Origin of the sequence: Actinopolymorpha pittospori, from assembly GCF_014873875.1 — a bacterium.
GTDB lineage: Bacteria > Actinomycetota > Actinomycetes > Propionibacteriales > Actinopolymorphaceae > Actinopolymorpha > Actinopolymorpha pittospori.
Genome location: NZ_JADBEM010000001.1, coordinates 3,533,819 through 3,590,473 on the forward strand (window position 1 = coordinate 3,533,819; position 56,655 = coordinate 3,590,473).

The window sequence follows — 56,655 nt, forward strand, 5'->3', positions numbered from 1 at the left end:
CAGGGAGAGCGCGTCGGGGCTCCGCCCATCGTGCTCGTCGACGATGCGTTCGAGGGTGTCGATGATCGCGTTGAACGGCAGCCGGCCGGCGAGGAAGGCGGCGACGCACTCCTCGTTCGCGGCGTTGAAGACGGCCGGCATGGTGCCGCCCGCGCTCCCCACCGCGTACGCGAGTCGTACGGCGGGGAAGGCCCGCTCGTCGACCGGTTCGAACTCCCAGGTCGCCGCCTTCGACCAGTCACAGGCCGGTGCGGCGCCGGGAACGCGCTCGGGCCAGCCGAGGCCCACGGACAGCGCGACGCGGATGTCGGGCGGACCGACCTGGGCCAGCGTGGAACCGTCCAGGAACTCCACCATCGAGTGCACGACCACCTGCGGGTGGACGACGACGTCGATCTGGTCGAACGGGATGTCGAAGAGCAGGTGCGCCTCGATCACCTCGAGCCCCTTGTTGACGAGGTTGGCGCAGTTGACCGTGATGACCGGGCCCATGTTCCACACGGGGTGGGCGAGCGCCTGCTCCGGGGTGATGCCGGCCATCTGCTCGCGCGTCCGGCCGCGGAACGGTCCGCCGCTGGCGGTGAGGACGAGGCGGCGTACGTCGTGCTTCCGGTTGCCCTGCAGACACTGGAAGAGCGCCGAGTGCTCGGAGTCGACGGGGATGATCTGGTCCGTTGCCGCCAGCTTCTTGACCAGCGGTCCGCCGACGATCAGCGACTCCTTGTTGGCGAGGACCAGCCGGTTGCCGGCGGTGAGGGCCGCGAGGGTGGGAGCGAGTCCGACCGAGCCGGTGATGCCGTTGAGGACGGCGTCGCAGGGGAGTGCCGCGAGTTCGGTCGAGGCGTCCGGGCCGGCGATGATCTCAGGTCCTGAGGACTTCGAGGCGCTCGCGTCCTCCCCGGCGCGCCGGCCACGTGCGTCGGCCTCGGCGGCGAGCGCGTCTCGGACGTCCGCGACCGCGGCCGGATCGGCGACTGCCACCACCTCGACGCCGAGGTCGAGGGCCTGCCGGGCGAGCAGCCGCGGACTGGCTCCGCTCGCGGACAACGCCCGCACCGCGAAGCGGTCGCGGTTGCGGGCGATCACGTCGATCGCCTGGGTGCCGATCGAGCCGGTCGAGCCGAGCAGGACCAGGCGGCGCTGGTCGGACCTGTGCGCGTGCGGGTCGGACTCGTGCGCGTGAGGGTCGGCTGGTGGTGTGACGTCTGGGCGGGCGGCGCTCATGGATCGAACGTACGGGACACAACCCCCACACATCCACCAAGTCGGTCTCATCGATTGGAAGCGGGTCAGGTGGAGTGGGGTCGGGCGCTGGCCCGGGCTGCCCGGCCCCCGTTTTGTTCGTATACCCTACGGGGGTAGGGTGATAAGCGGAGAGGGAGACGATGACGACGTTGAGGTACGACCTGGCCGGCCAGGTGCGGATGGTCGCCGCACGGGGAATCGCATGAACGCGGCGACGAAACTGGGCGCCTTCGGTGCGGGGCTGGCGCTCGTGTTCGGTGCCGCCTACGGAGTCGGATCCCTCGTCGACTCCGGCCCTGGCAGGACGGCACTCGTCGACACGCGGGAGGAAAGCGGTCCCGGCGCGCACGGGGCCGACGAGATGACCCCGGGCGCTGCTGACAGTGCGGGCGGTGGGCATGAGGATGGCGGTCAGGCTGATGGCGGCCACGCTGAGGGCGGTCACGCGGAAGGTGATGCCGCGGGTGGGGCGGCGGCCGAACTGCCCGGTGGACTGATGGTCAGCGAGCACGGTTACACCCTGGAGCGCGTGTCCGCCGACCCGACGTTCGGGCGGAATGGCGAGTTCGCGTTCCGGATCGTCAGCGCTGACGGTCAACCGGTCACCGCCTTCGACGAGGTGCACGAGAAGCGACTGCACCTGATCGTCGTACGCCGGGACCTGTCCGGGTTCCGGCACGTGCATCCGACGCTCGGCGAGGACGGGGTGTGGCGGATTCGGCTGCCCTTCACGGCGGCGGGGACGTACCGAGCCTTCGCGGACTTCACCCCGACCGGAGGCGAGGCGACCACCCTCGGCATCGACGTGCCGGTCGCCGGAAGCTACCAGCCGGCCGCGCTTCCCGCACCGACGACCGTCGCGCGGGTGGACGGGTACACCGTGACGATGCGGGGTCGGCCGAAGGCCGGCGAGTCGAGCATGCTGACGTTCCAGGTCGAGCGCGGGGGACGGCCGGTCACCGACCTGCAGCCGTACCTCGGTTCCTACGGACACCTCGTCGCGCTGCGCGGAGGCGACCTCGCCTACCTGCACGTGCATCCGGACGGCTCACCGGGCGACGGCCGTATCGCTCCCGGACCGGACGTGGGCTTCCACGTCGAGGCGCCGACGGCCGGTGCGTATCGGCTGTACCTGGACTTCCAGCACGACGGATCCGTCCGCACCGCCGAGTTCACCGTGCACGTCCCCTCGGGCGCGTGAGCTCGGGTGGGTTCTGGGGAACTCTGGGTGCTGAGGTCGAGGCGGAAGCCGGCGGAGCAGGCTCAGGGTGCACCGCGCGCCTCAGCGTCTGATCAGGGTGGTGTCGTTGGGTCGGATGACGTTCTGGTACGGATCCACCCAGGGCGGCGGGATGTATTCGGGGTGCCCGTCGTCACCCATCCGGACGGTCCAGCCCTTCGTGTGGATGACGGTGTGATGGTGCTGGCAGAGGAGAACGCCGTTGTTCAGGTCGGTTGCTCCGCCGTCTACCCAGTGCTGGATGTGATGCGCTTCGATCCACTTCTCCGGTCTCCGGCACTCGGGGAAGTGGCCGAAGTAGCCGTCACGCTCGGCCAACGCATGTCGTTGGGAGTACGTGAACAGCCGGGTGCCCCGTCCGAGGTCGAGAACGGCGCCGTCACCACCAAGCACCACGGGGATGATCTCGGCGTCGCATGCCAACTGCCGTACCAGTGTCGCTGACAGTGGCGGCCCCGTGATCCGGTAGCCGATCAGGGCATGCCCGCCCGACCCGCCGCTTCTCTCGTCGCTTCCGCTGCCATCTGGTCCGGCCTGCGTCTTCACCTGCAGGTGCGCGGGGCCGGAGTCGGTGAGCACGGAGTTGAGGGTGCCGTACCCGAGTTTGTTGGCGAGGTCGTCGTGGTTCATCGTCACGGTGAGGCGCGGGCTGATGCTGCCGCGGGTGGGTGCGCTGGCTGCTGCCTGGGCCAGGGCGAGGAGTTCGGCGAAGGCGTCGGCATAGCGGCGTTCGCTGCTGCGCAGGTCCGGCCCATCAGGACCGGTCGGCCGAGGCCGAGCGAGCGGATCCAGGAGTGCCTGCAGGATCGCGAGGGTGGGCACGTCGAGGCGCAGGAACATGGTGCCCATCCCGTCGCGGACCGGACCGAAGCTCAACGTCCTGCTCTCCCGAGCCCGGCGCTCGTGCTCCTCCAACTGCTTCCCGATCCGGCGTTCGGCGTCCTCCGGTGCGATCACTTCGTAGAGGTGTTTGCCGGCCTTGTCCAAGTCATCGGTGTCGAGGGCCTGCGCACTGTCCAGCAGGAAGGCTTCCGCTTCCGCCCGTACGGCGGCGTCGACGTCGTTGGGGAGGCGGCGGATCGCGCGTTCGATCACCTGTGCCTGACCCAACGAGATCTCGCCCTCGGACAGAGCAGAACCGGTCGCTTGGATCGTCTGGTCTAGCGCCTTCGCGAGCCGAACTGACACCGACGCCTCACGCCGGCCCATCCGCGTCACCTGCTGCACCCAGCCCGCCGTGTTGGCGGCACCGGTCAGCTTCCTGACCTCGTTCAGCTCGGCTTGCCGCGTCAGAGACGACCGCAACGACGCCAGCCTCGCCTCGCAGACAGCGATCTCCCGTAACGCCGACTCGTACTCACGCAACGGAAGCGACAGAGTCGGGCACTCCACCGCACCTTCGATCTGCTCACCCACACCGGCAAGCCAACGCATCAACGGATGCGTCAAGCCTTCCCCGGTGTCGATGTCCATGACCAAACCCTAGACCCGACCACCGACAACAACCCCTGTAAAACAAGGGCATTCAGGCCCACCGGCGAAACTTCTATCTGACAATTCCGGGTCAACTTCCAAGCCCCCTGAAAGTCGCGCCGCAGCGGCACCCGACAGCGTCGAGGTACGAGAAGACGGGCACTGACGCACAGTCCGGTGCCCGGTTTTCCGGATCTCGGCGAAACGACGTCCGGCGCCTGGGCGAGGGCGTCCAGCAGCCCGGCGGGTCAGGCGGGCAGCAGGTCACACAGGTGGGGTACGAGGGCCAGGTCGGCGTCCAGCCAGTCGAGCTCGGGTATCTCGGTCGCCTCGACCCACCGCACCGCCCGGTGTTCCCGGGCGACCGGGACGGCTTCGGGCTCGGTCAGGCTCGCCGCATAGATCCGTAGCACCATTCGGCCGTGCCGCAGAGGCACCTCGGGACCGACCTGGTCGTGGACGACGACGCGGACGCCGAGCTCCTCCTCGCACTCGCGGACCACGGCGTCCCGGTCGGACTCACCGGGCTCGACGCGTCCACCGGGGAGCTCCCACCGGCCGGCGAGCTGCTCGGGGAACGCGCGTTGCTGTGCGAGTAGCCGCGCATCCCGGACGATCGCGGCTCCCACCACGATGACGGGTGCGGCGTCGGTCTGCTGGTGATCGGCTGGCCCGGACACACCGAGAACCCTAGCCGGGGCGCCCCCGCCCGACACGCCACCCGAAACCCGATCCGCCGAACCGCTAGACATGTGACTGATTGGTCACCTACCTTGGAGTCATGGCAGACGACGACCGGGTGTTCAAGGCACTGGCCGACCCGACTCGTCGGTTCCTGCTCGATCTGCTCTTCGCGCGTGACGGCCGCACGCTCACGGAGTTGGAGTCCGAGTTGGAGATGACGCGGTTCGGTGTCATGAAGCACCTGAAGGTGCTGGAGGAGGCCAATCTCGTCATCACCCGCAAGTCGGGCAGGGAGAAGTTGCACTTCCTGAACCCGGTGCCGATCAAACAGATCCACAACCGGTGGATCGACAAGTACACCGATCGCCAGGCGTCGGCGCTGGCCGATCTCAAGGCGGAACTGGAGAATCCGACATGACCACGACGAACGAGGCCGTCCAGATGTACCGCGTCTACATCAAGGCCACGCCCGAGGCGATCTGGGACGCGATCACCAAGCCCGAGTGGACCGAGCGCTACGGCTACACCGGCCTGGTCGACTACGACCTGCGGCCGGGCGGTGAATACAAGGTCCGCCCCACCAAGGAGTTCCGGGAGGCGAGCGAGGCCAACGGTTACTCCTGCCCCGACATCCTCATCGACGGTGAGGTGCTGGAGGCCGACCCGCCGCGCAGGCTGGTGACGACCTTCCGGATGCTCATGGACCCGACCATGGCGGCGGAGGGCTTCACCCGCATCACCCACGAGATCAAGGAGGGTGAGAACGGCGTCTGCTCCCTCACGCTCACCCACGAACTCGAGGGTGCACCGACGCTGGCCGCCATGGTCGCGGGCGCGGGTGAGGACCAGGGCGCGGGTGGTGGCCACGCCTGGGTGCTCAGCGAGCTCAAGACCCTGCTCGAGACCGGAAAGTCGTTCAACAACTGACCTCGACGACGACCCGGCGCAGGACCCGGACCGTCGACCAGGACGTCGACCAGGGCGACGACCGGGACCAACGAAGCGCCCAGCGCACCAGGCGGGGACCCGCGACGAGCGGGGTCCCCGCCTGGCCGTATCCGGCGGCCGTCCGCCGACTCCTTGACGCGTGCACGCCGTCGGTCCACGCTGGCCGGCAACGTATCTACTGGAGTAGACAACACCTGTAGACGAGGAGCGCGGTGGTCACTCGCGACGACGTTGCCCGGCTGGCCGGGACCTCCACGGCGGTCGTGAGCTACGTGCTGAACGACGGCCCGCGACCGGTCGCCGCGGCGACGCGCGCGAGGGTGCTGGCGGCGGTCGCCAAGCTCGGCTACCGGCCCAACGGCGTGGCCCGCTCGTTGCGGGCGAAGCGCACCCGCGTCCTCGGTCTGCTCGTCCCCGACAGCTCCAACCCGTACTTCGCCCGCCTCGCCCGCGCCGTCGAGGACGCCGCCTTCGCGAGCGGTCACGCCGTCGTTCTCGGCAACGCCGTGGACGACGTGGAGCGCGAGCTCGCCTACGTACGGACGTTCCTGGAGAGCCGGGTCGACGGTCTCCTCTACATCCCGGCCGCCTCGACGAGCCCGAGCATCGAGGAGTTGGCGCGTTCGAAGGTCCCGACCGTCGTCCTCGACCGGACGGTCGCCGGCCTGTCCGCGAGCAGTGTCACGGCGGACAACCGCGTCGGCGCCCGGATGGCGACGCGCCACCTGCTCCAGCACGGCCATCGCCGAATCGCCTACCTCGGCGGTCCCGCCCACCTGTCGACCGCCCGCGACCGCCGCAGGGGCTGGGCCGACGCGATGCGTGGCGCGGGCCTGTCGGTCGAACGCCCACTGTCGGTCGCGGGAGCCTTCGACCGGGAGACGGGCTACCACGGCGCGCTGGCGCTGCTGACCCGCGACCCGGCGCCCACGGCGGTCTTCGCGGCCGCGGACGAACTCGGAGTCGGCGCGATGCGGGCGGCGTTCGAGCTGGGCTGGAAGGTACCGGACGACGTCGCGATCATCTCCTTCGACGGTGTGGCGGAAGCCGCGGCATACACCGTCCCGTCCCTGTCCTGCGTACGCCAGCCGGTCGAGACGATGGGACGTCGGGCGATCGAGATGTTGCTCGACCTCATCGCGGGTACCCAGAGCACCCACCGCGCCGAGGTGGTCCCCGTCGACCTGGTCGCTCGGGGCACCTGCGGCTGCCCCGAGAAGCCAGCTTCCGCGCACCGGCAGGACCCGACCCCGAGCACACGACCCGAACCGAGCACACGTCCCGAGCTGAGCGCACGACCCGAGCCGAGCACACGACCCGACCCAGCGGTACGACTGAACCAGCAGGAGGCCAGCGATGCATGACGCGATCGACCTACGGGAGCTCGCGGAGTGGGAGCTCATCCAGCTCCGCGAGACCGGGTTCGACGTGAGCGAGGAGGAACGCCGGTTGGCCGAGCTCTCGCCCGGTACCGCGGAGGAGTTGGGCGCGCTCCTCGACGACATGGCGGCGAGGTCGGACCGGACCGGATGGTCCTACGTCGAGCCGACCGCGTGGGACGAGCTGGCCGGCACGCTGACCCTGCCGAAGGCCTCGGCGCCTCCGACCGGTGAGGTGCTCGCCGACCGGATCCTCGGCGCCTGGCTCGGCCGGGTCGCGGGCAACATGCTCGGCAAGCCCGTCGAGTGGGGCGACCACTGGACCCCGGCGCACCTGCGTTCCTACCTCGAGCTCGCCGGCGCGTGGCCGCTCGACGACTACATCCCCCTGATGGACCCGGTGCCCGAGGGCTACCGCATCCTCCCGAACTCCTCCCAGACCACGCGCGGCAACGTGCACGGCAGTTCGCGTGACGACGACGTCGACTACACCGTGCTCGGCCTGCACCTGCTGGAGAAGCACGGTCCAGACCTCACCCCGCACGACGTCGCGGACGCGTGGCGGCTGCTGCTGCCGTTGCACCAGACCTACACCGCCGAGCGGGTGGCCTACCGCAACCTCGCCTACGGCCTGCGTGCCCCGGAGACGGCGACCTACCGCAACCCCTACCGCGAGTGGATCGGCGCGCAGATCCGCGGCGACGCGTTCGGGTACGTCTACCCCGGCGACCCGGCCAGGGCCGCCCGGCTCGCCTACCAGGACGCCGTTCTCTCCCACGTCGCCAACGGCGTGTACGGCGAGATGTGGGCGGCGGCCCTGGTGGCGGCGGCGTTCACCGCGAGCTCGCCCCGCGAGGCGCTCGAGGTGTCCTGCGCCGTCGTACCACCGCAGTCCCGGCTGACCGAGGCCCTGCGCGACGTCCTCGACATGCACGAGCGCGGACTCAGCTGGGAGGAGGCCCGGGCCGGCATCGGCGAACGCTACGGCCAGTACAGCTGGATCCACACGATCAACAACGCCGCTGTCGTCGCGGCCGGTCTCCTGTGGGGTGACGGCGACTTCACCCAGACCATCGTGCTGACCGTTCTCGGCGGCCTGGACACCGACTCCAACGGCGCGACGGCGGGCTCGGTGGCGGGCGTCCTCGCCGGGGCCAAGGCCATCCCGTCGCACTGGGTCGACCCGCTCGAGGACCGGCTGCGCAGCGCGTTGTTCGGATTCGACGGTTCGCGGATCTCCGAGCTGGCCGCGCGTACGACCCGGCTCGCGGAGACGTTCGGATCGAACTGAGAGCACACCCAACGAGGACAGGGCGCCGCGGCTCCGGAAAGGAACCCACGTGGAACGCAAGGACACGTTGACCAGACGTCATCTTCTGCGCACCTCCGCCACCGTGGCCGCGGCCGCCACCCTCGCCGCGTGCTCGTCGGGTGCGGACGGTCGAAGTGACGGGCCCACCCGCGCCGGCGCCAGCGCGAAGCCGAACGCCAAGGGCTCGTTGACGAAGCAGCCCGCGGTGCCGGCCGACCTCAGGGAGGCGCCGATGCTGGCGGCCCGGGTCAAGGCAGGCGACCTGCCCGCCCTGAAGCAGCGGCTGCCCGAGAACCCCTACGTCGTACCGCACCGGTGGTTGTCGCCCGGGAAGTACGGTGGCAACCTGCTCCTCAACACCCCGAGCACCGACGACGGGTCGACCAAGGAGTTCATGTACGGCCACTCGCCCCTGCGGTGGTTGAACGACGGGCTCGACATCGGTCCCGGACTCGTGGAGAGCTGGGAGCCGAACGCCGACACCTCCGAGTGGACGCTGCACTTCCGGCCGGGCCTCAAGTGGTCCGACGGGCAACCGTGGACGACGGCCGACGTCATGTACTGGTGGGAAGACCTCGTTCTGAACAAGGAACATCCCGAGGTCCCACCCGACGACGTACGGTCCGGGACGAACTCGGTCGCGAAGCTGTCCGCGCCCGACGAGCACACCCTCGTGCTCACCTTCGACGCACCCGCGCCGATCCTGCCGGAGCGCCTGGCCGCTTGGGTCAAGCGCGGCAACGGCGCGACCTGGATGCAGCCCAAGCACTATGTCGCGCAGTTCCACCCGAAGTACAACAAGAAGATCACCAGCGAGGAGTGGTTCAACACCCACGACGACCGGGCCGACTGGGCGCGCAACCCTGCCTGTCCGACGATGACCGGGTGGCGGCTCACGTCCTACCAGGAGGGTCGCAGCCTCGTCTTCGAACGCAATCCCTACTACTGGTGCGTCGCCCCCGACGGTGCGCAGCTTCCCTACATCGACACGATCACCGTGAGTGCGGTGACCGACCCGCAGGTGCGCAAGCTCCAGGTGACCGAGGGCCGGGTCGACTACTGTCACGGGCCGTTCGTGGGGATCGGGCTGCCGGACGTCTCCGCGCTCAAGCAGGCGACCGAACGCAGCGGCATCGACGTCGTGTTGTGGAACTCCGGCTCCGGCACCGGGACGCTCTTCTTCTTCAACTACGACTATCCCGAAGAGAAGATGCGCACGCTGATCCGGAACCCGAAGTTCCGCCAGGCCCTCTCCCATGCCTACGACCGCGACGAGGTACGCAAGAGCGTCTACTTCAACACCGGTGAGAAGACGACGGGCACCACCCATCCCTCCGCCTACGAGTACCTCGTCAACGACGACGGCCGTCAGATGTATCAGCGCTGGCGCGACTCCTACCTGGCCTACGACCCGGAGAGGGCGAAGTCGATGCTCGACGAGATCGGCGTCGTCGACCGGGACGGCGACGGACTGCGGGAGATGCCGAACGGGTCGAAGCTCCGGATCACCCTCGACTACGCCGCCGACGCCGACCGGACGAACATCCAGAAGAACGACGTGATCAAGAAGAACTGGCTGGCCGTCGGCATCTCGACCGAGCTGAACCCGGTGCCGCCCACGACCTTCGGGGAGCGCTGGGAGGCCGGGCAGCTCATGTCGTACACCACCTGGGAGGTCAGCGACACCCCGCTCATCTACCCGGCGCCGGTCGTGCCGGTCCCGCCGGCTCACTGGGCGCCGCTGCACACCCAGGGCTTCACCCTGCAGACGGCCGACCCGGACAAGCTGCGGACGCAGGCGAACGAGGACCCCTGGAAGCGCCAGCCGCCCTGGCTGCTCGCCGAGGAGGGCACCCCAATCGACCGGTTGTGGAAGCTGTATGCGCGGGTGCGGGTCGAGACCGACCGGATGAAGCAGGTCCAGCTGCTCTGGGAGATCTACAAGGTGCACGTCGAGGAGGGGCCGTTCTTCATGGGCTGCGTGGCCGAGGCGCCGCAGGTCACCGGCGTGCACCGGGACCTGCGCAACGTTCCCGCCCGGGAGAACCTCGTGTCCGGCGGCTGGGTGAACGCCTGGACCCACCCGACCCCCGCGGTCTACGACCCGGAGGCGTACTACTGGAGCAACCCCGACCAGCACACCTGAGTGCGTCCCGCAGCCGTGCTGGTTCGCTGACCGGTCCGCGATACCGGTCTAGCGGCGAGGTGCCCGTCCTTGATGGGATGGGCGGGTGCCCGCGACCGGAGGAGACACCACGTCCAGTTCACATACGACCGCCGGGACACCCCCGGCCGATCGTCGACCCGGATGGATCCGGTCCAGGCCACTCGCGGTCACCAACGCGAGCTACGCGGCGCTGTACGCCGTCGACGGTGCGCTGCTGCCCTTCTTCTCGGTCTACCTGGCCTTCGTCCATGGCCTGAGTACGGCACAGATCGGCTTCGTCCTGGCGGCATCCAGCATCGCGGCGGTGCTGGCCCCGCCGATCCTCACGGTCGCCGCGGACCGCTACGGGCGTGCCGAACTGCTGCTCCTGCTGGCGCTGGTGGGATCGGCCGCCGCCCTGCTGGTGTTCGCGTTCGTCGGCGGCTACTGGTGGATCCTCGTCGTCTACACCGTCTTCAGCATGGCGCGAGAACCCACGCGTCCGCTGCTCGACGGCATCTTCTTCGCCTCCCAACGCGTCATTCCGGTCCTGGCCCGGGTCAGCTACCACAAGGTGCGGATCTGGGGCACGTTCGGCTACATGGTCCCGGGCGTGCTGCTGTACTTCGTCCTCACCGACGAGCACTCGTTGTGGCTGCTCCCGCTGGTGGCCGGCGGGCTGGCGGTCGCCGCGATCGTCACGGCGTACGTCCTGCCGACCGGGCTGGCGGCCGGACTCGGCGGCCCGGCCGCGCCCACGCACGGGTCCGGGCCGAGCCTGCGGGACCTGGTTCGCGCCGCGGGAAGCCTGCTGCGCGGACGTGCGACCGCGTTGTTCGTGCTGTCGATGTTCCTGCTGCAGGCGTCGGTGACGGCGTACTCCGCCTTCTACCCGCTCCAGGTCACCGAGGTCGTCGGGCTGTCCCCACGCTGGCTCGGCCTGGTGACCAACCTCGGCGTCCTCGTCGAGCTCGCCTACATGGCGGCGTTCGGCTGGTTCGTACGGCGGCTGGGCTGGCGCTGGCTGATGGTCCTCGGTTCCGGCGCGGCGGCGATCCGGGTCGGGTTGCTGGCGGCGTTCCCGACGATCGGCGTGGTCGTGGGTACGCAACTCCTGCACGGCATGGTGATCATCGTGTCGATGGTCGCGGGCCGGGTCATCCTGGACCGGCGCGCACCGGACCAGATCCGGCACACCGCGCAGGGCCTGTACGCCATGATCGTGCTCGGCGGCGGTCGCATCGTGGGGAGCGCGCTCGGTGGGCTCGTCGCCGACGACGACCTCTCGCTCGCCTTCTGGAGCGCCGCGGTGGCCGCCGCGTTGGCGATGCTGGGGCTCGCACGGGCGCTGCGGGAGGAGCCGAACTCAGGACCCGACGGAGCGGACGGTCCGGACGGCCCCGACGCGCGGCGATCCGAGCCGCGGCCCGCCGCTGTCAGGAGTTCCGAACGGGAAAGCTGAGCTCGGCCGCGAGGCGCTGGGCCGCCTGCTGGAGAAGCGGCGCCGCGTCACTGACAAGATCGTCGGTCATGCGGGCGGCTGGTCCGGACACCGAGATCGCCGTCGGCGTGGGCGGTCCGGGCACCGTCACGGCGACGCAGCGCACGCCGACCTCCTGCTCGCCGTCGTCCACGGCGTACCCACGCTCGCGGATCTCGGTCAGCTCGCGCAGCAGCGCGCCCGGATCGGTGAAGGTACGTGGGGTGAGGGTGCGCATACCGGTACGCCGGAGAACGGCGCTGGCCTCGTCGTTCGTCATCTGGGCGAGGAGTGCCTTGCCTACGCCCGTGCAGTGCAGGGCGACGCGGCGTCCGACCTCGGTGAACATCCGCATCGAGTGCCGGGAGGGCACCTGGGCGACGTACACCGCCTCGTCGCCGTCCAGCAACGCGAGGTTGGCGGTCTCTCCGAGCGCGTTCATCAGCTCCTCGAGCCGGGGACGCGCCCAGGAGCCGAGCATCCGGCTGGCGCTGTCACCGAGGCGGATGAGGCGCGGGCCGAGGGCGTAACGTCTGGACGGCTCCTGGCGGACGTAGCCACCCGCGACGAGCGTGCGAAGGAGTCGGTGGATGGTAGGCGCGGGGAGGCCCGAGGAGGAGGCGAGCTGGCTGAGAGTGACCTCGCCGCCGGCGTCGGCCATGAGTTCCAGAAGCTCGAGCGACCGCTCGACCGACTGCACGGCCCCCGTCGCTGGGGCGGCCACGTCGGACTCGCTGTTCTTCCGCATGGCGAAACCCTAGTGGCCTCTGCATTCGGACGGACATTCGTCTTGAAGATTCCGCATGACGAAAAATATCATCCACAATGAAGAAGAGATAGAAGGGGTGGTGCAGGTGCCGCAGGGTGTCGTGGTGACGGGAGAGGTCGACGAGCGCGGTCAGGAGATCCTGACCGACGAGGCGCTCGAGTTCGTGGCGCAGCTGCAGCGACGTTTCGGTCTTCGACGCGACGAACTCCTCGCCCGCAGGAGCGAACGCCGCGCCGAGGTCGCCCGGACCGGCCGGCTCGACTTCCTGCCCGAGACGAAGGAGATCCGCTCCGAACCCGCCTGGCGCGTGGCGCTGGCCCCCCGGGACCTGGTCGACCGTCGGGTGGAGATCACCGGCCCGACCGAGCGGAAGATGACGATCAACGCCCTCAACTCCGGCGCCCAGGTCTGGCTCGCCGACCTCGAGGACGCCAACACCCCGCACTGGGCCAACGTCGTGGGTGGCCAGGTCAACCTCGCCGACGCGGTTCGCCGGACCGTCTCCTTCAGCTCCGAGGACGGCCGGGAGTACAGGCTGCGAGACGACGCCCGGCTCGCGACCATCGTCGTACGGCCGCGCGGCTGGCACCTCGACGAGCGGCACGTGACCGTCGACGGCAAGCCGATCGTCGGCGCGCTGCTCGACTTCGGGCTCTACTTCTTCCACAACGCGAAGGAACTGCTGTCGCGGGGGAGCGGACCGTACTTCTACCTCCCCAAGATGGAGAGCCACCTCGAGGCGCGGCTGTGGGCGCAGGTCTTCGCCTTCGCTGAGGAGCAGCTCGGCATCGTTCGCGGCAAGGTGCGCGCGACCGTGCTGATCGAGACGATCCCCGCGGCGTTCGAGATGGAGGAGATCCTCTACGAGCTCCGCCACTACGCCTCCGGCCTGAACGCCGGCCGCTGGGACTACCTGTTCAGCGTCATCAAGTACTTCCGGGACGCGGGTGCGTCCTTCGTGCTGCCCGACCGTAACGCCGTGACCATGACCGCGCCGTTCATGCGCGCCTACACCGAGTTGCTGGTGCGTACGTGCCACAAGCGCGGCGCCTTCGCGATGGGTGGCATGGCGGCGTTCATCCCGAGCCGGCGCGATCCCGCGATCAACGAGACCGCCCTCGCGAAGGTGCGGGCCGACAAGGAGCGCGAGGCCGGCGACGGGTTCGACGGCTCCTGGGTCGCCCACCCCGACCTCGTTCCGCTGTGCGAGGAGGTGTTCAGCGCCCGCCTCGGCTCCCACCAGAACCAGCTCTCCCGGCTGCGCGAGGAAGTGAGCGTGACCGCCGACGAGTTGCTCGACATCTCCGCGACGCCGGGCGAGGTGACCGAGGCCGGTCTGCGCAACAACGTCGCCGTCGCGCTGCGCTACCTCGCGTCCTGGCTGGGCGGTGGCGGTGCCGTCGCCATCTTCAACCTGATGGAGGACGCGGCCACCGCGGAGATCTCCCGGTCCCAGATCTGGCAGTGGATCCGCAACAGGACCAAGCTGGACACCGGCGACGTCGTCGAGGCCGACCTGGTGCGCCGGATCGTCGAGGAGGAGGTCGCCGGGATCCGCAGGGAACTCGGCGAGGAGGCCTTCGCGGCCAGCAGGTTCACCCAGGCGCGGGAGCTCTTCGAGCGCGTGGCCCTCGCCGACGACTACGAGGCGTTCCTGACGCTTCCGGCGTACGAACTGATCGACTGAGGCGCCCGTGGGGTGGCCGGCCCGACCGTCCACCCCACGTCGTCAAGGCTCTGTCGCGGCCGTGGTCGTGGGGCGAACCGTCGCCCCGTGGCCACGACTGCGGTCGTAGGGTGGGCTGGTTGGTTCGGTCGGTGCGGGTTGGGTCATCGAAGGTTGGGTCATCGAAGGTTGGGTCATCGAAGGTTGGGTCATCGAAGGTTCGGTCGTCGAAGGTTGGGTCATCGAAGGTTCGGTCGTCGAAGGGTGGACGTATGAGGGTCGTCGTCATCGGGGCCAGCGGTCACATCGGTTCCTACCTCGTACCGGCGTTGGTCGACGGCGGGCACGACGTCGTCACGGTCAGCCGGGGTCAGCGCGAGCCCTACCGCCGCGCGTCGGTGTGGAACCGGGTCGAGCGCGTCGTCGCCGACCGGGCCGCCGAGGACGCAGCCGGTACGTTCGGGAAACGCATCGCCGACCTCGCGGCCGACGTCGTGATCGACCTGATCTGCTTCGAACCCGAGTCCGCCCGCCAGTTGGCGGAGGCGTTACGGGGAAGGGTCCAGCACCTGCTGCACTGTGGGACCGCGTGGGTGCACGGGCCGAGCGTGCAGGTCCCGACCAGCGAAGATGCGCCACGCCGCCCGTTCGGTGACTACGGGGTCAAGAAGGCGGCCATCGAGGCGTACCTCCTCGACGAGGCGCGCCGTGGCCAGCTTCCCGCGACGATCCTGCACCCGGGCCACATCGTGGGGCCCGGCTGGCGTCCCATCAACCCGGCTGGCAACCTCGACCTGACAGTCTTCGCCCGCCTCGCCCACGGTGAGGAGGTGCTGCTGCCCAACCTCGGGATGGAGACGCTGCACCACGTGCATGCGGACGACGTCGCGCGGTCGTTCCTGGCCGCACTGGAGCACCGTGCCGCCTCCATCGGGGAGAGCTTCCACGTGGTCTCCCCAGCGGCACTGACCCTGCGCGGATACGCCGAGTCCGTCGCGGGCTGGTACGGCCAGCAGGCATCGCTCGCCTTCGCGCCGTACGACCGCTGGAAGGAGACGGTCGACCCGGACGCCGCCCGCGCCACGTGGGACCACATCGCCCACAGCCCGAACTGCTCGGTCGCCAAGGCCGCCGCGCGACTGGACTGGCGTCCGATCCACACGTCGCTGGACTCGGTGTACGAGGCGGTCGCGTGGCTCGGCGCGCGGGGCGACCTGCCCGCTCTCGACTGAGCGTTGCCGCCGCGTCCGGACGGCCGCGACGGTCTCCGGCAGGGTCCGGACCCTCTTGTCAATGGACCGTTGACGGATGGTCGACGGAGCTCCCTGGTCGGCGAACGTCGTTTCGGCGAGGTCCGGGAACCCGGGCACCGCGCCGCGCCCGCACCATGTGCGAGTCGGCCCCTCAGCGCAACGGGTTCGTCTTGCCGAACGCACGGATCGCGTCGACGGTCTCGGCCGGAAGGGGTTCTTCGGCGGCGGCGACGTTGGCGCGGAGCTGTGCCACGGACTTCGCGCCCGGGATGACGGTGGAGATCTCCGGTTGGGCAAGGACGAAGCGGAGGGCGGCCTGCGCCATGCTCAGTCCCTCGGGTACCAGCGTCCGGAACTCCTCGACCGCGCCGGCGCGGCGGCGGATGTCCTCCTCCGACCACCAGTTGTCGCGATCGTCGCCCGCGAAGCGGCTGCTCGCGTCATACTTCCCCGACAGCCACCCGGACGCGAGCGGCGTCCGCACGATCACGCCCACGCCGGCCTCGGCGGCTTCCGCGATGACGTCAAGCTGACCTTGCTCCAGGGCGTTGATGTTCGTCTCGATCACACTGCTACCGGTCGTCTCCAGGATCCGGCGGAGCTCGTCGGCACTGCTGGCACGATCCGCGACACCGTAGGCGCGCACCACACCGGCGTCGACCAGTCGCTGAAGGATTTGGTAGTGCGGAACGGCCGTGCCGTCCATCAGGTCGAACGGCGGACTGTGGATCAGGAGCACGTCAAGGTAGTCCGTACGCAGCCGGGACAGGCTCAGCTCCACGGCCTCCTCGATGCGGTCGGCTGAGTGGTCCTCCTGGTAGCCAGGAGCCCAGAACCCGAACTTCGTGCAGATCACGGCCTGGTCGCGCCGACCTTCGAGCGCCCGCCCGAGGTACTCCTCGCTGCGACCGTCGGCGTACGGCGAAGCGGTGTCGACGAAGGTGCATCCGAGCTTCAGCGCCTCGTCGACGATCCGGAGGGACTCCTCCTCGCCCGGACCCGACCATTCCCACCGCGCGCCGAGCTGCCAGGCGCCGAGGCCGATCTCACTGGCCTGGAGGCCGGACCGTCCCAGCGGTCGCTTCCTCAGTGTCATGCCCGCAATCTAGGAGCCAGTCGGCTGCCCGCCCCGGTCCGCTCGGCGCGCGTTCGCCCAGACCAATCCAGACCAATCGGGATTCCAGTCGGAATCCGTGGCGCAGACGATCGCTCAGGTACGCGTCCGGTGCTTCTCCGGCGTTCGCCAGCTCTCCGCGTGCCGCGCGGCGCGGTCGCGCAGGCTCATGACGTCCGCCAGTTGGATGCAGGCGCGTTCGATCTCCTGGTAGGTGCGGTTGCGTTCGGCGACCAGCGCGGCGAGCAGCAGGCCGGTCAGCGCGGCGGAGGTGTTGAACGCCTGCAACGTGATGAGTTTCGCGAACTGGTCGATCCCCGCGAACGGCCCCGTTCCGCCCTCGGCCGCGAAGGTCACCACGAGGGAAGCGACCAGGACGCACGGGGCGGCGCCGGAGAGCTGGAAACGCCAAGCGGCCCAGAACAGGAACGGGAAGACGAGGAAGAGGACGTCGAAGCTGCTCCGCGTCCCGAGCATGGCCACCAGAAACGTCCCGGCCAGAAGGAGGATCGCCTCGACGACCCGGGCCGGTCGGACCCGCGACGGCTGGTACATCCTGTGCAGCATCCGTCTCACGAACCTGTACAGCAACAACACCACGGGGGTGATGACGAGGATCCCGGTCGCGTTGCCGACCCACCAGACGAACCACGTGCTCCCGTAGCTTCGCGCCAGCTCGTCGTGGCTGACCACGAGGAGGCCGGCGCCCACGCTCGCGCTCACCGTCATGGCGATGAATGCGCCCAGGAAGACCAGGGCGAGAGCGTCCCGGAGACGGTTGAGCTCGACCTGGAACCCCACCCGGCGCAGCAGGTAGCAGGCGAGTACGGGTGCGAGTGAGTTGCCGGCGGCTAGCGCGATACACCCGGGTAGCGGCAGACCGATCGAGAGACCGACGAGAAACCCACCGATGGCGATTCCGGGCCATATCCGCCAACCGAGCAGCAGCAGCGCCCCCAGGGCGACGCCGGTCGCCGGCCAGAATGGCGTGAGGTGCCCCCGGAGCAGTTGGTCGAGCAGCCCCAACTCACCGGCCCCGAAGTAGACGGCGGCGACGCAGACGTTCCACAGGGCCGCCGTGGCATATCGCCGGACGTGGGATGGCACGCTAGCCACGCTACGCGCGATGGCAAGGGCGGCCGCGACCTGACCCCGCGCCGAACCGCCCGTGATCTACCTGAGCGCGCCCTAGGGTCGTCGGATGGGGAGGCGGAGGTGGGACTGGCGAGGCCCGGGCCAGCGGTTGGGCCGGCTGCTGGGCCGCCTACGGCTCCGCTGGCTGCACGCGCCCCTCCTGGTGCCGCCGGTCGCCGTGGTCGTGCTCGGTGCCACGTGGGGTCGCCATCTGGGCCTCGGGGCGCTGCTGGTCGTCGTCGCGCTCGCCCTGGTGGCGGCGGTGATCGCCGCCGTCCACCACGCGGAGGTCGTGGCTCACCGGGTCGGCGAACCGTTCGGCACGCTGATCCTCGCCGTCGCGGTCACCGTCATCGAGGTCGGGTTGATCGTGATGCTGATGACCTCCGGCGGCCCCGGCACGTCCTCGCTGGCGCGCGACACCGTGTTCTCCGCCTTCATGATCGTCTGCAACGGCGTGATCGGCCTGTGCCTGCTGGTCGGAGGTCTTCGACACCGCGTGGTGGAGTTCCGGGTCGAGGGGGTGACCGGCGCGCTCGCCACCCTGAGCGCGGTGGCGACGCTGGCACTGGTGCTGCCGTCCTTCACCACCAGTACGCCCGGACCGACCTACTCGACGGCGCAGTTGGCGTTCGCCGGTATCGCGGCATTGACCCTGTACGGCGTGTTCGTGTTCGTCCAGACCATCCGTCACCGCGACTACTTCCTGCCCGTCCCGACCGAACCGACTTACCGCGCCGGAGCCCGCCCGGACGACGAGCACGCAGCCCCGCCCTCCCCGCGAAGTGCGTTGCTCAGCCTCGGCCTGCTCGCGGTCTGCCTGGTCGTCGTCGTCGGGTTGGCGAAGACCGTCTCACCCTCGATCGAGAGCGGGGTCGCCGCGGCCGGAGCACCGCAGACGGTCGTCGGTGTCGCCATCGCGTTGCTGGTCCTGCTGCCGGAGACGGTGGCCGCCGTCCGCGCCGCGCTTCGCAACCGGATCCAGACCAGCCTGAACCTCGCCCTCGGTTCGGCGCTCGCGAGCATCGGGCTGACGATTCCCACCATCGCCTTCGCCTCGGTCTGGCTGCCCGGCACGCTGGTGCTCGGGCTCGGCGCCACCCAGATGGTGTTGCTCGCCCTCACCGTCGTGGTCAGCGTGCTCACGATCGCGCCCGGACGAGCGACCCTCATGCAGGGAACCGTCCACCTCGTGATCTTCGGCGCGTTCCTCTTCCTCGCGGTCACGCCGTAGGGCCTCAGACCTCGGTGACGTTGTCCTCACTGAGGATCTTGGTCGGCGAGATCCGCAGGAGGAGTGTCCCTTCGCCGGCGTTGAGTCGACCGTAGTGGTCGGCCTGCTCCGGGCCGACGTACCGCTCGGCGTTGCGGGTGGACCAGTACAGCGTCTGCTCGGGGTCCTCCGTGGTGGAGACCTCGGCGTCCATCAGGACGAAGGAGAACGGTGGCCGGTCGTCGTCGACGCAGACGGAGACCCGCGGGTCGCGGAGTATGGCCCGACCTTTCACCGAGTCCCGGGGGGTGACCGTCATGAGGTCGGGTCCGTCCATGACGAACCACACCGGTGTCACGTGTGGACGGCCGTCGCGGCGAACGGTGCCCAGCCGTGCGGTGCGGGTGCCTTCGGTGAGGAATTCACGACACTGTCTTTCGCTCATCTGGCCCATGAGGGTCTCCCTTTGTTCCCACTCTTGTCCAATTCTTCGTCTCAACTCCATTTCCGCATTGCCTGCCGCGTGGTCCGCGAAGGCCACGGCTACCTGGAGAATCGCACGGCAGCAATGAACTGTCCGGCGATTCCGGTGGTGCCGGGAAGCCCGAACTGTGGCCGGGAAATGGACTACCGAAGAATTCGCGACGATCAAACACTCGTATGGGATAGGACTGTGCCAGGACGTCGCGAATCGCGGGCCGGGTACAAATGTGGGCACAAATGTTCCACAAATGCACTGCAGAACACACGGACAGAAATGTAGGCGCAACAACGTCACCGTCGGGGCGGACGTATGTTCGTGGCCGTTGGTGCGGGTGGAGAAATGAGCCATGGTGCAGAGCGCGGATGAGGCCAGGTTACTCATTTACTCCCAGGACGGACTCGGGCTCGGTCACCAGCGGCGTACGACACATGTCGCCAACGAGTTCCTGCGGGCCCACCCGGGCGCCAGCGTGTTGACGGTTTCCGACTCACCGCTCGGCCGGTTCTTCGCGTCGTCGGGCACCCACGACTACCTGAAGCTGCCCTCGTTGCGCAGGGCCGGACCCGGCCTGTGGCGCCCGCTTTCGCTGGCGTCGCCGTTCGACGACGTGCTCGCACTGCGACGCGACCTGATCCGGGTGGCGGCGCAGAGGTTCCGGCCGGACATCCTGCTGGTCGACCACCACATGCCGAACGGCCTGATGGGGGAGTTGCTCCCCGCGCTGGAGGCGGTCCGGACCACTCCGGCGCGTGTGGTGCTCGGTCTGCGGGACATCCTCGACGCGCCCGAGACGGTGCAGCGTCGGTGGCGGCTCGAGGGGGCGTTCGAGGCGATCGAACGCCACTACGACGACGTTCTGGTCTTCGGGTCGCGCGAGGTGTACGACCTGGCCGCGGAGTACGACTGGCCCGAGGTGGCCGCGAGGCGTCTGCGTTACTGCGGATACGTGGGCGCGGCACCCTCGCCCACGTCGGCGGCGGAGATCCGCCGCATCTACCTGCGTGAGGAGACCGGGCCCCTGGTCCTCGCGCTCGGCGGTGGTGGTGCCGACGCCTATCCGCTGTTCGACGCGCTGCTCCGTTCGGTCCCGGCTCTCCTCGCGCGCCGGCGGTGCACGTTCGTCCTCATCACCGGGCCCCTCCTGCCGAAGGCGGAGCGGCTCCGGTTGCTCAGCCGTGCCCGCGATCTCCCGGTCCACGTGCTCACCCGGGTCGACGACGCCACCCCGTACGTCGGAGCGGCCGACCTCGTGGTCGCGATGGCCGGCTACAACACCGCGGTCGAGATCCTCAGCCAGCAGACGCCCGCCCTCCTGGTGCCGCGCAGCGGGCCGAGCGCGGAGCAGCAGATGCGGGCGCGGTCGTTCGCCGAGCGGGGCTGGGTGCACTGGTTGCCCCCGGACCAACTGGCGGCGCAGGCGCTCGCCGCCGCGGCCGCGACGATCCTGGCCGGGTCGGCGCCGACGCCGGCGAGCGCGCCGGACCTGGGTGGCCGTGAGGTGGTCGTCGAGCGGCTCCGGTCGGGACTGGGGCACGTGCGGCAGGCCGCCGGCGCGCTGGTCGAGGGGTGATCGTGGCCAGTGTCTCGCCGCCCGCGTCCGGGCAGATCGCCCGCCTCGTCGCCGGCCACCGCGGCCTGGAGGGTGTCCGCCGTGCGGTCACCGACCCGTTCGCGTACGGGTTCGGCCCGCTGCTCGACCACTGCCTGCCCAACCGGTCCCGCCGACTGGCGCCGATGCTGGTGCGGTCGAAGTACCTCCCCGGACGCACGCTCACGGCGTACTACACCCTCGCGACCGGGAACCACCGCTACGCCCCGCGCCACCTCGCGCTGACCTGGTCCGTGGTGCCACCAGACCTCGACGGGCTCGCGCTGCTGGAACGCGAAGCGGACGTCCGCGGCCTGGTCGAACCCTTCAGCCGGCTGGTCGCCTCCACACCGGACGGCTGCCTCACCCTGCTCCTCGCGCCGATGGATCCGGCCTTCCCACGGCTGGTGCGCCTGTCCGAACCCGGGTACGTCACCTCGACGGCGGCGAGCCTGGCCGGTCGCCGTACGACGAGTGAACGTGAGGTACGAACGGTCCGGTACCGCCCGGGCCGGCGGCACGTGCTGCGCGTGACGACCACCGAGCCGATCGGGATCGGGTCAGCTCACGACCCGGTCCTCGGTGAGGGCGGATCCGGCGCGGCGATCGTCAAGCTGTACCGCGACGGGGCGGGCACCCGGCCGATCGCGGTGGCCGCCGCGCTCGACGCCGCGTTGACCGCGGCGCTGCCGGGCGTCCGACCGGCGCGCTCGATCGGGTACGTCGAGGCCGACCAGGCGTCGTGGTGGACGGCCGAGGACGGCGAGCCGGTGTGGCGCCGGCTGTCCGACCTGCGGGCGGCCGGTCTGCTCCGCCGGATCGGGCAGGCGCTGCGGGTGGTGCACGAGGCGGGGCCCGTCCCGGCGGACGCGGCCTGGCCCTGTCCGCTCCCGTCGTTCCCGCGCACCCCGCCGTTGCCGAGGTACGACGCGTTCGCGGAGATGGCCGCCACGGCTCGGGCGGCTGAGCACATCCGCGGCCTGCTCCCGCAGGTGGGCGCCCGGATCCGGGACGTGATCAGCCAGCTCGGCGACGGTCTGGCCGCCCGCCCGGCCGAGCCCGCGACCCTGATCCACGGCGACCTGACGTGTGAGAACGTCCTCGTCGCCGGCGACGAACTCCGCCTCATCGGCCTCGACCGCGCCTGCATCGCCGAGCCCGCCCTCGACCTCGGCACCTTCGTCGCCGACCTGTGGTGGTGGTGCGCGTCGCTCGGCGTGGACGCACGGCCGGCGGTCGCGGCGTTCGTCGACGGCTACGGACCCTGCGACCGCGTCCGGCTGGCGCGGGCGCACGGCCTCGCGGTGCTGTTCCATCTCAAGCTCGCCGCCCGGCGGATCCCGATCCACCACCCCGAATGGGCGCACCACGTCATCCGGGCGGTCCGGCTGGCGGAGGACGCCGTGGTCGGAGGTCCGCGATGACCGCGGCGGCGCCGGCCGTGCCGCCCGGGTCGCCGCTCGCCGACCTGGACCCCGCCCTGCCGCACCTGGCCGAGGTGGTCGCGACGATGACCGCGGAGCTGGCCGCGACACCCGGACGTACCCCCTTCCACGCGCACTGGACGCCGGGCGAACGCTGCGTCCTGACCTACCGCCCGGCGTCCAGCGGCGAGCCCGCCACCTTCGTCGTGTGCGAGGTGACACCGGGCGGCTCGACCCGGCGCGACTTCCGGGCGGACCCCGCGCTTCCTGGACTGGGCACCGCCACCGACGCCGCCGCGGTGCGCGACCTGCTCGGCACCCGGCTGGCCGGCGGGACCATCCAGGACTGCGTCGTCGAGCCGGTGCGCTACCGGCCCGGGTCGCGCTGCGTGCTGCGGTACCAGATCACCGACGGCACCGGTGGGCACGAGCTGTACGCCAAGGTGGTCGGGGCGGACGCCGGCCTCGACGTTCCGGTCGCCCTGGACCAACCGGTCGCCCTGGACCAACCGGTCGCCCTGGACCAACCGGGCGCCGTCGACGAGCCGCTGGCCCTGGACGAGCCGAAGCGCCGGTTGTTGCCACGCCTGGTCGGCGCCTGGCCCGAACACGGCCTCCTCGTGCACGAGGCGGCCGAGGGGCGCGACCTCGCCGCCGTACTCCGCGACCCGGCCGTGCCCCCGCGTACCCGGGTGCGGCTCGCGTACCGGCTCGGCAGTCTGCTGGCCCGACTCCACGCCGGGCGCGTCGCGGCACCCGTCCGCACCGGAGCCGACTCGCTGCGGGACGTCTCAGCGTCCCTCTCCGCCGTACGCCAGGCCGATCCGCACGCCGCCCGACGGCTCGCGACCGTCCTTGATCGGCTCACCTCCTGGCTCCCCGCGTCCGGCGGCCAGGTGCTCACGCACGGCGCGTTCCGGCCCGCGCAGGTGGTCGTCGCCGCCAACCGGCTGACCCTGCTCGACCTGGAGGACGCCTGCCGCGGCGACGCCGAGCGGGACCTCGGCACCCTGCTCGCGCACCTGTTGTGGCAGTGGGTACGCCAGCCCGGCGAGCGTTCCACCACCGAGGCGGCCGGCCGTGCCTTCGTCGCCGGTTACGAGCGACGTGCCGGCCGGGTCGACCCCGACGTCCTGCTGTGGTGGCGGAGCCTCGCCCTGGTGTCGCTCGCGGCCGGCCGCTACCGCCGGCTCGAGGTGTCCAGCTGGCCGCGGGTTCCGGCGCTGCTCGACTGCCTCGAACGACTCGTCGCCGCGGTGCCGGTCCGGACGTCGGCGCCACTGGCCGCCCAGCTACTCGACCGGCAGGCCATGACCCGGGCGTTGCGGCCCGAGCTCGCGCCGGTCGCCGCCGAACCCGCGGGCCTGGACGTGACGGCCGCGCGGCTGATCCAGCACGCGCCCGGTCGGCGCACGGTCCTGCAGTACACCGTCCGCGGACTACGCACCGGCGCGCCCACGCAGCTCATCGGCAAGCTGTTCGCCCAGCCGCACCGCGCGGCACTCGCGGCCGCCAACCTGCGGGCGCTTGCCGACGGGCCGTTCAAGGGTCGCGGCGCGCTTCGCGTACCCGAGCCGCTCCCGTCACCGCTGGAGCGCGGACTGCTCCTCTACCGCCGCTGCGCCGGTGTCCCGCTGGACCGGCTGGAGGGCATGGTCGCGCTCGCGGGTGTCCGCGCCTCCGCGCGTTGGCTGGCCCGACTGCACGGGTCCGACGTCGTCCTCACCCGGCGGCTCGACCTGGCGACGGAGTGCGCCACCGGCCGGGGCTGGGCGAGCCTGGTCGCCGACCGGGAGCCGGACCTGTTCGGGCTGGCCTGGCGGCTGGCCGACGGGTGGTCCGGCGCCGCGCAGGCCGCAGCACCGGCGCCCTACGTACCGATCCACAAGGACTTCCACGCGGGCCACGTGCTGGTCGACGACACGGTGACCGTGATCGACCTGGACGAGGCGCGGATGGGCGACCCCGCGCTCGACCTGGCGCACTTCTGCGCCTACCTCGACCTGTCGGTCGGGTCGGGACGCGCGGCGGGGCTTCGGCGGGCGTTCCTCGAGGAGTACGCCACCGTCGCCGGCCGGCCGGACGCGGTACGCATCGCGCTCTTCGGTGCGTACGCCTGGCTCAAGATCGCGAAGCGACTCGTCATGGGCATCGGGCCGCACCGGTCACTGGAACGGCCGGCGCGCACTCGTGAGGTGGCCCGCGCACTACAGAGGGGGCTGGCATGCCTGGACACGTGATCATGGTCGTGCGCAGTTGGCCGCGCCAGTCCCAGAGTTTCATCGTCGATGAGGTCGTGGCGATGGAACGTCGGGGGCTCGAACTCACCATCGTCAGCCTCGCCCGCTCTGGTGAACGTCGCCGCCATCCCCAACTCGACGCGATGCGGGCCATGGTGCTCTTCCTGGACGCGGCGGGGGCGAACGCCCGGTGGACGCGGATCCTCGAGCACACCCGCGCCCTCGCCGGCGCACCCGGGCGCTACCTGCGGACACTCGGCTACGCGTGGCTCCATCCGCGGCTGAGTCGGGGCTACTCCACCTACTCGACCATCCGCTGCTTCGACCACGCGGTCGCCGTGGCCGGGCTCGCGTTCCGGCTGCGGCGTTCGGGTGCGGGGGCGCCGCACATCCACGCGCACTTCGCGCACGATCCCGCGCTCGTCGGCATGCTGGCCAGCCGGCTGACCGGACTGACGTTCAGCTTCACCGCCCACGCGGAGGACCTCTACCGGATACCGCCGGCCAGTCTCCTCGCCCGGGTCACCGCGGCGAACGCCGTGGTCACCTGCTGCCAGGCCAACGCCGCCTACATCGCGAGGAACGTCCCGCGCACGGTGCGGCCGCCGGTGCGGGTCATCCACCACGGTGTCGAGCTGGATCGCTTCCGCCCCGCCCGTCGTCCGGCCCGCCCCGACCTCACCCTCGTCTCGATCGGCCCACTGACGGAGGAGCACGGGTACGTCGATCTGCTCCGCGCCTGCGCCGCGCTGGCGGAGTCCGGCCACCGCTTCACCTGCGAGGTGTACGGCGACGGCCCGTTGCGGCGCCAGCTCATCGAGCTCAGCGTCGGCTTCGGGCTGGCCGGTCAGGTCTCCTTCCGCGGCGAACGCAGCCGTGACGAGATCGGACGGGTACTCGCGGGCGCGGACATCTTCGTCGTGACGCCTGGTGGCGCGACCGACGACGACGCGGACGGCCGGCCGAACGTCGTCCTCGACGCGATGGCTAGTGGCGTACCGGTCGTGACCACCGCCATCGCAAGCCTCTCCGAACTCGTCCGGTCGGGCCAGAACGCCCTGGTGGCCCCGCCCGGAGACGTGGAGACCATCGCCGCCCACCTCGCCGCGCTGCTCACCGAGCCGGCGTTGCGGCGGCGGATCGGGGAGGGTGGGCGGCACACGGTCGAGGCGCGTTACGACGTCGAAGCCGCGGCGTCCGCCCTGGAGACGGTTTTCGGAACACGCACATCGCTTCCCGCGGAGGTGGCTCCATGACGCAGGCTCCCGAGTTCACACCGGCGCACCCGGCGCCGTCGGCGTCCACGGTCGTCACCGACCCCGAGGCGCCTTCCTCGGGCGCCGCCGAACCCGAGGCGCCCGCCGTGGTCGGTTCGGCGGGCCAGGCGTTCGCGGAGCACGACCCGCGGCCGGGTGGTCGCGTCGGCGGGCCGGTCGAGCGCGAGTCCGACAGGTTCGCGGAGGCTCTCCAGGCCCGGGTGATGGGACCGCGGCTCGGCGCGGCGCTGGCCGCCGGTCCGGGCCGCGACCAGCTGGTGCACGGACGTGGCGAGAACTCGGCCGGCCAGGTGGTGGACGCGCACTTCGACCCGGGTCGGCGAGCATGGGTGCTCTACCGACACGCGGGCCGGCTCGTCCGCGGCGACCTGGTTCTCGACGACCCGGGCTCGGCCGACGGAGCGGGCCAGGCCGACGGAGCGGGCCAGGCCGACGGACCAACGGCGTACACCGACGGCCACCTCCCCGTCGTCGCCCCCGGCGTACGACTCGCGGTCTTCCCATCCGATCCGGACCTGCCGACCCTGGCCGGCGCCGTGGACTCCTCGGTCCTCGCGGTGCGGCTGCGGGCCGTCCTCGGTCGGGCTGCGGACCCGGGTGCCCGCCGGTGCTGGGTGCGCCCGCTGCGTTACCGGCCCGGTCAGCGCGCGACGCTGGGGCTCGACTTCGCACCGAGCCGGCTGTCGTACGTCGCGAGGGTCTACGCCGACCCGAACCACGCGATCGCGGTGGCCGCCGTGAGCCGGTCCCTCGCGGCGGCCGCGGAGCCGAAGGGTGTCCTGCGGATCGCCCCCGCCGTCGCCCTCCTGCCCGATCTCGCGACCCTGGTCCACGCCGCCGTCGGTGGGGTGCCACTCGACCAGCTGTGGTCCTCCCGGCAGGCGCGAACGGCGTCCGCTCCGGCGCTTCGGGAGGGCGTCCACCGCGCGGCCCGGGCGCTCGCCGAGCTGCACGTGGCTCCCGTGGTCGGCCCACCCGCCGCTCCGGTGCGGCACGAGCTGCACGGCTTCGGGGAGCGCGCCGCTCGGATCGCGGTCGTCGACGGAGCACTCGGCACATCGCTGGCCAGGGTGGCCGAGCGACTCCTGCGTACCCAGGACGCGTTCATCCGTTCGGGCGCCGGGACGGTCGGACTCGTGCACGGTGCCTGCACGCCCCGCAAGTTCCGGCTCAACGGTCGCCGGATCATCCTGCTCGACCTCGACCACCACGGTGTCGCCCACGTCGCGAGCGACCTCGGCACGTTCCTCGCGTCGCTCGCCGTGCAGGAGGTGCGACACCGGCTGCGTGGCGGCGGTGCCTCCTACTCCGAACGGCTCGCCCGGCTCGGGGCGGAGTTCCTCGCCGCCTACCTGGGTGCCCGCGGTGACTCCGATCCGGCCGCGGTCGGCGAAGCCAGGTGGTGGACGGCGGTCGCGCTCGAACGTTCGGCGCTGCGCGCCTTCGCCCGCGCACCCTGGTCACCGTTGGCCGGGGCGCTCGTCGAGCGGGCACACGGGTGCCTCGACCAGCTGGACAAGACGGCTGTCCACGTCGATCGGTCAGGTGATCGATAGGGTGGGGAGGTTGTCGAGAAGGAGATGGTCGTGAGCGAGTCGAACAACTTTAACGACAAGGTCATCGCGGAGTTCCGGGCGAACGAGGGCAAGGTGGGCGGACCTTTCGAGGGCAAGCCGCTGCTGCTGCTCCAGACGACCGGTGCGAAGTCCGGACAGCAGCGGATCTCGCCGCTGGTCTACCTCGCCGACGGCGACCACATCGTCCTCTTCGGTTCGAACGCCGGCCGCCCGCGACACTCCGCCTGGTACCACAACATCCTGGCCAACCCGTCGGTGACGATCGAGATCGGCACCGACAAGTACGACGCCACCGCCTCGGTCGTGACCGGCGAGGAGCGCGAGCGGCTGTGGAAGGCGCAGGTCGCCGTGGCTCCCTACTTCGCCGACTACCAGGCCAAGACCGACCGCGAGATCCCCGTCATCATCCTCGAGCGCACGGGCTGAGTCTCAGCCCGGCGGGCGGTCGCGTCAGTGGACCGGACGGTAGGCCGAGAGTACGAACGACGCGGTGACCTCCACGCCCCCGCGCAGTGCCGCCAACCTCGCTCGACGATCGCCGCGGTCGAGGTGGTGGGCGTTCGGCCCCATCTGGACCAGCCGGCGGACGTCGTCGGCGTCGAGCGCGAGTTCGACGGAGAGCGGCTCACGGTCGACCAGCCGGAACCTCCCGGCCAACGCCGTGTCGACCTGGTCCAGCTTGTCCTCCTGGATCCCGAGCAGGTCGACCCACGCCCGTAGCTCGGCGAGGTGGTCCTGCGTGGGCGTGACCACCGCGAGCGTGCCCTCCGGGGCGAGCACCCGGTGGAACTCGTCGGGATTGCGTGGCGCGAAGACGTTCAGGATCGCCGCCGCCGAACCGGTCCGCAGCGGCCAGGGCTGCCAGACGTCCCAGCCGATCGCCGCGGCGCGCGAGTGGGCGCGGGCGGCTCGGCGCAGCCCGGCGGTCGAGGAGTCGAGCGCCAGCCCGACCGCCTCGGTCAGGTGGTCGAGCACGACGGCGAGGTAGTAGCCCGTTCCGGCCCCGGCGTCGACAACGAGACCGCCGCCGGGCACGAGGCGGGCCACGAGGGCTGCCAGGTTGTCGGCCAGGGCCGCGTAGTGGCCGGCCGCCAGGAACTCCGACCGGGCCGTCGCCATCTCGGTCGAGTCGGCCAGCGGTGTGCGGGGCCGCGCGCCCAGGAAGTTGACGTAGCCCTGTCGGGCGATGTCGAAGCTGTGGCCGGCCGGGCACCGCAGTGCGGTCGGGCTCTGGGTCAGCGACTCGCCGCACACCGGGCAGGACACCGCCCGTACGACCGCGGGCGGCAACCGGTCGCCGCCCTCGCGCGTCATGTGCGGCGTACGGATGTCGTGCTGCCCTGCCACGGACTCCCCAGACGGATCGGTCGACAAGGATCGGTCCGCCGAACGGTTCGATGGGCGAAACGGTTCGGCCTCTCTTCGACGCTACGCGAGCCGGTCGGCCCCGACGCGGCTGGGGGCGGCGTAGGGGATGGTTGGACACGACCGGGTCCGACGCGGACGCGGCACGGCACAGCATCGCGGGCTAGGCTGCCTCGGGCGGGTGTGATCACCCCGATTGCGAACCGGGACCAGAAGTCGAGACCGGATGGTCCGTCTGTCGGCGCCGCCAACGGGGCAGGGGAGTGGGAGTTTTGATGAGCGAGGACGACCGGCTGATCGCTGGCCGTTACCGCCTTCACGAACGGGTCGGCAGTGGCGGCATGGGCGTGGTCTGGCGGGCCAATGACGAGCGCCTGCACCGGCCGGTCGCGGTCAAACGTCTGTTGCTTCCTGCCTATCTCAGCGGCAGCCAGGCGGAGGAGGCGAAGCTCCGCGCGATGCGGGAGAGTCGCATCGCCGCGCGTATCCAACATCCGCACGTCATCGCCATCTACGACGTCGTCGAGGACGACGGCCATCCCTGCTTGGTGATGGAGTACCTCCCCTCCAAGAGTCTGTCCGAGACTCTCGTCGAACGCGGCACCCTCGACCCCTACGAGGTCGCCCGCATCGGCATCCAGGCCGCGTCGGCGTTGGCGTCCGCGCACGCCGCCGGCGTGGTCCACCGCGACATCAAGCCGGGCAACGTCCTGCTCGGCGACAACGGCACGGTGAAGATCGCCGACTTCGGCATCGCCCGCGCGGTGGGGGATGTCACCGTGACCGCGACCGGACTCATCTCCGGCACGCCCGCCTACCTCGCGCCCGAGGTCGCGAAGGGCCAGGACGCGACGTTCGCCTCCGACGTCTTCTCACTCGGTTCGACGCTGTACGCAGCGGTCGAGGGAATTCCACCGTTCGGGCGTGGCGACAACCCCATCGCGCTGCTGTACCAGGTCGCGTCCGGCCAGGTCACACCTCCGCGGCAGGCCGGCCCGATCACCGACGTCCTGCTGCGGCTCCTGCAGGTCAACCCGCGCCGGCGGCCGGCGGCGACGGAGGTGGGGCGTGACCTCGCCCTCATCGTGAGCGCGCGGTCGGTGCAGCGGGACATGCTGTTCGGGCGTACGTCGATGACGCTTCGCTACGACGAGGCCCCCTCCCGGTCCGGCATCAGGCTGTACGGCGAGTCGCCGGCCCCGTCCACGTCTGGTGGCGCGGCGGCGGCCGGTGGCGCGGCAGCCGGTGGCGCGGCAGCCGGTGGCGCCGCGGCCGGTGGCGCCGCGGCCGGTGGCGGGGCAGCCGGTTCGACGGCCCCCGAGGAGGCCGGTGCCGGGTCCGCGTCGACTCCCGGTGCGAGCACCCCGGCTGGTGCCGCTGCCGATGCGGCCGCCGCGCCGGAGGACGCCAGCGCCCCGGCCGAGGACGCGGTCCCTGAGGACGCGGACGCGCAGGGCACGGGCTCTGGTGCCGTCGCCGACGAGGCGGCGGGGTCCAGCGCCGCGACCGAGAAGTTCTCGACGCCTGAGCCTTCGGGGCCCTCCGAGCCTTTCGAACCCACCGCCCGCTTCGCACTTCCGCGTGAGGCGGCCGGCACCGCGGACGCGCCGGTCCACACCGACCAACCTGCCGAGGAGGAGGTCGAGCCGGGGACCGACCGCGGACCCGGCGCGGGTGCGCACTGGTCCGACTCCACTCCGCAGGCCTACTCGTTGTTGGGATCCTTCGACCGTTCCGACGCGGCGGGCGGTGTCCCCGGCGGGACGGCCGGACGTGACGTCGGACGTGACATCGGCGGTGGCGGCCGGGCCAGTGGCGTCGGCGGCATCGGGGGTGTTCCCGGTGACGGCGCCATCCTGACGACGGGACCCGGCGGACGTGGCTCGGGTGCCGGCGGCGGTCGGAACGGCCGCCGGATGGGTGTCCTGCTCGTCATCGGTGTCGTGGTGGCCGTTGTCGCACTCGCGGGCGCGGCGTTCGCGGTGTTCGACCGGTTCGACCAGCGAAACCAGGCGGGCGGCGATCCCGGCACCACGGTGACCCCGCCGCCGGCGACGAACACCGGCACACCCCGCCAGGACCCCACCAGGGAGCAGACGAACCCCGCACCTGACCCGACGACGCCGGAGACCACGCCGTCGTACACGCCGACTCCCACCCACACTCCGACGAAGACTCCCACGCACACCCCGCCCCCGCCGCCGGCCACCAACCGCCCGCAGGCGGTCGCGAACTACTACGCCGTGTTGCCGGGCAACCTCAACGACGGCTGGTCGCGGCTCTCCGCGCGCTACCAGCAGAAGAGCGGCGGGTTCGACGGCTACCGGCGCTTCTGGGCCCAGATGAGTGACGCCCGGGCCACGGAGGTGACGGTCAGCGGCAACGAGGTACGCGCCCGGATCTCCTACACGTTCAAGAACGGTGGAACGAGCAGGGAGCGCCGGCGCTTCACACTGGTCGAGCACAACGGACGCTGGCTCATCGACACGTCCTCCGTGATCAGCTAGGGCGGGTTCGGAGCCGGCTCTGCCTGGGCAGTCCGGCCCTGCTGGTGTGTTCCGCGCCGTTCGTGCACCGTGGCGGGCTACCCTGCTCGCCATGCGAGCGCTGTGTCCGATGTGTGCGGGTTCCACCCAGGTGGCCGCCGAGGTGTGCGCGATCTCCTACTCGGAGGAGCGCATCGGGAGCGGGATCGCGCGGGAGGACTGCCGCACCTGCGCGGGCGACGGGTGGCTGGACGGTGTCCTCTCCCTGGTCTGAGGCCCGGTGGTCTGCCTGGCCTGATGGGCGGTCCTGCGCGACGATGAAGGTCGGAGGGTCGCGGCATCGGGGAGGTGGGACATGGTGAGCAACGAGCCGGAAGCGGAGGTACGCGCAGAACTCCGGCAGGTCGAGGAGGAACTCGCCGAACTGCGGCCGCAGGCCGCCCAGCTGCGCGAGCAGATCGGCGAGCGCTGGGACGCCCCCGCGGACCCGGCCGACGTCGCCACCGAGCTCACCGCGGTGGAGGAGCAGGACGCGATCATCGCCTCGCTGGAGGCGCGGCGCGAGGAACTCCTCGAGCGGCTCGGTCAGCGCGGCCAGAGCGGCGACCCGGGCGGGACCTGAGCGTCAGCGCCGGCGGCCGCGACCCGCGCAGGCGACGCACGTCGTGGTGGACGGTCGTGCGGTCAGCCGTTCCATGGGGATGGCACGGCCGCACGATTCGCACCGGCCGAACGTTCCGTCGGCCAGCCGGTCCAGGGCGTGATCGAGTTCGGCCAGCTGATCCCGCGCCTGCCGCAGCAGCGTGGCGACCTGAGACCGCTCGAACGCGATCGTCGAGCCCTCCGGGTCGTGTTCGTCGTCGGTCGCGGTCGAGCGTGCGGCGTCGACGATGTCGTCGAACGCGCGGCTCAGATCGGCGATCTGGTCGGCCGTTCGTTCCCTCCGGCTCTCCACCAGCTCGCGGACGGCCGCACGTTCGGCCGCGGACAGCGCGGCGGTCGACTCGTCCATACCGGGTCAACGACCCTCCGGCGACGCGGCATTCCTGGGTGCCCGCACGTCCAGATGCCGGGCCCGGGACGAACCCGTCGCCGCACCTCTCTTTTCCAGGTCGGAACGCCGGTCAGCCGCGCACGAGCAGGTCCGTGACGCGGTAGGCGCCCGCGAAGATTGTCAACACAGGGTTGACGGCGCCGTTGGTGACGTGGATCGAGCCGTCGGCGATGCGGAGGTTGTCGTGGCCCCAGACCCGCCCCAGCGGATCGACGACGGAGGTACGCGGGTCCGCACCCATCCGGCAGGTGCCGGCCTGGTGCTGACCCCCGCTCGGACCGCGTCCGACCCCGCCGGTCGGCGCCGTCCGCACCGCGCCGCTGGCGGTGAGCCACTCCGCCGCCCGGCGTTGCAGCATCGCCGCGGTCGGGCGGTCGACGTCGAGGACAGCGCCGGAGAGTCGCGCGACCGGGACGCCGTACACGTCCCGGACCCGCGTGTCGACGGTGACCCGCGACTCCGGGTTCGGGGTCTCCTGCATCGGCCCCATCACCACGGTGGTGCGCTGGTACAGGTCGCGCATGCCCTCCTTGCTGGCCAGGCCGTACGCCGGGACGATGCCGGCGTTGGTGAGCAGGGCGTACGTCGCGAGCGGCATCGGCACGAAGTCGTTGGCCAGCATCCCGCCGCCGACCAGGCCCTCGTTGCCGTGCCGGAAGTCGTGGGTCGAGATGGTCGGTCCCGGCCCGAACGAGGCCTGGACCACGTCGTCGAAGATGCCGAGGGCCCCCGCGTAGACGTGGCCCTGGAGGTTGCGGCCTACCTGGTCGTGGTCGTTGCCGAGACCGTGCGGCTCCCGGTCGGAGGCGCTGTTGAGCAGCAGCCGCGCCGTCTCAATCGCGCCCGCCGCGAGGATCACCTGGTCGGCGGTGACGGTGCGGCGGCGAACCTCGCCGGCGTCGACGGTCGCGAGGGCCACTCCACGGACCCGGCCGCCGTCGTCGGTGACGACGCGTTCGGCGAGCGTGCCGGTGAGCAGGTCACACCGGCCGGTGGCGAGCGCGCGTGGCAGGACGGTGTTGTGGCTGCCGTTCTTGGCGTCGGCGGGGCAACCGAAACCGACGCACTGGCCGCAGTGGACGCACGCCGGCCGTCCGCCGTAGGGCCTGGAGTTGACCAGCAGCGGGACATGGCCGGTCGACCAACCGAGCTTGCGCGCACCGGCGGCGAGCTTCGCACCGGACAGGTTGCCCGCCAGGGGTGGTAGCGGCAGACCTCGGGTGCGAGGCCCGGCACCGGCGAACCCGGCGGGATCCCCGGACACCCCGAGTTCCCATTCGGCGCGGTCGTAGTAGGGCTCGAGGTCGGCGTAGGAGATCGGCCAGTCGGCGAGCGAGCTTCCCTCGGGTACGCCGTAGGTGCTCGCCATGGCGAAGTCCTCCGGCACGAACCGCCACGCCTGACCGCCGTAGACGCGGGTGCCGCCGCCCACGGTCATCGCGTTGTTGCTCCATCGACCGTCCGTCGGCTCGATGACGTCGTCGGCACCGTCGACCGCCCACACCCGTGGGTGGCCGGTCGCGGGCGGACCGGCGCTCTGGCCGTAGCCGAACAGCGCGCGGTGGCTGCGCAGGTGGTCACCGCGCAGGTCCTCGACGCCGAGCAGGTCACCGCGCTCGACCGCGAGGACGCGGTAGCCCGCCTCGGCGAGCAGGCAGGTGGCCACGCCACCACCGGCGCCGACTCCGACGACGATCGCGTCGTAGTGGGCGCTCACGTCACCGAACGCCGTCAAGGGAAGGTTGGCAGGGGAGTGGGAGGGCCAGGCCGTGTCCGGCTGTTCGGGCCGGTAGCCGACCATCTGCCAGGAGATGCCGCCGAGGTTCCCGCCGTTGGCCGGGTCGGCGTAGAAGCCCTGCGTGGTGAGCGAGACCACCAGCCGGACGAACTCCGCCGCTCGCCCCTTCGGCCAGGCGGCGGCCGGACTGTCGGCTCGCAGGTCCGCGATGATCAGGTCGGCCCGGTCGGCGCGGAGCGCGGCGAAGGACCCGACCCCGAACCGGATCCGGGCCTCCTCGTCGAGCAGGGCGAGGTCGGAGCCGAGGAGGTCGACGGCGTGCCGGAGTTCGGTACGCAGGATGCGCCGCAGGAAGTCGCCCACACCCGCCTGCCAGCCGGAGGGGAACTCATCGGCTGGGATCAGCCGGTCGACCAGGGCCCGCAGGGTCGGCTGGGCGAGCAACCGGGCGAGCGCCGCGTCGTTCTCGGCCGGCGAGCTGGGATCGTTCCCAGCCGGTCCGCCCGGACCGTGCCCGGGCGGAGCGCTGTGCTGGTGACCGAACGCATTGCGGGAACCCTCGCCTGACGGCATTCGTCCTCCGGTCGCGGTGATGATGCTCACATCTTCGTGCCCGCGAGGCTATCGCCAGCGCCGCGGGCCGATGATCGCGGGCGCGAGCGACGTGCACGGCCGGACGACCGGTTCCGGCGTCCGGTGGGCACCCGTGCCGTCAGATCCGGCCGACGATCTTCCCGCCGTCGAGGAACTGCTCGAACTCTCCCCAGGGAGCGCTGCGGTCCTGGGTCATGATCACCTCGCGGGAGTACTGCGCGAGGTAGACGCGGCGCAACCTGTCGGCGAGGTTGGGTCCGCTGCGGTGCATGACGACGCTGGAGAAGACCGCGATCGACCCCGCCGGCACCACGACCGGCAGGCCGGGATCCGATCCGAAGTAGCACACCTTGTCGTTGACCCGCGGGTCCGGGATGTGCTTGACGTAGGAGCGCACGCCCGAGCGGGAGTACGGCAGCAGGTAGACCGAGCCGTTCTCCTCGGTGACGTCGTCCAGCGGGATCCAGCAGGTGAGGTAGGGCTCGTGGTCCTCGTGCACGTAACCGGAGTCCTGGTGCCAGGCGAAGGCGGTGTCGGGGTCGGCGGCCTTGATGACGTACTGCTCCCAGAACAGATAGGCGTCCTCGCCCAGTGTCGCCCGGCAGATCTCCCGCATCGTCTCGCTGAACAGGAACCTCTTCAGCTCCGGCCGGTCGCGGTAGATCATGTGGCTGAAGTACCGCTTGCCGCGGGCGTTGATGCCGATGCGGTCGACCCCGGCCTCCTCCATGGCCGCGTCGAGCTTGTCCATGGAGTACTGCGCGCCGCCTCGCAGCAGCTCCAACTGCTCCTCCGTCAGCGCGCGTTCGAGGATGAAGTAGCCCTCCTTCTCGTACTGCTCGCGCATCTCCTGGGTGACCAGGCCGGTGCTGGTCTCAGGACTCGAGGTCATGGCGGGTCGCCTCCCAGCGGTCGATGTGCCACCGACGCTAGGGCGCGGGCCAGGTCGGCGGAATGGCCGCGCTGACCGGAGCATGTACGTTCTGGCGGATGTACGTTCTGGCGGATGGACTCGGGTACTCGCATCGCCGTCTCCCAGGCACCGCTCACCCGCCTCGGTCAGCTCGTTCTCGCTGGTGAGGTGGTGGATGACGAGCCGACGATGCCGTCTCCACTTCGGGTCATGGACGCGTACGTCCTGTCGGTGGTGGTCGAGGGACATGGCCGGTACCGGCACGCGGACGGCCGGGAGGAGCTGATCAGCCCGGGCGCGCACACGGTCGTCCCACCGGGCCGGCCGCACTGGTACGGCACCGCGGCCGGGCAACGGTGGACCGAGGTCTTCGCGGTCTTCACTGGTCCGCTGTTCGACACCCTCGCGGACTCCGGGGTGCTGGGCGAGGACGGTCCGCGCTACCCGCGGCCCGCTCCCTCGATGGCGGCACTGCGGACGCTGCTGCGGCCGGCGCCACGGTCCCGGCTGGCCGCCGAACACCAGTTGGTGGCGCTGGCCGACTGGCTCCTCGACGTGGCGGGGCCGGACGACGCCGCCGGGCCGAGCCCCGCGATCGCCGCGGCGCTGGACCGGCTGGCCGACGACCTCACCGCACGCACCGACATGCGCACGGTGGCGGGCGAGGTCGGACTGCCGTACGACACGTTCCGGCGACGTTTCACCGCGGAGGTCGGCCAGCCGCCCCTCGCGTTCCGCAACGGGCGGCGCCTGCAGGCGGCGGCGACGTTGTTGCGGATGACCGACATGACGATCCGCGAGATCGCGCGGACCCTCGGGTACGCCGACGAGTTCCATCTCTCCCGGCGCTTCCGTGCGCACTTCGGCCTTCCGCCGAGCGACTTCCGGCGCTCCTGACGCGCGTCGGTCCTGACGTGCGTCGGTCCTGAGGTGCGGCGTCTGCCCTGACGCGCGGTGGCCGTGACGCGGCGGTCCCGCCTACCCAGCCTGGTCGAGGAGGAGCGCGGCGACCTCCCGGGCCTGCCGGGCGGGTCGGGCCGGTACGCCGGTGGCGTGCGCGATGGTGGCGCCTTCCTGCAGGACCATCAGGGCGCTCGCGACCCGCGCCGGACGGCGCAGCCCGGCCGCCTTCACCAGGCTGGTGAGGTAGCCGAGCAGCCACTCCTTCTGTTCGCGGATCACCGCCCGGCCGGGATGCTCCGGCGCGGGGAGTTCCGCGAGGGCGTTGACGAACCCGCAACCGCGCGGGTTCTGCTCCGCCATCCACGCGTCGAGCCCGTCGAAGACCGTGAGGATCCGGTCGCGCGGACTCGACCCGTGCGTGTCGACGTACGACGTGAGCCAGGCCCGCCAGCGCTCGTCGCGGGCGCGCAGACAGAGCGCCACGAGCGCGTCCTTCGAGCCGAACCGGTCGTACAGCGTCTTCTTCGTCACCCCGGCGGCCGCCGCGATCGCGTCCACGCCGACCGCGTGGATGCCCTCCGCGTAGAACAGGTCGCAGGCCGCCGCGAGGACCCGCTGGCCGGCCGGAGTGAGAGTCGACGCGACACCCGCGGCGGCGACGTCACCCGCAGATCCGGCTGCGGTGGCTCCCACGGTCGTGGTCATGCCCTCACTCCTTCGGGCGCGATCGTCCGGCGCCTCCGGTCGGTGGTTCGTTCAGCGGGACCGGTCACGTGGGCTGGGCCACCCCGGCTCCCCTCCTCGACTATACCGACCGGTGAGTTGACATGGCGCGGCAAGGCGAGAGAGGGTCGGGGCTATACCGATCGGTATAGCCCGAAGCGGCACTCCACCAGACCAGGAGAACCCGGAACAGGAAGGGGAGTCAGGATGCGTGCTGTAGTTCTCACCGGTTTCGGAGGACCGGAGCGGCTGACATACCGGACCGACGTACCCGACCCGGTGCCGGGCCCGGGGGAGGTCCGGGTGCGGGTCGCGGCGACCGCCCTGAACAACACCGACATCTGGACCCGGGAGGGCCGGTACGGCACGGTGGGCGACCCGGAGGCGACCGCCGGCTGGCGGCGGGAGGCCCTCGAGTTCCCGCGCATCCAGGGTGCTGACGTGGTGGGGCGGATCGACCAGGCGGGCGAGGGGGTGCCGGAGGACCGCGTGGGCGAACGCGTGATCCTCGACCCGATGCTCTACGTCGGCGACGAGCGCGCGCTGGTGACCACCGCCTACCTCGGCAGCGAGCGCGACGGCGGTTTCGCTGAATACGTCTCGATTCCGGCGTCCAACGCGCACCGGGTCGACGGTCCGCTCACCGACGCCGAGCTCGCGACGTTCCCGACGGCCTACTCCACGGCCCTGCGGATGCTGAAACGGGCGCGGGTCCGGGCCGGCGAGACCGTCCTCGTCACCGGCGCGTCCGGTGGCGTGGGGTCCGCCCTGGTCCAGCTGGCCGGCCTGCGTGGTGCGCGGGTGGTCGCGCTGGTCGGCGCCGGCAAGACGGAGCTGGCCGCGGCCCTCGGCGCGGACGCGACCGTACGCCGGGACGTGCCCGACCTGGTGGCCGCGGTCCGGGAGGCCGCCGGGGACGCGGAGATCGACGTGGTCGCCGACGTGGTGGCGGGTCCCGCGTTCGGTGACCTGCTCGCCGTACTCCGCCCGCTCGGCCGGTACGTCGTCGCGGGCGCGATCGCCGGCGCCGTCGTGCCGGCCGACCTGCGTACGGTCTACCTGCGGCAGCTGGAGCTGATCGGTTCGTCCTTCGGCACCCACGAGGACTTCGCCGAGGTGGTGGAGTACGCCGCCTCGGCCCGGCTCCGTCCGCTGCTCGCGGCCACCTACCCGCTCGCGGAGTTGGGCGCGGCGCAGCGCGCGTTCGTGGCCAAGGACTTCTTCGGCAAGCTGGTGGTCCAACCATGACGTACCTCGAGCGGTCGATCGTCGTCGATGGGGTCCGCCTCGCCTACACGGACCGGGGGCAGGGGGAGCCGGTCGTGTTCGTGCACGGCACGCCGTCGCACTCCTACCTGTGGCGCGAGGTGCTCCCCGCCGTTCGGGCGGCTGGACACCGGGTGCTGGCCTACGACCTGCTCGGCTACGGAGCCTCCGAACGCCCGCTGGATCGGGACACCTCGGTGGAGGCGCAGGCCGACCTCCTCGACCGGTTCCTCACGGCGCTGGGCCTGGACGCGGTCAACCTGGTGGCACACGACATCGGCGGCGCCGTCGGGCAGATCCTCGCCGTCGACCGGCCTGCCCGGGTGCGGCGCCTGATCCTCCTCGACACCGTGAGCTACGACTCCTGGCCGTCGGCGACGTGGCGTGACGTCGTCGACGAGTACCTCGACGACGTCCACGTCGGGGCGCAGGAGTTCGAACGAATGCTCACCGGACAGCTGGAACAGGCGGTCCACGATCCGCGCCGGATGAGCGGTGACGTGCTCGCGGCGTACCTCGGTGCGTGTCGAGGTCGACTCGGGCGGGCGTCCTTCTTCGAGCACCAGGTACGCCACTACGACGCGGCACCGACGATGCGGGTGGCTCCTCGCCTGCACGAACTCCGGATACCGGTCCGCGTCGTCTGGGGCGCGGCCGACCGGTGGCAACCCGTCGGATACGCCGAGCGGCTCGCGGGCGACATCCCGGGGGCGGACCTCGTCGTGGTCCCCGACGCCGGGCACTTTCTGCCCGAGGACGCACCTTCGGCGGTCGCCGAACAGGTCCGTGAGCTGCTCGCCGTCGACGTCTCACCACCGCAGGGATGACGGGACGCGGGAAGCGCTACTACCGGGACGTGGAAGGCGCCGCTACCGGGGCGCGGGGATCGGTTCCGGCCGCTCGGCGCCGCCTCCGTGGATGCGACCCTTGGAGTCGGCAAGCCGGTTGCCCGTGCCGCCCCATCGCAGCGCGGTGATCTCGGCGGCGATCGAGACGGCCGTCTCCTCCGGCGTACGGGCGCCGATGTCCAGGCCGATCGGCGACGACAGCCGGCCCAGCTCCACCTCGCCGACCCCGTTGGCCCGCAGGTCGGCGAGCCGGCGTTCGTGGGTTCGCCGGCTGCCCATCGCCCCGACGTAGGCGGCCGGCGCCCGGAGGGCGACCTCCAGCAGGGGCACGTCGAACTTCGGGTCGTGGGTGAGGACGCACATCACCGTGCGCTGATCGACCCGGCCCGCGGCGACCTCGCCCTCGAGATAACGGTGTGGCCAGTCGGTCACCACCTCGTCGGCGTCGGGGAACCTGCGGGTGGTCGCGAAGATCGGCCGGGCGTCGCACACGGTCACGTGGTAGCCGAGGAACTTCCCGATCCGGGCGACGGCCGCGGCGAAGTCGGTGGCACCGAACACCAGCATCCGGGGCGGCGGCGCGAACGACTGGACCAGAACGCCCACCTCGTCCATCCGGCGTTCGCCGTCCGGGCCGTAGCGTCGTACGCCGGTCAGACCCTGGTCGAGCATTCCCCGGGCGTCGTCGACGACGGCCGCCTCCAGTCCTTCCGATCCGAGCGACCCGCTCACGGTGTCCGACCAGATCACGAGCCGCCGACCGATGTGGCCCGGAGCGTTCCCGACGCTGGCGACGGTGGCGACCGCGACCGGCCGCCCCTCGCGCACCGCGGCCGCGATCGAGGCGAGTTCGGGGAACGCGCTGGGATCGATCGGTTCGACCAGAACGTCGAGGACGCCACCGCAGGTCAGCCCGACCGCGAAGGCGTCGTCGTCGCTCACGCCGTACCGCTGCCAGACCGGCTCGCCGGACTCGATCACCTCCTGCGCGAGCTCGTACACCGCCCCTTCGACGCAGCCGCCGGAGACGCTGCCGGCGACCTCGCCGCCGGCGGAGACCGCCATCGCCGCGCCGGGCTGGCGGGGCGCGCTGCGCCAGGTGTCGACGACCGTCGCGAGGGCGAACCGGTCGCCTGCGGCGTACCACGGCAGGATCTCGGGAAACAGGTCCCGCATCCGCACCACCGTTCCATTGATCGTGGTGCCTGCTCACGTCGAGCAGGTACTTCTATTGGACACCCTCGCCACCGCTGGCCAGGCTGAAGTGCGCGGCGCTGGGCTGCCGCCGGCCAGACGATCTCATGACGGCGATCAGGAGAGCACGATGACAGGTGGCACGCTGGAGTCCCGTCCGTTCGGTTCGACCGGTTTGTCGGTGACCAGGCTCGGTTTCGGCGCGATGGAGATCCGCGGCGAACGGATCTGGAACGGCCGTCCGGTGCGCGACGAGCAGGCCTCGGACATCCTCACCGCCGTCCTCGACACCGGGATCACCTTCGTCGACACCGCGGGCGACTACGGCCGCAGCGAGGCCTACATCGGTCAGTTCGTCGCCGACCGTCGCGAAGAGTACGTACTCGCCACGAAGTGTGGCTGCTCGATGGTGCCGGCCGGCGACCACGACGAGACCCCGCACTCCTGGGACCGCGACCACCTGCTGCGGAACATCGACGACAGTCTGGCCAAGCTCGCGACAGACCACGTGGACCTGCTGCAACTGCACAATCCGTCCGTCGAACTGGCCGAGGAGCACAAGCTGGTCGACACGCTGCGGGAGATCCAGTCGAGCGGCAAGACGAGGTTCATCGGCGCCTCGGCCACCTCGCCGCACCTCGCGACCTATGTCGAGTGGGGCGTCTTCGACGCGTTCCAGATCCCCTACTCCGCGCTCGAACGCCGGCACGAGAACCTCATCACCCGCGCCCACGAGGCCGGGGCCGGGACGATCGTGCGGGGCGGCGTGGCGCGCGGCGAGCCCGGCGCCGGCCTCGGTGCCACCGACCGGTGGGCGACCTGGGAGCGGGCCGGCCTCGACGACCTGCTCGGCGAGGGTGAGAGCCGCACCCAGTGGCTGCTTCGGTTCACCCTCAGCCACCCCGGAGTCGACACGGTGATCGTCGGTACCCTGAACCCCGCGCACCTGGCCGAGAACGTCAAGGCCGCGCGCGCGGGTGCGCTCCCCGCCGACGTGTACGCCGAAGCAAAGCGCCGGCTCGACGCGGCCGGCGAGAGCCCCGAAGGGTGAGACCAGCATGACCGAGGAGACACTTCCCACGACCCGACGCCGGCTCGGTGCGAACGGTCCCGAGGTGAGCGCGGTCGGCTTCGGCTGCTGGGCCATCGGCGGCCCGCACACCCGTGACGGCGAGCCGATCGGCTGGGGCGAGGTCGACGACGACGAGTCGGTCGCCGCCATCCACGCGGCCCTCGACGAGGGCGTGACGTTCTTCGACACCGCCGACGTCTACGGCTGCGGACACAGCGAACGCGTCCTGGCTCGGGCCCTGCGCGGTCGCCGGGACGGCGTCGTGGTCGCCACGAAGTTCGGCTTCACCTACGACGAGGAGCGCCGCGAGTCCCCGGGCACCGACGGCTCTCCGGAGTACGTCCGCACCGCCTGCGAGGCGAGCCTGCGGCGCCTGGAGACCGACACCATCGACCTGCTGCAGTTCCACCTCGGCGGGCACGACCTCACCGCGGCAGAGGACGTCCTCGCCGCCTTGGAGGACCTGGTCACCGAAGGCAAGATCCGCTCGTTCGGCTGGAGCACCGACGACCCGACCAGGGCGGCGCTGTTCGCGCGCAGCCCCCACTGCGCCGCGATCCAGCAGAGCTTCAACGTGTTGTCCGGCAACACCGAGACGCTCGCCGTCTGCGAGGCCAACGGTCTCGCCAGCATCGTCCGGGGCCCGCTCGGCATGGGCCTGCTGTCGGGCAAGATGGACCGCTCGACGAAGTTCGGCAGCGACGACGTACGCCACGGTTGGGACTTCGACGGCGCGGAGGCGAAGAAGCTCGCGGCGGTCGACCAGGTGCGTGACATTCTCGCCGCGAACGGCCGCACCCTCGCCCAGGGCGCACTGTGCTGGCTGCTCGCGAGGAGCCCGGCGTTCGTGCCGATCCCGGGAGTCCGTACGGTCGCGCAGGCCCGGGAGAACTTCGCGGCGCTGCGGCACGGGCCGCTGAGCGCGGCGGAGATGGCGCAGGTCGACGAGGCGCTCGCCGTCCTGCCCGCCTAGGGCCGGCGCGTCAGACGATCGGCGGGCGGCCGAGCCGGGTCATCGTCCACACGGTGCGCCAGCGGATCGGCCGCCTCGGCCCGCAGGGCGAGCGGCAGCCCTCCACGAACCCGCCGATCCACGCCCGCAGGCCCGCGACCGGAGGCCTGCGGACCAGCGTGACCAGTACCCAGACACCGACGTAGATCGGCACCAGGACGGCGGGCAGGTGACGGCGCGCCAACCAGACCCGGTTCCGCGCGTTCATGCGGTAGTAGAGCGGATGGCGGTCCGGTGAGGTACGCGGATGCTGGAGCAGGATGTCCGGCCGATAGTCGATCCGCCAACCGGCGTCCAGGGCCCGCCAGGCGACGTCGGTCTCCTCGTGCGCCCAGAAGAAGACGTCCGGCCAGTCGCCGGTCTGGTCGGCGACGGTCATCCGCACCGCGTTGCCGCCGCCGAGGAACGTCGTGACGCGGGACGCGCGCAACGGGTTGCGCGCGCTCAACCGGGGCACGTGCCGGCGCTGCGTGACACCGCTCTCGTCGGCGATCCGGAAGCTGATGATGCCAAGGGCCGGGTCGGCCAGAAATGCGCTGCGGACCTTGTCCGCCGTGTCTGGATCCGGGAGCAGGCCGTCGTCGTCGAGATACATCACCACGTCGATGTCGCCGTGCGTACGAAGCCGTGCCAACCCGACGTTGCGCCCGGCGGGCAAGCCGACGTTGGCAGGGAGTTCGATACCCTCGACGCCGGGCGGAAGAATGGACAGCCGCGCGCCCTGACCCACGACCACGATCCGAGAGGGCGGCGTCGTCTGGGTGGCGAGGGATTCCAGCAGGGCCGCGAGTTCGCGTGGACGCGTTCCCATGGTGACCACGACGGCAGCGAGTCGCACCCCGCCGACCACGGTCGGGCGGGGAGGCGTCTGCACGGGAGACAGCCGCACCTTCGAACCCCCACGGAGCTGTCGTCATGCGCGATGGCGACGATGACTTCCTCTGCGTCGGATCGTAACTAATTGCGGCTGCGAAGTAGCCTGTTGCGCTAATCGGTAATCGAACCGCGCAGGGATCGGGGAGAGTCTTTTCACCCACAGATGATTCTTTGAGTCCGGGCAGGATTCTCGGCGATATCGACCCGGAGAGCTGCTTTGCTTATTGGCTTGCACCGGGATAAAAGCGTTTTGCCAAATCGACGGTGAGTTCATGTCCCGCGGGGAGGGTGGTATGGCGACATCGATGATCTCGAACGGCAGTGGCTGGCGGACTGGCTGGGCACGCCGCGAGAACGCTCGTCGCAAGCGGGCGCACGATGCCGCCACGTCGGTCTGGGCGCGCACCGACGCCGAGCTTCGGGGGATGGTCGCCGCGGCGCGAGCCGCTCGGCCGGTCAGTGCGGAGCAGGTTCCCTGGCTCATCCTGCGACGGGGCGAGTCGGTGCTCTGGCACTCACCCGGTGTCCGGCTGGTGACCCGGCACGACCATCCGGAGCGGCCCGCCCTGCGCCCGCCGGGGTTCGCGGACTTCACGCTGTCCCAGCTCACCGGAGCCTTCGTCGACCATCCGCCCAGCCAGTTCCCGGTGCTCGACTCCGGTCCGCTCGCGATCACCACCATGCGGGTCGCTTTCGGTGGTGCCCGGCCACGCGACTGGATCCACGTCCGGGTCCTGGGGGTCGCGCACGACCCCAGACGTACGCTCACCTGGCTGGAGGACGCGAGTGGCAGCGACCTGACCGGACTGGTCCTCGACCCGTACGCCGTGGCCGGGTTCCGCTTCGCTCTCACGCTGGCCCTCGCGGACGCGGGTGGACGGCGGCAGTCCTTCGCTGAGCACCTGGAGCGTCTGCTCGCCGCCCACCAGCGAACGCGTCCGGGCCCCCCACCTGACGCGGACCCCGAGGAAGCGCCCACGCCCGCGCGGGTGCTGCTCGCCGGGTTGCGGAAGCTGTGCCTCGGGCCCGCCGGTGCCTCGGTGGCCCGGCGTACCGTCCAGTGCGCGACCGTCGTGGCGGCGACGCTGATGCTCGCCACGATGGCGCTCGCCGACCCGCGCCCCTCGGCGCAGCTCTCCGCGGCGGAGAGTGCGGGGGAGCGCGCGGTGGTGCCTCCCGGAAGCACTCCGCCCGGCGTCGTCGACGCGTCCCCAGCCGCGGGCACCGCGCCGGTGAACGGACCGGAGGGGACCGTTCGGCCCAAGCCGACCTCCGTACCGACGACCGCCGCACCTGCGCACACGCCGGTGCCCGCGCGGTCCGGGGGTGCCCGGGTGTCGGAGCCGAGTGGGCAGCCGACCGTACCGGTGCCCGGCCAGGAGGGCCTCATGACGGCCGGCGTCGGGACGCGGTGTGGCGCGCCGGTCAACCCGTACGGCTACCACTACTGCGCCTCCGGACTTCCGGTCGGGGATCCCGCGCCGGGAGTGTGTGGCTACTTCCGGTGCGCGCCGGGCTTCTGGAGCGACACCGGCTTCATGGTCCAGTGCCGGGACGACTCGGTGAGCATGGCGGGTGGCCGGCCCGACGCGTGCGCCCTCCATCGTGGGGTGCTCCGCGTCGTCCGCGGCGCCCCCTGACGCCACAATGGCGGTCGTGGACAACAGGGCATGGGACGAGAGGTACGCCGCCGCCGAGCTGATGTGGGGCACCGAACCCAACCGCTGGTTCGCGGCCGAGACCCGCGACCTGCCGGCCGGTCGGGCACTGGACCTCGCCGCGGGTGAGGGACGTAACGCGATCTGGCTCGCGGGGCGCGGCTGGCGGGTGACCGCCGTCGACTTCTCCTCGGTCGCGCTGGAGCGGGGGCGTCGGCTGGCCGCCGCGGAACCGGACCCGACCCTGTCCGAACGGATCACCTGGCTGGCGGTCGACGTGCTGACGTACCGGCCGCCCGCCGCGGCGTTCTCCCTGGTGAGCCTGGTCTATCTCCAGCTTCCCGCCGATGAGCGTCGGCAGGTCATGCGGTTCGCGGCGGAGGCGGTCGCGCCCGGTGGGGTCCTGCTCGTGATCGGGCACGACACGAGCAACCTAGCCGAGGGAGTGGGCGGTCCGCGGGATGCGGGGGTGCTATTCACGCCGGAGGACATCCTCGCCGACGTGAGCCATGCCGACGTGAGCGAAGGCGATCTGAGCGGAACTGTCGGACGAACCGGCGCCGAGGGAACGAACGCGGGCGCCGGGTCGGTCACCGGTTGGCGGGTCGAGCGCGCCGAGCGGGTGCTTCGACCGGTGTTGACCTCGGACGGGACGACTCGTGACGCCATCGACGCGTTGGTACGGCTCAGGCGGGACGACCGGACCTGACGCCGAGCGCCGGTGAGGACCGGGCCGGCGGTGTGAGTTCGGGGTCGGCGCTGTGAACCGGGTCGGCGCTGTGATCCGCACCGAGAAAGAAGTCGCCTCGCTGAACAGGCCTGACCTGTTCAGCGAGGCGTTGTCGGCTTCAGCCGCTCTTGCGCCGGAAGGAACGCCGACCGGTGGTGGGGGCAAGACCGTCCTGGATCTTCTGGGACGCCTTGCCGGACCCCGTGGCCAACTGCTCCTTGTGCTGGTGACGCTTGCGATCGAGGCTCTCGCGGAACTTACGACGTACGTCGTCGTCCGACTCCTCGACTTCCGCTGTCTCCGGCTCCGGCGCTTCGGCGGCCTTCGGGCTGTCCGGATCTTCACTGACCATGAACACAGCTTCGCATGTCGCCCGGTCGAGGCGCGAGTGGATAGGTCGTTCGGTCACGTGGTGTCACACGGCGAGCCAATCGGGTGTCCGCCGGCGACCGCTCCGGCTAGGGTCGCGGCGTGGGCATCAGGGTGTCGCGGGAGATCGCCGCGCCGGCGCGACGGGTTTGGGAGTTGTTGGCCGACTGGGAACGCCAGGGCGAGTGGATGCCCGTGACGACGGTTCGTGCGCTGCCGGGTCAGCGGGAGGGCGTCGGTACGCGGATCGAGGCCGTGACCGGGCTCGGGCCGGCGCGTGTCGTCGACCCGATGGAGGTCATCAGCTGGGAGCCACCCCGGCGGTGCGTGACGCGGCATCTCGGGCACATGGTCCGGGGTACGGCTTCCTTCGAGGTCGAGCCGCTCGGTCCGGACCGCTGCCGCTTCGTCTGGACCGAGGACCTGGACCCGGGCAGGAGCGCGGCTCTGCGCACCGCGTACGGCGTCCTCGGTCAGGCGGTGACGCCGTTCTTCTCCCTCGCACTGTGGCGGCTCGGCCGGATCGCCGAACGCTGACCAGCCGCCCTGCCCCCTTCCCGTGGTCACCGTCGTGATCACGGGCTGTGGGGTGCGGGCCGGGCGGAGCGAGGCGTACGCGGCTCGGATCGGGGCGAAGGCACCGCCCCGGCTCCCACCTGGCACTCGGCCTCCGCGATCGCCTGGGCCGCGTTGACCAGGCCGAGGTGGCTGAAGGTGTGCGGGAAGTTGCCGAGCAGTTCGCGGCTGACCGGATCCACCTCCTCGGCGAACAGCCCGACGTCGTTGGCGTGTCGGGCGGCGCGTTCGAAGACGTAGCGCGCCCGGTCGGGTCGGCCGGCCATCGCCAGCGCCTGCGCGAGCCAGAACGTGCAGGGCAGGAAGGTGCCCTCCGCGCCGGGCAGCCCGTCAACCCCGGCTTGCGCGCGGTACCGGTAGACCAACCCGTGCTCGTCGGTGAGCTCGTTCTCGATGACGTCGATGGTCGAGAGGACGCGCGGGTCGTCGGCCGGCAGGAAGCCGAGGATCGGAATCATCAGCACGGACGCGTCGAGTTCGGTCGATCCGAACGCCTGCGTGAACGCGCCCACCTCGGCGTTCCACCCCTGTCGCAGGACCGCCTGGGCGATCTCGTCACGCACCTGCCGCCACCATTCGACCCGCACGCCCGCGCCGAGCAGGTCGGCGAGCGCGATCGCCCGATCCAGCGCTACCCAGCACATCACCTTGCTGTACACGAAGTGGCGCGCCTCGCCCCGGGTCTCCCAGATGCCGTGGTCGCTGTCCCGCCATCGTTCGGCGGCGCAGTCGGCACAGGTGAGCAGGAACCGCCGCGTCGGGTCGTCGAGGTCACCGAACTGGTCGGACATCCGGCAAGCCGCCTCGAGAAGGTCGCCGTACACGTCGATCTGCACCTGGTTGCACGCGTCGTTCCCGACCCGCACGGGTCGGCTCTCCCGCCAACCCTCCAGGTGGTCGAGCGGCCGCTCGGTCAGGTCGTGTTCGCCACCGATGCCGAACACGATCCGCAGGACGCGGTCCCGGCCCAGCGAGGGCGCGGCCGTGGCCAGGAAGCCGAAGAAGTCGCAGGCCTCCTCCGGGCAGGCCGCCACCCGCAGGGCGCCCATGGCGAGGCTCGCGGCGCGTACCCAGGTGTGGCGGTAGTCCCAGTTGCGTTCCCCGCCGGTCCGCTCCGGCAGAGAGGTCGTGGCGGCGGCGATCAGTGCCCCACTCGGCTGGTAGGACAGTGCCTGCAGGACGCGGCCACTGTGGAGGACGAGTTCACGGAACGGACCCTGGTAGGTCTGGTGGGGTTCACTCCACGAACGCCAGCCCGCGACCGTTCCCGCCAGCTGGTCGTCAAGTTCGGCTTGCGTCCACGTCCGGGCCGGCGGCCTGGCGGGGGTCGACCAGTGCAGGGCGAAGGACGCGACCGCACCGGCTTCGAGCACCGGACAGGCGTACGCGCCCCCGGCCTCCGGCGTCAGTGGGATCGGGCTGGTGAGGACGAGGGAGTCGGCGCCGCCACGGGAGGCGAGGCCACCGTCCACGGGGCAGAGGATCGGCGTGACGAGGCCGTACTCCGGTCGCGGGTCGAAGGTGATCTCCATCGGGACGATGCCCTCGGTGCAGGCCAGCCGGCGGATCAACAGGTGCGGCGACCCGATCCCGAGCTGGTGGCCGGTGCTGTCCCGACCTACGGCGAGCGCGTCGGTGAGGACCGCCGTGCCGGTGGCCGTGCGGAACGTCGTCTCCAGCACCATCGTGCCCTCGACGTAGCGGCGGGCGGCTTCGAAGATCCCGACCGGAGTGATCGTCCAGTGTCCGGCGCCCTGGCCGAGCAACCGTGCGAAGGTGGCCGGGCTGTCGAAGCGTGGGAAACACAGCCAGTCGACCGATCCGTACCGGCTCACCAGCGCGGCGCAGTGGCGGTCGGAGACGAGTGCGTAGTCGGCGATCGCGGTGGTCATCGGTGAGACCCCCCTACAGATCAGTCTCGCTCCTTCTGGAGGAGGCCGACCCCGCCATCGATCGAATGCCCGGGATGTCCCCAACGCACACCACCTGTCCCGGCCGGCGGACGCGCCGAATCCGTTCGGCGGGGGCTGCCGCACGGCACTCAGGTTTCGCTTGGAAGATAGAGGGGCGACGACGCGACCAGGCGCCGCGTGAACTCCGAGGCCGGAACGAACGTGGAGAACGGTGTGAACACCAGGGACGAGGGGCGCGCCGGACGGTTGGCCGATCTGGACGAAGGTGATGATCGGGACGGTCTGGACGCCGAGGAGGATCTCGACGACGACCTCGAGGAGGACGACGACTTCGACGACGTCACCTCGCCCCGTGGGTTCCCCGGAGCCCAGGGGCCCTATCCGCGGCTGCTGCCCTGGCTCTACCTGATCGGCGGCGGACTCGGCCTGCTCGCGGCGTTCGTGCTGACGGTCGAGAAGTTCGAACTGTTGATCGACCCGTCGTACGTGCCGAGCTGCAACCTCAACCCGATCATCTCCTGCGGTTCGGTGATGAACACCGACCAGGCGGCGGCGTTCGGGTTCCCCAACCCACTCCTCGGCATCGCAGGGTTCGGGATCGTGATCTCACTCGGTGCGGGTCTGCTCGCCGGCGCGACCTACAAACGGTGGTTCTGGCTCGGGCTCCAGGTCGGCACCCTCTTCGGCGTCGGCTTCGTCCACTGGCTCATCTTCTCCAGCCTCTACCGCATCGGCGCCCTGTGCCCCTACTGCATGGTCGTGTGGTGCGTGACGATCCCGATCTTCCTCTACACCACGCTGCACAACCTTGAACGCGGCATCATCCCGCTTCCCGCCGCGGGACGCCGGGTGGTCGCGGTGCTGTCCCGTTACAGCGCGACGATCCTCACGGCGTGGCTGATGCTGATCCTGGTGCTCATCCTGGACCGCTTCTGGTCCTACTGGAGCACACTGCTGTGACCACCGCCTGGCTGACCACGGGTCCGACATTGGCCGACTACGACGTTCGGCGTACCGAGGTTTCCTCCGGCCGGCGGACGTCGGAGGGTCGTGCGCGAGGGATCATGGTCATATGAACGCCGAACCGCCCATCCGCGCTTCCGACACTGAGCGCGACGAGATAGCCAAGCGGATCCAGGCCGCGACGGCCGAGGGCCGGCTGACTCTGGAGGAGGCCGACGAGCGTCTCACCGGGGTGTTCGCGAGCAAGTACCAGCACGAGCTCGCCACCTTCGTGGCCGATCTGCCCAGCGAGGAACTCGCGCGCCCTGCCGCACGAGGGGCCGCCCCACGGGATCGGGCGGGGGCGGATGCCGGCGTGGAGCACCGGGCCAACATCGCCGTCGCCATCCATGCCGCCATCGTGGTGGTGATCTCGGTCTTCCTGATCAGCACGTGGGCCCGGGGCGACAGTTCGTTCTTCTGGCCGGCGTTCCCGATGTTCTGGCTGTTCATGAGTCTGCTCGGCAACATGCGTGGCCGGCGTTCACGTCGCACCGGCGGCCCCAACCGTCGCTGACCCGAAAGCGTCGCCGCACCGAAAGCGTCGCCGAACCGAGACATCGCCGCATCGGACCGGCGGTCCACGCCTTCCTTCCCGACATGGGAAACTCGGCGAACTCCACCGTCGGACGTGAGAGAACTCTTTGGTGTGTGAGTGACGTAAGCCTGCGGTCGTCGGTGCCGCAGAATCGTTGAGGTCGCCTCGGTTTCGCATTTTGTGGCCCGGGCAACGATCCTCCGTGGATAGGGGTCCGGGGGATCTTCATGGCGACGATTCAGACACGTACTGAACCGCGGCCGGGGGCGCCGAGAAGGCGCAACCTCGGGACGGTGATCGTACGATGGATCACGTCCACGGACCACAAGGTGATCGGTCACCTCTACCTCATCACGTCGTTCGTGTTCTTCCTCGGCGCCGGAATCCTCGCGATGGTGATTCGGGCCGAACTCGCTCAGCCCGGCCAGCAGGTCTTCCGTGGGGACGCCGGGGCCGAGGTCTACAACCAGTTCTTCACCATCCACGGCACGGTGATGCTGTTGTTGTTCGCGACGCCCCTGTTCATCGGTTTCGCGAACGTCATCATGCCGTTGCAGATCGGCTCGCCCGATGTCGCGTTCCCGCGGATGAACATCCTGAGCTACTGGATGTTCCTGCTCGGTGGCCTCATCGTGTGGGGGTCGTTCCTCACCCCGTACGGCGCGGCCGACTTCGGCTGGACCGGTTACTCCCCCCTGACCGGGCCCACGTACTCACCGAACATCGGCGGCGACATGTGGGTGATGGGCCTCTACCTCTCCGGTCTGGGCACCATCCTCAGCGGCGTCAACTTCATCACCACGATCTTCTGCCTGCGGGCACCCGGAATGACGATGTTCCGGATGCCGATCTTCACCTGGAACATCCTGCTCACCAGCGTGCTGGTCATCATGGCGTTCCCGGTGCTCGCGGGCGCGTTGCTGATGCTGGAGGCGGACCGGAGGTTCGGCGCGCACGTGTTCGACGCCGCGTCGTACGGGCCGGTCCTGTGGCAGCATCTGTTCTGGTTCTTCGGGCATCCCGAGGTCTACATCATCGCGTTGCCGTTCTTCGGCATCATCACCGAGGTCATCCCGGTCTTCAGTCGCAAGCCGGTGTTCGGCTACATCGGGATGGTGGCGGCGACGCTCGGAATCACGATGTTGTCGATGGCGGTGTGGGCCCACCACATGTTCGCCACCGGCAGCGTCAACCTGCCGTTCTTCTCGTTGATGTCCTTCTTCATCGCCATCCCGACCGGCATCAAGTTCTTCAACTGGATCGGGACGATGTGGGGCGGCTCCCTGACGTTCGAGACCCCCATGCTGTGGGCGGTCGGCTTCCTCGTGACGTTCCTCTTCGGCGGGCTGACCGGGGTGATCCTCGCCTCACCGCCGCTGGACTTCCAGGTCACCGACACCTACTTCGTGGTGGCCCACTTCCACTACGTCGTGTTCGGCACGGTCGTCTTCGCGATGTTCGCGGGCTTCTACTTCTGGTGGCCGAAGATGACCGGCCGAATGCTGAACGAACGGCTGGGCAAGCTGCACTTCTGGACGCTGTTCGTCGGCTTCCACACGACGTTCCTGGTCCAGCACTGGTTGGGCGTGGAGGGGATGCCGCGCCGGGTCGTCAACTACCTACCGGCGGACGGCTTCACCACGCTCAACACCGTGTCCTCGATCGGTGCCTTCCTGCTCGGGATGTCGACGTTGCCCTTCATCCTCAACGTCATCCAGTCGCGGAAGAACCCGAAGGTCGAGGTGGACGACCCCTGGGGCTGGGGTCGCGCACTGGAGTGGGCGACGTCCTGCCCACCGCCACGACACAACTTCACCTCCATGCCCCCGATCCGGTCCGACAGTCCGGCATTCGACCTGCATCACCCCGAGATCTCGAGACTCGAGCTCGAGGAGTACACCCCCGCAAAAACACCCGAGGAGTTCGACGGGACGAAGTAGCCGGCGTACGCGCCCTTGTCGGGGGGCGAAGGCCGCAGGCGCACGGCGTTTCGATCGGGCGATGTGATCACGTCCGCGTGATCTGTCATTCCGATGACCTGCGAAGGAGGAGGGGCGGATGACTGACAACTACACGGTCGCCGGGGCTACCGGCGTGAGGGTCGTGCCCGAGGAGAGAAGCGAGTTCGGAGGCGGGCACATCCCCGCACCCCGGACCGAGACCGAGGCCACGAGGGGACGGGGCCGTCCGTCGCTTGGGGGGCAGGGCCGATCGCCGCAGGTGACGTTCCGGGCTCCGCCGGCACTGCGGGCGATGGCCGAGGAACAGGCTGCCCGTGACGGCAAGACGGTGTCCCAGCTCGCCCGCGAGGCGTTCGAGATGTACCTCGCGAGCAAGGAGGGCGCTAACGGGGCCGGTTGAGCCGGGCGGCGGAGATCTCCATCGTGGGCGCGTCCTGCGAGGAGATCTCCTTGGCGGCCGAGCGCAACCACATCCGGCGGTACGGACCGTCGGTCTGGATGAGCTCGGCCGGCACCCCGCGCTGGACCACCTGTCCACCGGACAGGACGACGATCTCGTCGACCAGGCTGAGGCCGGCGAGGCGGTGCGTCACCAACAGGGTGGTCCGCCCCTGAGTCGCGACCAGCAGGTCGCGCATGAGAGTGGACGCGGTCGCGTCGTCCAGGTGGGCGGTCGGCTCGTCCAGGAGAAGTACGGCAGGGTCGGCGAGGAGCGCCCGGGCCAGCATCAGGCGCTGGCGCTCCCCGCCGGACAGCCGGACCCCCCGTTCACCCACCGACGTGTCGAGCCGGCGCGGCTGCCGGCCCACCCACCGCCACATCCGCGCCCGGTCGAGCGCTCCGGCCACCTGATCCTGGGTCGCGTCCGGTCGGGCGATCAGCAGGTTGCTCCGGATGGTGCTGTCGAACAGGTGCGCGTCCTGCGCGCACGCGGCGACCACCCGCCGCCGGGCACCGTCCTCCAGGTCGGCGAGGTCCACGGCCTCGTCGGTCCCGATGAGCTGGATGCTCCCCGACTCAGTGGGGAGAAACCCCTGCAACGCGGTGACGAGGGTGCTCTTGCCGGCGCCACTCTCGCCGACGATGGCGACCCGTCGCCCCGGCCGCAGGCACAGGTCGATGTCGGTCAGGGCGGGGGCGTCGGCCCCGGGCCAGCGCACCGTCAGCCCGCGTACGTCGAGGGTCAGCGCACCGAGCGGCGCGGGACGTACTCCGTCGGAGGCCGCGGGGTGGGGTAGCTCGGTCAGCGCACGCAGCCGGTCGACCGCGCGCATCCCCCGCAGCAGTTCCGAAGCGGCCAACGGCAGCGGCGCGGTGACCTCGAACGCCGCGAGCGGGGTGAGGGCGAGGACCGCGAGCGTCACACCGGACAGCTGTCCGGAGGCGAGCGCTGGTACGCCGACGAGCAGCTCACCCACCACCGTCAGCCCCGTCGCCGCGACCGTGCACGCCGCCGCGACGCCCGCGCCCGCGGCGCCGCGTTGCGCGAGCCGGGTGAGGTGGCGGTCCTCGTCGTCGAGCCGGTCGAGCCAGCGCTGGGCGGCCCGGTGCGCGGTGAGGTCCGCGGCGCCGTGCAGGAACTCCACCACCGAGCCGGACAGCGCGCCGCGTGCCGGCGCCAGCTCGCGGTCGGCCCGGCGAGCGGTGATCAGGGCGGCGGCCGGAGCGCCCACCCCACCGAGGAGCAGGCCGGCCAGGAGGACGCCACCCGCGGCCGGGAGCAGCGCGGCGAGGAAGATCACGCATCCGGCACCGGTCAGGATCGCGACCCCGATCGGCAACAGCCCACGGACCAGCAGGTTCTGGACGGCCTCGACGTCGCCGACGAGGCGGGCCAGGACGTCGCCGCTCCGCAGCCGCCCGAGCCCGGCCGGCGCGGCGCGTTCCAGGTCGATGTAGACCCGCACCCGGGTCCGCGCCATCACCCGGAACGCCGCGTCATGGCTGACCAGGCGTTCGCAGTAGCGCAGTACGCCACGTCCGATGCCGAACGTCCGCACCGCCACGACCGCCACCGTCAGCGCGACGACGGGTGGCTGTTCGGTCGCGCGGGAGATCAGCCAGGCGGCGGTGGCGACCAGGCCGACGGAGGCCCCGAGCGCGAGTGATCCCAGGAGCGCCGCCAGGAGAAGCCGGAGGAGTTCGGGGCGCGCCGCGCCGGCCAGCCAGCGCAGGGCCTCCGCCCGCCGGCCCACGTGCGCGCCGCGTCCGGTGGCGGTGGCCCCGCTCATGCGGTCACGCTCGCGTGGTCCAGGCGGATGACGTGGTCGCACAGCCGCAGCAGCCCCGGCCGGTGCGTGACCAGGACGACCGTTCGGTCCGACAACACCGCGGGCAGTGCCTCCACCAGGGCTGCCTCGGTCACGGCGTCCACGCCTTCGGTGGGTTCGTCGAGGAGCAGCAACGGGGTTTCGCCGACCAGCGCCCGGGCGAGCGCGACCCGGCGGCGTTGGCCGGCGGACAGGCCGTAGCCGCGTTCGCCGAGTTCGCGGTCGAGGGGTACGTCGACGGCGGCGGCTCGGGCGGCCCGCTCCAACGCGGCGTCGCTGGCGTGCGGCCGGCGGAGCGCGATGTTGTCCCCGACCGTTCCGGCGAACAGCACGGGATCCTGGGGGAGCCAGCCCACCCGGGAACGCCACGCGTCGAGGTCGAGGGTCGCGAGGTCGACGCCGCCCACCAGGACGCGCCCCTCGTCCGGTGCGACGAACCCGAGCAGCAGCGCGAGCACGGTGGACTTGCCCATGCCGCTCGGCGCCACCAGGCCGGTGACCTGGCCGGGGCTGAACTCCAGGGACAGCCGGTCCAGGATCGCGGCCGCCCGGTCGGGATGGCGGACGGTCACCTCGTCCAGGCGGATGCGCAGGCCGTGCGGGTCGGTTGCCCGCGCGGCGTCGTGTGCCGACCCGGGCAGCGCTGTCGACGCCGTCGACGTTGCCGGCGCGGTCGCGTCCGTGGCGTCCGTGGGTGTCCGCGCCCGCGCGCCCGCCCGCTGCTCGAGCACGTCGAACACCCGAGCCGCCGCACCCAACCCCTCGACGCTCGCGTGGTAGAGCGCCGCGGCCTGGCGCAGCGGCCAGTACGCCTCCGGCGCGAGGATCAGGATCATCAGGGCGGTCGAGAGGTCGAGGCGCCCCTCGAGTACCCGGAACCCGATGCCGACGGCGACGACCGCGATCGACAACATCGCGAGGAGCTCCAGGACCAGCGAGGACAGGAACGCCGCCCGCATGGTCGACTGGCTGGCCCGGCGCTGCTGGTCGGCGAGCCGGCGGATCACCGCCACCTGTGCCTGCGACCGGCCGAACGCCTTCAGGGTGCCGAGGCCGGAGAGTACGTCGAGGAAGTGGTGGGCGAGGGCCTGCAGGGTGTTCCACTGGCGGTCGACGCGGCGCTTGGTCGCGGTGCCGACCAACACGGTGAACAGCGGGATCAGCGGCAGCGTCACGACCAGTACCACGGCACTGCGCCAGTCGGTGGCGAACAGCGTGACGGCGACCGCGAACGGCACCGCGACCGCGAGGACCAGCTGGGGAAGGTAACGGGCGTAGTAGGCGTCGAGTGCGTCGATGCCGCGCGTGGCGAGGGTGGCGAGCTCACCGCTTCGGTGCTCGGCCAGCCAGCGCGGCCCGAGCTCGGCGACGTGGTGCAACATGCGGCGCCGCAACTCCGACTTGACGGCGGCGGAGGTGTGGTGCGCGGCCATCTCGCCCGCCCAGGCCAGGCAGGCGCGGGTGCCGACCACGAGGGCGAGCAGGGCGAGCGGGAGGAACAGCCCGACCAGCGGCTCCCCACCGACGAACGCCCGGGCGATCACGCTGGACAGCAGCGCGGCCTGGCCGATGACGAGCCCGGCCCCCAACACCCCGATCCCCACCGACAGCCCGAGGTAGGAGCGGGTGGCCCGGGCCTGCCGCAGCAGCCGCCGGTCGAGCGCACGCAACGCCACCATCAGCTGCTCCCCGACGGTGGCGTGCCGACGGTGCCACGTCCGACCCGTTGGCGGAACACCCAATAGCTCCAGGCCTGGTAGGCCACCACCAGCGGAAGGAAGAGGCCGGCGACCCAGGTCAGCAGTCCCAGCGTTGAAGGTGTCGAGGAGGCGTTGTCCACAGTCAGGCTGTACTCCGGATCGATGGTCGAGATGATCAGGTCTGGATACAGCGTAAGGAACAAGGTCGAGACGAGGAGTGCGATGGTGATCGCCGTACCCACGAACGC

50 protein-coding genes (2 of these 50 only partly in view) are annotated in these 56,655 nt (G+C 71.0%); 31 read left to right on the top strand and 19 right to left on the bottom strand.

Translation table 11 applies throughout. The features are described from left to right. Positions 1 to 1,224: the 5' portion of a 1-deoxy-D-xylulose-5-phosphate reductoisomerase gene (dxr, locus tag HEB94_RS16815; RefSeq protein WP_192750771.1), read on the bottom strand. It extends 63 nt beyond the left edge of the window; 1,224 of the gene's 1,287 nt are visible here — the first part of the coding sequence; the start codon lies at positions 1,222 to 1,224; its stop codon lies beyond the left edge, outside the window. A gap of 223 nt (positions 1,225 to 1,447) precedes the next feature. Here dxr and HEB94_RS16820 point away from each other — a divergent pair, with 223 nt between their 5' ends. Next, the gene (locus tag HEB94_RS16820; protein WP_192750772.1) at positions 1,448 to 2,446 is read left to right on the top strand and encodes a hypothetical protein; all 999 of its coding nucleotides are present in this window, start codon (positions 1,448 to 1,450) and stop codon (positions 2,444 to 2,446) included. Between the two features lie 81 nt (positions 2,447 to 2,527). Here HEB94_RS16820 and HEB94_RS16825 read toward each other — a convergent pair whose 3' ends face one another. Together HEB94_RS16825 and HEB94_RS16830 are read right to left on the bottom strand one after the other, a co-directional pair. Beyond that, positions 2,528 to 3,958 carry an HNH endonuclease signature motif containing protein gene (locus HEB94_RS16825; RefSeq protein WP_192750773.1) on the bottom strand — a complete coding sequence of 477 codons (1,431 nt, stop codon included), beginning with the start codon at positions 3,956 to 3,958 and terminating at the stop codon, positions 2,528 to 2,530. A gap of 248 nt (positions 3,959 to 4,206) precedes the next feature. Continuing rightward, positions 4,207 to 4,638, bottom strand: coding sequence for a (deoxy)nucleoside triphosphate pyrophosphohydrolase (locus tag HEB94_RS16830; protein WP_337917734.1), 432 nt, complete (start codon positions 4,636 to 4,638; stop codon positions 4,207 to 4,209). Between the two features lie 101 nt (positions 4,639 to 4,739). Here HEB94_RS16830 and HEB94_RS16835 point away from each other — a divergent pair, with 101 nt between their 5' ends. The 6 genes from HEB94_RS16835 to HEB94_RS16860 all read left to right on the top strand — a co-directional run bounded on the left by HEB94_RS16835 (position 4,740) and on the right by HEB94_RS16860 (position 11,889). After that, positions 4,740 to 5,060 carry an ArsR/SmtB family transcription factor gene (locus tag HEB94_RS16835; RefSeq protein ID WP_192750775.1) on the top strand — a complete coding sequence of 107 codons (321 nt, stop codon included), beginning with the start codon at positions 4,740 to 4,742 and terminating at the stop codon, positions 5,058 to 5,060. Continuing rightward, entirely contained in the window at positions 5,057 to 5,569 is a 513-nt protein-coding gene (locus HEB94_RS16840; RefSeq protein WP_192750776.1) for an SRPBCC domain-containing protein, read from the top strand. Before HEB94_RS16835 ends, HEB94_RS16840 begins: the two co-directional genes overlap by 4 nt. 233 nt (positions 5,570 to 5,802) lie before the next feature. Next, a complete protein-coding gene (locus HEB94_RS16845; protein ID WP_192750777.1) occupies positions 5,803 to 6,954 on the top strand; it encodes a substrate-binding domain-containing protein in 1,152 nt (383 codons plus the stop codon). Continuing rightward, positions 6,947 to 8,260, top strand: coding sequence for an ADP-ribosylglycohydrolase family protein (locus HEB94_RS16850; protein WP_202896388.1), 1,314 nt, complete (start codon positions 6,947 to 6,949; stop codon positions 8,258 to 8,260). The genes HEB94_RS16845 and HEB94_RS16850 overlap by 8 nt, the downstream gene beginning before the upstream one ends. Before the next feature lie 49 nt (positions 8,261 to 8,309). Further along, positions 8,310 to 10,427 carry an ABC transporter substrate-binding protein gene (locus HEB94_RS16855; protein ID WP_192750778.1) on the top strand — a complete coding sequence of 706 codons (2,118 nt, stop codon included), beginning with the start codon at positions 8,310 to 8,312 and terminating at the stop codon, positions 10,425 to 10,427. Positions 10,428 to 10,512: 85 nt separating this feature from the next. Further along, positions 10,513 to 11,889 carry an MFS transporter gene (locus HEB94_RS16860; RefSeq protein ID WP_192750779.1) on the top strand — a complete coding sequence of 459 codons (1,377 nt, stop codon included), beginning with the start codon at positions 10,513 to 10,515 and terminating at the stop codon, positions 11,887 to 11,889. Here the strand turns inward: HEB94_RS16860 and HEB94_RS16865 are convergent. Continuing rightward, positions 11,864 to 12,655: an IclR family transcriptional regulator gene (locus HEB94_RS16865; protein WP_192750780.1), complete on the bottom strand. Its 792-nt coding sequence runs from the start codon at positions 12,653 to 12,655 to the stop codon at positions 11,864 to 11,866. The two genes, HEB94_RS16860 and HEB94_RS16865, sit on opposite strands and share 26 nt — an antisense overlap. 55 nt (positions 12,656 to 12,710) lie before the next feature. Between HEB94_RS16865 and aceB the strand changes: the two genes are divergently transcribed. Both aceB and HEB94_RS16875 read left to right on the top strand, forming a co-directional pair. Then, complete coding sequence (gene aceB, locus HEB94_RS16870) at positions 12,711 to 14,363, top strand: malate synthase A (RefSeq protein WP_192750781.1); 1,653 nt, start codon at positions 12,711 to 12,713, stop codon at positions 14,361 to 14,363. 251 nt (positions 14,364 to 14,614) lie between these two features. Beyond that, a complete protein-coding gene (locus HEB94_RS16875) occupies positions 14,615 to 15,574 on the top strand; it encodes an NAD-dependent epimerase/dehydratase family protein (RefSeq protein WP_192750782.1) in 960 nt (319 codons plus the stop codon). 172 nt (positions 15,575 to 15,746) lie between these two features. Here HEB94_RS16875 and HEB94_RS16880 read toward each other — a convergent pair whose 3' ends face one another. After that, positions 15,747 to 16,691, bottom strand: a complete 945-nt coding sequence (locus HEB94_RS16880; RefSeq protein WP_192750783.1) for an aldo/keto reductase — start codon at positions 16,689 to 16,691, stop codon at positions 15,747 to 15,749. A 114-nt stretch (positions 16,692 to 16,805) separates the two neighbouring features. Further along, positions 16,806 to 17,816, bottom strand: a complete 1,011-nt coding sequence (locus HEB94_RS16885) for an MASE1 domain-containing protein (protein ID WP_192750784.1) — start codon at positions 17,814 to 17,816, stop codon at positions 16,806 to 16,808. Between the two features lie 94 nt (positions 17,817 to 17,910). Between HEB94_RS16885 and HEB94_RS16890 the strand changes: the two genes are divergently transcribed. Beyond that, positions 17,911 to 19,077: a calcium:cation antiporter gene (locus HEB94_RS16890; RefSeq protein WP_192750785.1), complete on the top strand. Its 1,167-nt coding sequence runs from the start codon at positions 17,911 to 17,913 to the stop codon at positions 19,075 to 19,077. Positions 19,078 to 19,081: 4 nt separating this feature from the next. Here the strand turns inward: HEB94_RS16890 and HEB94_RS16895 are convergent, their stop codons facing one another. Next, the gene (locus tag HEB94_RS16895; RefSeq protein WP_192750786.1) at positions 19,082 to 19,501 is read right to left on the bottom strand and encodes a PPOX class F420-dependent oxidoreductase; all 420 of its coding nucleotides are present in this window, start codon (positions 19,499 to 19,501) and stop codon (positions 19,082 to 19,084) included. A gap of 385 nt (positions 19,502 to 19,886) precedes the next feature. Here HEB94_RS16895 and HEB94_RS16900 point away from each other — a divergent pair, with 385 nt between their 5' ends. From HEB94_RS16900 to HEB94_RS16925, 6 genes are read left to right on the top strand one after another with little or no spacing between them, the layout of a single operon-like run. Further along, positions 19,887 to 21,110 carry a glycosyltransferase family protein gene (locus HEB94_RS16900; RefSeq protein ID WP_192750787.1) on the top strand — a complete coding sequence of 408 codons (1,224 nt, stop codon included), beginning with the start codon at positions 19,887 to 19,889 and terminating at the stop codon, positions 21,108 to 21,110. A gap of 2 nt (positions 21,111 to 21,112) precedes the next feature. Next, the gene (locus tag HEB94_RS16905) at positions 21,113 to 22,552 is read left to right on the top strand and encodes a phosphotransferase (protein WP_192750788.1); all 1,440 of its coding nucleotides are present in this window, start codon (positions 21,113 to 21,115) and stop codon (positions 22,550 to 22,552) included. Continuing rightward, entirely contained in the window at positions 22,549 to 24,792 is a 2,244-nt protein-coding gene (locus tag HEB94_RS16910; protein WP_192750789.1) for a phosphotransferase, read from the top strand. Before HEB94_RS16905 ends, HEB94_RS16910 begins: the two co-directional genes overlap by 4 nt. After that, positions 24,777 to 26,048, top strand: coding sequence for a glycosyltransferase family 4 protein (locus tag HEB94_RS16915; RefSeq protein WP_192750790.1), 1,272 nt, complete (start codon positions 24,777 to 24,779; stop codon positions 26,046 to 26,048). The genes HEB94_RS16910 and HEB94_RS16915 overlap by 16 nt, the downstream gene beginning before the upstream one ends. Further along, positions 26,045 to 27,625, top strand: a complete 1,581-nt coding sequence (locus HEB94_RS16920) for a hypothetical protein (protein ID WP_192750791.1) — start codon at positions 26,045 to 26,047, stop codon at positions 27,623 to 27,625. The genes HEB94_RS16915 and HEB94_RS16920 overlap by 4 nt, the downstream gene beginning before the upstream one ends. Before the next feature lie 30 nt (positions 27,626 to 27,655). After that, complete coding sequence (locus HEB94_RS16925) at positions 27,656 to 28,072, top strand: nitroreductase family deazaflavin-dependent oxidoreductase (protein WP_337917735.1); 417 nt, start codon at positions 27,656 to 27,658, stop codon at positions 28,070 to 28,072. 24 nt (positions 28,073 to 28,096) lie between these two features. Here HEB94_RS16925 and HEB94_RS16930 read toward each other — a convergent pair whose 3' ends face one another. Beyond that, positions 28,097 to 28,993, bottom strand: coding sequence for a putative RNA methyltransferase (locus HEB94_RS16930; RefSeq protein ID WP_202896389.1), 897 nt, complete (start codon positions 28,991 to 28,993; stop codon positions 28,097 to 28,099). Between the two features lie 293 nt (positions 28,994 to 29,286). Between HEB94_RS16930 and HEB94_RS52465 the strand changes: the two genes are divergently transcribed. From HEB94_RS52465 to HEB94_RS16945, 3 genes are all read left to right on the top strand, one after another. After that, positions 29,287 to 31,518 carry a serine/threonine-protein kinase gene (locus tag HEB94_RS52465; RefSeq protein WP_202896390.1) on the top strand — a complete coding sequence of 744 codons (2,232 nt, stop codon included), beginning with the start codon at positions 29,287 to 29,289 and terminating at the stop codon, positions 31,516 to 31,518. 91 nt (positions 31,519 to 31,609) lie between these two features. Beyond that, the gene (locus HEB94_RS16940) at positions 31,610 to 31,771 is read left to right on the top strand and encodes a hypothetical protein (protein WP_192750793.1); all 162 of its coding nucleotides are present in this window, start codon (positions 31,610 to 31,612) and stop codon (positions 31,769 to 31,771) included. 81 nt (positions 31,772 to 31,852) lie between these two features. Next, entirely contained in the window at positions 31,853 to 32,119 is a 267-nt protein-coding gene (locus tag HEB94_RS16945) for a hypothetical protein (protein ID WP_192750794.1), read from the top strand. Between the two features lie 3 nt (positions 32,120 to 32,122). Here HEB94_RS16945 and HEB94_RS16950 read toward each other — a convergent pair whose 3' ends face one another. The 3 genes from HEB94_RS16950 to HEB94_RS16960 form a co-directional block, all read right to left on the bottom strand. Then, positions 32,123 to 32,509, bottom strand: a complete 387-nt coding sequence (locus HEB94_RS16950; RefSeq protein ID WP_192750795.1) for a TraR/DksA family transcriptional regulator — start codon at positions 32,507 to 32,509, stop codon at positions 32,123 to 32,125. 112 nt (positions 32,510 to 32,621) lie between these two features. Next, entirely contained in the window at positions 32,622 to 34,862 is a 2,241-nt protein-coding gene (locus HEB94_RS16955) for a GMC family oxidoreductase (protein ID WP_192750796.1), read from the bottom strand. Positions 34,863 to 35,001: 139 nt separating this feature from the next. Further along, positions 35,002 to 35,775, bottom strand: coding sequence for a phytanoyl-CoA dioxygenase family protein (locus HEB94_RS16960; RefSeq protein WP_192750797.1), 774 nt, complete (start codon positions 35,773 to 35,775; stop codon positions 35,002 to 35,004). 114 nt (positions 35,776 to 35,889) lie between these two features. Between HEB94_RS16960 and HEB94_RS16965 the strand changes: the two genes are divergently transcribed. After that, positions 35,890 to 36,693, top strand: coding sequence for a helix-turn-helix domain-containing protein (locus tag HEB94_RS16965; protein WP_192750798.1), 804 nt, complete (start codon positions 35,890 to 35,892; stop codon positions 36,691 to 36,693). Positions 36,694 to 36,774: 81 nt separating this feature from the next. Here the strand turns inward: HEB94_RS16965 and HEB94_RS16970 are convergent, their stop codons facing one another. Beyond that, on the bottom strand, positions 36,775 to 37,404 hold the full coding sequence (locus HEB94_RS16970; protein ID WP_192750799.1) for a TetR/AcrR family transcriptional regulator: 630 nt from the start codon (positions 37,402 to 37,404) through the stop codon (positions 36,775 to 36,777). 225 nt (positions 37,405 to 37,629) lie between these two features. On the opposite strand from HEB94_RS16970, the gene HEB94_RS16975 reads away from it, so the two are divergent. Further along, positions 37,630 to 38,670, top strand: coding sequence for an alcohol dehydrogenase family protein (locus tag HEB94_RS16975; protein ID WP_192750800.1), 1,041 nt, complete (start codon positions 37,630 to 37,632; stop codon positions 38,668 to 38,670). Continuing rightward, a complete protein-coding gene (locus HEB94_RS16980) occupies positions 38,667 to 39,515 on the top strand; it encodes an alpha/beta fold hydrolase (protein ID WP_192750801.1) in 849 nt (282 codons plus the stop codon). The genes HEB94_RS16975 and HEB94_RS16980 overlap by 4 nt, the downstream gene beginning before the upstream one ends. A gap of 42 nt (positions 39,516 to 39,557) precedes the next feature. Here the strand turns inward: HEB94_RS16980 and HEB94_RS16985 are convergent, their stop codons facing one another. After that, the gene (locus tag HEB94_RS16985) at positions 39,558 to 40,712 is read right to left on the bottom strand and encodes an XdhC family protein (protein ID WP_192750802.1); all 1,155 of its coding nucleotides are present in this window, start codon (positions 40,710 to 40,712) and stop codon (positions 39,558 to 39,560) included. A 148-nt stretch (positions 40,713 to 40,860) separates the two neighbouring features. Here HEB94_RS16985 and HEB94_RS16990 point away from each other — a divergent pair, with 148 nt between their 5' ends. Together HEB94_RS16990 and HEB94_RS16995 are read left to right on the top strand one after the other, a co-directional pair. Beyond that, positions 40,861 to 41,781 carry an aldo/keto reductase gene (locus HEB94_RS16990; protein ID WP_192750803.1) on the top strand — a complete coding sequence of 307 codons (921 nt, stop codon included), beginning with the start codon at positions 40,861 to 40,863 and terminating at the stop codon, positions 41,779 to 41,781. A gap of 7 nt (positions 41,782 to 41,788) precedes the next feature. Then, on the top strand, positions 41,789 to 42,775 hold the full coding sequence (locus tag HEB94_RS16995) for an aldo/keto reductase (protein ID WP_192750804.1): 987 nt from the start codon (positions 41,789 to 41,791) through the stop codon (positions 42,773 to 42,775). A gap of 10 nt (positions 42,776 to 42,785) precedes the next feature. Here the strand turns inward: HEB94_RS16995 and HEB94_RS17000 are convergent, their stop codons facing one another. Continuing rightward, entirely contained in the window at positions 42,786 to 43,688 is a 903-nt protein-coding gene (locus tag HEB94_RS17000) for a glycosyltransferase family 2 protein (protein WP_337917737.1), read from the bottom strand. A gap of 295 nt (positions 43,689 to 43,983) precedes the next feature. Between HEB94_RS17000 and HEB94_RS17005 the strand changes: the two genes are divergently transcribed. Next, positions 43,984 to 45,330: a hypothetical protein gene (locus tag HEB94_RS17005; protein WP_192750805.1), complete on the top strand. Its 1,347-nt coding sequence runs from the start codon at positions 43,984 to 43,986 to the stop codon at positions 45,328 to 45,330. A 16-nt stretch (positions 45,331 to 45,346) separates the two neighbouring features. Beyond that, positions 45,347 to 46,057 (top strand): methyltransferase domain-containing protein, encoded by a 711-nt coding sequence (locus tag HEB94_RS17010; RefSeq protein ID WP_202896391.1) that lies wholly within the window; start codon positions 45,347 to 45,349, stop codon positions 46,055 to 46,057. A 139-nt stretch (positions 46,058 to 46,196) separates the two neighbouring features. Here the strand turns inward: HEB94_RS17010 and HEB94_RS17015 are convergent, their stop codons facing one another. Further along, entirely contained in the window at positions 46,197 to 46,430 is a 234-nt protein-coding gene (locus HEB94_RS17015) for a DUF5302 domain-containing protein (RefSeq protein WP_192750807.1), read from the bottom strand. A 119-nt stretch (positions 46,431 to 46,549) separates the two neighbouring features. On the opposite strand from HEB94_RS17015, the gene HEB94_RS17020 reads away from it, so the two are divergent. Continuing rightward, positions 46,550 to 46,984, top strand: a complete 435-nt coding sequence (locus HEB94_RS17020; protein ID WP_192750808.1) for an SRPBCC family protein — start codon at positions 46,550 to 46,552, stop codon at positions 46,982 to 46,984. A 38-nt stretch (positions 46,985 to 47,022) separates the two neighbouring features. Here the strand turns inward: HEB94_RS17020 and HEB94_RS17025 are convergent, their stop codons facing one another. Next, positions 47,023 to 48,915 carry a glycoside hydrolase family 15 protein gene (locus HEB94_RS17025; protein ID WP_192750809.1) on the bottom strand — a complete coding sequence of 631 codons (1,893 nt, stop codon included), beginning with the start codon at positions 48,913 to 48,915 and terminating at the stop codon, positions 47,023 to 47,025. Between the two features lie 198 nt (positions 48,916 to 49,113). Between HEB94_RS17025 and HEB94_RS17030 the strand changes: the two genes are divergently transcribed. From HEB94_RS17030 to HEB94_RS17045, 4 genes are all read left to right on the top strand, one after another. Then, a complete protein-coding gene (locus tag HEB94_RS17030; RefSeq protein WP_337917738.1) occupies positions 49,114 to 49,896 on the top strand; it encodes a vitamin K epoxide reductase family protein in 783 nt (260 codons plus the stop codon). 112 nt (positions 49,897 to 50,008) lie between these two features. Then, positions 50,009 to 50,455 carry a DUF1707 SHOCT-like domain-containing protein gene (locus HEB94_RS17035; protein WP_192750810.1) on the top strand — a complete coding sequence of 149 codons (447 nt, stop codon included), beginning with the start codon at positions 50,009 to 50,011 and terminating at the stop codon, positions 50,453 to 50,455. 248 nt (positions 50,456 to 50,703) lie between these two features. Further along, entirely contained in the window at positions 50,704 to 52,416 is a 1,713-nt protein-coding gene (ctaD, locus tag HEB94_RS17040) for an aa3-type cytochrome oxidase subunit I (RefSeq protein WP_192750811.1), read from the top strand. Between the two features lie 118 nt (positions 52,417 to 52,534). Then, entirely contained in the window at positions 52,535 to 52,837 is a 303-nt protein-coding gene (locus tag HEB94_RS17045; RefSeq protein WP_202897942.1) for a hypothetical protein, read from the top strand. On the opposite strand, the gene cydC is transcribed toward HEB94_RS17045, so the two are convergent. The 3 genes in view from cydC to cydB are tightly spaced (each overlapping or abutting the next) and all read right to left on the bottom strand, a layout consistent with a single transcriptional unit that may run on beyond the window. Continuing rightward, a complete protein-coding gene (gene cydC / locus HEB94_RS49300; RefSeq protein ID WP_202896392.1) occupies positions 52,821 to 54,668 on the bottom strand; it encodes a thiol reductant ABC exporter subunit CydC in 1,848 nt (615 codons plus the stop codon). The genes HEB94_RS17045 and cydC overlap by 17 nt on opposite strands. Beyond that, entirely contained in the window at positions 54,665 to 56,386 is a 1,722-nt protein-coding gene (gene cydD, locus HEB94_RS49305; protein ID WP_238361548.1) for a thiol reductant ABC exporter subunit CydD, read from the bottom strand. The genes cydC and cydD overlap by 4 nt, the downstream gene beginning before the upstream one ends. Then, on the bottom strand, positions 56,386 to 56,655 hold the 3' end of the coding sequence (gene cydB, locus HEB94_RS17055; RefSeq protein WP_192750812.1) for a cytochrome d ubiquinol oxidase subunit II. It continues 744 nt past the right edge of the window; 270 of the gene's 1,014 nt are visible here — the last part of the coding sequence; its start codon lies off the right edge, out of view; the stop codon is at positions 56,386 to 56,388. The genes cydD and cydB overlap by 1 nt, the downstream gene beginning before the upstream one ends.

Excerpts from the sequence above, each read along its gene's own strand:
- HEB94_RS16820 (WP_192750772.1), top strand. The coding sequence starts at position 1,448 with ATGAACGCGGCGACGAAACTGGGCGCCTTCGGTGCGGGGCTGGCGCTC.
- HEB94_RS16825 (WP_192750773.1), bottom strand. The coding sequence starts at position 3,958 with ATGGACATCGACACCGGGGAAGGCTTGACGCATCCGTTGATGCGTTGG.
- HEB94_RS16835 (WP_192750775.1), top strand. The coding sequence starts at position 4,740 with ATGGCAGACGACGACCGGGTGTTCAAGGCACTGGCCGACCCGACTCGT.
- HEB94_RS16840 (WP_192750776.1), top strand. The coding sequence starts at position 5,057 with ATGACCACGACGAACGAGGCCGTCCAGATGTACCGCGTCTACATCAAG.
- HEB94_RS16850 (WP_202896388.1), top strand. The coding sequence starts at position 6,947 with ATGCATGACGCGATCGACCTACGGGAGCTCGCGGAGTGGGAGCTCATC.
- HEB94_RS16865 (WP_192750780.1), bottom strand. The coding sequence starts at position 12,655 with ATGCGGAAGAACAGCGAGTCCGACGTGGCCGCCCCAGCGACGGGGGCC.
- aceB (WP_192750781.1), top strand. The coding sequence starts at position 12,711 with ATGACGAAAAATATCATCCACAATGAAGAAGAGATAGAAGGGGTGGTG.
- HEB94_RS16875 (WP_192750782.1), top strand. The coding sequence starts at position 14,615 with ATGAGGGTCGTCGTCATCGGGGCCAGCGGTCACATCGGTTCCTACCTC.
- HEB94_RS16880 (WP_192750783.1), bottom strand. The coding sequence starts at position 16,691 with ATGACACTGAGGAAGCGACCGCTGGGACGGTCCGGCCTCCAGGCCAGT.
- HEB94_RS16890 (WP_192750785.1), top strand. The coding sequence starts at position 17,911 with ATGGGGAGGCGGAGGTGGGACTGGCGAGGCCCGGGCCAGCGGTTGGGC.
- HEB94_RS16895 (WP_192750786.1), bottom strand. The coding sequence starts at position 19,501 with ATGAGCGAAAGACAGTGTCGTGAATTCCTCACCGAAGGCACCCGCACC.
- HEB94_RS16900 (WP_192750787.1), top strand. The coding sequence starts at position 19,887 with ATGGTGCAGAGCGCGGATGAGGCCAGGTTACTCATTTACTCCCAGGAC.
- HEB94_RS16910 (WP_192750789.1), top strand. The coding sequence starts at position 22,549 with ATGACCGCGGCGGCGCCGGCCGTGCCGCCCGGGTCGCCGCTCGCCGAC.
- HEB94_RS16915 (WP_192750790.1), top strand. The coding sequence starts at position 24,777 with ATGCCTGGACACGTGATCATGGTCGTGCGCAGTTGGCCGCGCCAGTCC.
- HEB94_RS16920 (WP_192750791.1), top strand. The coding sequence starts at position 26,045 with ATGACGCAGGCTCCCGAGTTCACACCGGCGCACCCGGCGCCGTCGGCG.
- HEB94_RS52465 (WP_202896390.1), top strand. The coding sequence starts at position 29,287 with ATGAGCGAGGACGACCGGCTGATCGCTGGCCGTTACCGCCTTCACGAA.
- HEB94_RS16940 (WP_192750793.1), top strand. The coding sequence starts at position 31,610 with ATGCGAGCGCTGTGTCCGATGTGTGCGGGTTCCACCCAGGTGGCCGCC.
- HEB94_RS16945 (WP_192750794.1), top strand. The coding sequence starts at position 31,853 with ATGGTGAGCAACGAGCCGGAAGCGGAGGTACGCGCAGAACTCCGGCAG.
- HEB94_RS16950 (WP_192750795.1), bottom strand. The coding sequence starts at position 32,509 with ATGGACGAGTCGACCGCCGCGCTGTCCGCGGCCGAACGTGCGGCCGTC.
- HEB94_RS16955 (WP_192750796.1), bottom strand. The coding sequence starts at position 34,862 with ATGCCGTCAGGCGAGGGTTCCCGCAATGCGTTCGGTCACCAGCACAGC.
- HEB94_RS16960 (WP_192750797.1), bottom strand. The coding sequence starts at position 35,775 with ATGACCTCGAGTCCTGAGACCAGCACCGGCCTGGTCACCCAGGAGATG.
- HEB94_RS16965 (WP_192750798.1), top strand. The coding sequence starts at position 35,890 with ATGGACTCGGGTACTCGCATCGCCGTCTCCCAGGCACCGCTCACCCGC.
- HEB94_RS16970 (WP_192750799.1), bottom strand. The coding sequence starts at position 37,404 with ATGACCACGACCGTGGGAGCCACCGCAGCCGGATCTGCGGGTGACGTC.
- HEB94_RS16975 (WP_192750800.1), top strand. The coding sequence starts at position 37,630 with ATGCGTGCTGTAGTTCTCACCGGTTTCGGAGGACCGGAGCGGCTGACA.
- HEB94_RS16980 (WP_192750801.1), top strand. The coding sequence starts at position 38,667 with ATGACGTACCTCGAGCGGTCGATCGTCGTCGATGGGGTCCGCCTCGCC.
- HEB94_RS16985 (WP_192750802.1), bottom strand. The coding sequence starts at position 40,712 with ATGCGGGACCTGTTTCCCGAGATCCTGCCGTGGTACGCCGCAGGCGAC.
- HEB94_RS16990 (WP_192750803.1), top strand. The coding sequence starts at position 40,861 with ATGACAGGTGGCACGCTGGAGTCCCGTCCGTTCGGTTCGACCGGTTTG.
- HEB94_RS16995 (WP_192750804.1), top strand. The coding sequence starts at position 41,789 with ATGACCGAGGAGACACTTCCCACGACCCGACGCCGGCTCGGTGCGAAC.
- HEB94_RS17005 (WP_192750805.1), top strand. The coding sequence starts at position 43,984 with ATGGCGACATCGATGATCTCGAACGGCAGTGGCTGGCGGACTGGCTGG.
- HEB94_RS17015 (WP_192750807.1), bottom strand. The coding sequence starts at position 46,430 with ATGGTCAGTGAAGATCCGGACAGCCCGAAGGCCGCCGAAGCGCCGGAG.
- HEB94_RS17025 (WP_192750809.1), bottom strand. The coding sequence starts at position 48,915 with ATGACCACCGCGATCGCCGACTACGCACTCGTCTCCGACCGCCACTGC.
- HEB94_RS17035 (WP_192750810.1), top strand. The coding sequence starts at position 50,009 with ATGAACGCCGAACCGCCCATCCGCGCTTCCGACACTGAGCGCGACGAG.
- ctaD (WP_192750811.1), top strand. The coding sequence starts at position 50,704 with ATGGCGACGATTCAGACACGTACTGAACCGCGGCCGGGGGCGCCGAGA.
- HEB94_RS17045 (WP_202897942.1), top strand. The coding sequence starts at position 52,535 with ATGACTGACAACTACACGGTCGCCGGGGCTACCGGCGTGAGGGTCGTG.
- cydC (WP_202896392.1), bottom strand. The coding sequence starts at position 54,668 with ATGAGCGGGGCCACCGCCACCGGACGCGGCGCGCACGTGGGCCGGCGG.
- cydD (WP_238361548.1), bottom strand. The coding sequence starts at position 56,386 with ATGGTGGCGTTGCGTGCGCTCGACCGGCGGCTGCTGCGGCAGGCCCGG.